At 70.0% G+C, this 47,023-nt stretch carries 41 protein-coding genes and 1 tRNA gene; 19 read left to right on the top strand and 23 right to left on the bottom strand.

Annotated elements, in window-relative coordinates; genetic code table 11:
• A partial coding sequence (locus ACFSVL_RS22990) for an acyl-CoA dehydrogenase family protein (protein ID WP_378307368.1) occupies window positions 1-214 on the top strand: 214 nt, incomplete at its 5' end.
• A gap of 123 nt (window positions 215-337) precedes the next feature.
• Here the strand turns inward: ACFSVL_RS22990 and ACFSVL_RS22985 are convergent.
• From ACFSVL_RS22985 to ACFSVL_RS22965, 5 genes are all read right to left on the bottom strand, one after another.
• On the bottom strand, window positions 338-574 hold the full coding sequence (locus ACFSVL_RS22985; protein ID WP_378307827.1) for a nitroreductase/quinone reductase family protein: 237 nt from the start codon (window positions 572-574) through the stop codon (window positions 338-340).
• 15 nt (window positions 575-589) lie between these two features.
• Window positions 590-1,195 carry a cupin domain-containing protein gene (locus tag ACFSVL_RS22980; protein ID WP_378307366.1) on the bottom strand — a complete coding sequence of 202 codons (606 nt, stop codon included), beginning with the start codon at window positions 1,193-1,195 and terminating at the stop codon, window positions 590-592.
• A gap of 97 nt (window positions 1,196-1,292) precedes the next feature.
• Window positions 1,293-2,222, bottom strand: a complete 930-nt coding sequence (locus tag ACFSVL_RS22975) for an alpha/beta hydrolase (protein WP_378307364.1) — start codon at window positions 2,220-2,222, stop codon at window positions 1,293-1,295.
• A 4-nt stretch (window positions 2,223-2,226) separates the two neighbouring features.
• Window positions 2,227-3,306 (bottom strand): alkene reductase, encoded by a 1,080-nt coding sequence (locus tag ACFSVL_RS22970; protein ID WP_378307362.1) that lies wholly within the window; start codon window positions 3,304-3,306, stop codon window positions 2,227-2,229.
• 24 nt (window positions 3,307-3,330) lie between these two features.
• The gene (locus tag ACFSVL_RS22965; RefSeq protein ID WP_378307361.1) at window positions 3,331-4,269 is read right to left on the bottom strand and encodes an NADP-dependent oxidoreductase; all 939 of its coding nucleotides are present in this window, start codon (window positions 4,267-4,269) and stop codon (window positions 3,331-3,333) included.
• Window positions 4,270-4,397: 128 nt separating this feature from the next.
• Between ACFSVL_RS22965 and ACFSVL_RS22960 the strand changes: the two genes are divergently transcribed.
• Window positions 4,398-4,886 carry a MarR family winged helix-turn-helix transcriptional regulator gene (locus tag ACFSVL_RS22960; RefSeq protein WP_378307359.1) on the top strand — a complete coding sequence of 163 codons (489 nt, stop codon included), beginning with the start codon at window positions 4,398-4,400 and terminating at the stop codon, window positions 4,884-4,886.
• Window positions 4,887-5,739: 853 nt separating this feature from the next.
• Here the strand turns inward: ACFSVL_RS22960 and ACFSVL_RS22955 are convergent.
• Window positions 5,740-6,324 (bottom strand): Ltp family lipoprotein, encoded by a 585-nt coding sequence (locus ACFSVL_RS22955; protein ID WP_378307357.1) that lies wholly within the window; start codon window positions 6,322-6,324, stop codon window positions 5,740-5,742.
• Between the two features lie 595 nt (window positions 6,325-6,919).
• Window positions 6,920-6,993, bottom strand: a tRNA-Leu gene (locus ACFSVL_RS22950).
• A gap of 196 nt (window positions 6,994-7,189) precedes the next feature.
• On the opposite strand from ACFSVL_RS22950, the gene ACFSVL_RS22945 reads away from it, so the two are divergent.
• From ACFSVL_RS22945 to ACFSVL_RS22920, 6 genes are all read left to right on the top strand, one after another.
• A complete protein-coding gene (locus tag ACFSVL_RS22945; protein WP_009079762.1) occupies window positions 7,190-7,804 on the top strand; it encodes an ANTAR domain-containing response regulator in 615 nt (204 codons plus the stop codon).
• Window positions 7,805-8,422: 618 nt separating this feature from the next.
• Window positions 8,423-9,598 carry a branched-chain amino acid ABC transporter substrate-binding protein gene (locus ACFSVL_RS22940; protein WP_378307826.1) on the top strand — a complete coding sequence of 392 codons (1,176 nt, stop codon included), beginning with the start codon at window positions 8,423-8,425 and terminating at the stop codon, window positions 9,596-9,598.
• A gap of 97 nt (window positions 9,599-9,695) precedes the next feature.
• A complete protein-coding gene (locus tag ACFSVL_RS22935; RefSeq protein WP_378307825.1) occupies window positions 9,696-10,703 on the top strand; it encodes a branched-chain amino acid ABC transporter permease in 1,008 nt (335 codons plus the stop codon).
• On the top strand, window positions 10,700-11,845 hold the full coding sequence (locus ACFSVL_RS22930; protein WP_378307355.1) for a branched-chain amino acid ABC transporter permease: 1,146 nt from the start codon (window positions 10,700-10,702) through the stop codon (window positions 11,843-11,845). Before ACFSVL_RS22935 ends, ACFSVL_RS22930 begins: the two co-directional genes overlap by 4 nt.
• Window positions 11,842-12,771 (top strand): ABC transporter ATP-binding protein, encoded by a 930-nt coding sequence (locus ACFSVL_RS22925; RefSeq protein WP_378307353.1) that lies wholly within the window; start codon window positions 11,842-11,844, stop codon window positions 12,769-12,771. Before ACFSVL_RS22930 ends, ACFSVL_RS22925 begins: the two co-directional genes overlap by 4 nt.
• Complete coding sequence (locus tag ACFSVL_RS22920) at window positions 12,758-13,471, top strand: ABC transporter ATP-binding protein (protein ID WP_378307351.1); 714 nt, start codon at window positions 12,758-12,760, stop codon at window positions 13,469-13,471. The genes ACFSVL_RS22925 and ACFSVL_RS22920 overlap by 14 nt, the downstream gene beginning before the upstream one ends.
• Window positions 13,472-13,909: 438 nt before the next feature.
• Here ACFSVL_RS22920 and ACFSVL_RS22915 read toward each other — a convergent pair whose 3' ends face one another.
• On the bottom strand, window positions 13,910-14,350 hold the full coding sequence (locus ACFSVL_RS22915; protein ID WP_378307349.1) for a PaaI family thioesterase: 441 nt from the start codon (window positions 14,348-14,350) through the stop codon (window positions 13,910-13,912).
• Window positions 14,351-14,412: 62 nt separating this feature from the next.
• Here ACFSVL_RS22915 and polA point away from each other — a divergent pair, with 62 nt between their 5' ends.
• From polA to ACFSVL_RS22885, 6 genes are all read left to right on the top strand, one after another.
• Window positions 14,413-17,151: a DNA polymerase I gene (polA, locus tag ACFSVL_RS22910; RefSeq protein ID WP_378307347.1), complete on the top strand. Its 2,739-nt coding sequence runs from the start codon at window positions 14,413-14,415 to the stop codon at window positions 17,149-17,151.
• Window positions 17,152-17,655: 504 nt separating this feature from the next.
• The gene (locus ACFSVL_RS22905) at window positions 17,656-19,275 is read left to right on the top strand and encodes a S1 family peptidase (RefSeq protein WP_378307345.1); all 1,620 of its coding nucleotides are present in this window, start codon (window positions 17,656-17,658) and stop codon (window positions 19,273-19,275) included.
• Window positions 19,272-21,551: a tetratricopeptide repeat protein gene (locus ACFSVL_RS22900; RefSeq protein WP_378307343.1), complete on the top strand. Its 2,280-nt coding sequence runs from the start codon at window positions 19,272-19,274 to the stop codon at window positions 21,549-21,551. Before ACFSVL_RS22905 ends, ACFSVL_RS22900 begins: the two co-directional genes overlap by 4 nt.
• A 19-nt stretch (window positions 21,552-21,570) precedes the next feature.
• Window positions 21,571-22,962 (top strand): VWA domain-containing protein, encoded by a 1,392-nt coding sequence (locus ACFSVL_RS22895; protein WP_378307341.1) that lies wholly within the window; start codon window positions 21,571-21,573, stop codon window positions 22,960-22,962.
• Window positions 22,959-24,044: a hypothetical protein gene (locus ACFSVL_RS22890; protein WP_378307339.1), complete on the top strand. Its 1,086-nt coding sequence runs from the start codon at window positions 22,959-22,961 to the stop codon at window positions 24,042-24,044. The genes ACFSVL_RS22895 and ACFSVL_RS22890 overlap by 4 nt, the downstream gene beginning before the upstream one ends.
• The gene (locus ACFSVL_RS22885; RefSeq protein WP_378307337.1) at window positions 24,041-25,342 is read left to right on the top strand and encodes an ABC transporter substrate-binding protein; all 1,302 of its coding nucleotides are present in this window, start codon (window positions 24,041-24,043) and stop codon (window positions 25,340-25,342) included. The genes ACFSVL_RS22890 and ACFSVL_RS22885 overlap by 4 nt, the downstream gene beginning before the upstream one ends.
• Window positions 25,343-25,900: 558 nt before the next feature.
• Here ACFSVL_RS22885 and ACFSVL_RS22880 read toward each other — a convergent pair.
• The 5 genes from ACFSVL_RS22880 to ACFSVL_RS22860 form a co-directional block, all read right to left on the bottom strand.
• Entirely contained in the window at window positions 25,901-26,470 is a 570-nt protein-coding gene (locus tag ACFSVL_RS22880) for a TetR/AcrR family transcriptional regulator (protein WP_378307335.1), read from the bottom strand.
• A complete protein-coding gene (locus tag ACFSVL_RS22875) occupies window positions 26,467-28,362 on the bottom strand; it encodes a YhgE/Pip family protein (protein ID WP_378307824.1) in 1,896 nt (631 codons plus the stop codon). Before ACFSVL_RS22875 ends, ACFSVL_RS22880 begins: the two co-directional genes overlap by 4 nt.
• A gap of 26 nt (window positions 28,363-28,388) precedes the next feature.
• Window positions 28,389-29,114 (bottom strand): ATP-binding cassette domain-containing protein, encoded by a 726-nt coding sequence (locus ACFSVL_RS22870; RefSeq protein WP_378307333.1) that lies wholly within the window; start codon window positions 29,112-29,114, stop codon window positions 28,389-28,391.
• Between the two features lie 108 nt (window positions 29,115-29,222).
• Window positions 29,223-30,116: a GNAT family N-acetyltransferase gene (locus ACFSVL_RS22865; RefSeq protein WP_378307331.1), complete on the bottom strand. Its 894-nt coding sequence runs from the start codon at window positions 30,114-30,116 to the stop codon at window positions 29,223-29,225.
• Between the two features lie 17 nt (window positions 30,117-30,133).
• Complete coding sequence (locus tag ACFSVL_RS22860; RefSeq protein WP_378307329.1) at window positions 30,134-30,997, bottom strand: class I SAM-dependent methyltransferase; 864 nt, start codon at window positions 30,995-30,997, stop codon at window positions 30,134-30,136.
• Window positions 30,998-31,345: 348 nt separating this feature from the next.
• Here ACFSVL_RS22860 and rpsA point away from each other — a divergent pair, with 348 nt between their 5' ends.
• Entirely contained in the window at window positions 31,346-32,839 is a 1,494-nt protein-coding gene (gene rpsA, locus ACFSVL_RS22855; RefSeq protein WP_378307327.1) for a 30S ribosomal protein S1, read from the top strand.
• Window positions 32,840-32,927: 88 nt separating this feature from the next.
• On the opposite strand, the gene ACFSVL_RS22850 is transcribed toward rpsA, so the two are convergent.
• Window positions 32,928-33,557 (bottom strand): TetR/AcrR family transcriptional regulator, encoded by a 630-nt coding sequence (locus tag ACFSVL_RS22850; RefSeq protein ID WP_378307325.1) that lies wholly within the window; start codon window positions 33,555-33,557, stop codon window positions 32,928-32,930.
• 167 nt (window positions 33,558-33,724) lie between these two features.
• Between ACFSVL_RS22850 and ACFSVL_RS22845 the strand changes: the two genes are divergently transcribed.
• A complete protein-coding gene (locus tag ACFSVL_RS22845) occupies window positions 33,725-34,165 on the top strand; it encodes an OsmC family protein (RefSeq protein ID WP_378307323.1) in 441 nt (146 codons plus the stop codon).
• A gap of 228 nt (window positions 34,166-34,393) precedes the next feature.
• On the opposite strand, the gene ACFSVL_RS22840 is transcribed toward ACFSVL_RS22845, so the two are convergent.
• Window positions 34,394-34,615: a hypothetical protein gene (locus ACFSVL_RS22840; RefSeq protein WP_378307321.1), complete on the bottom strand. Its 222-nt coding sequence runs from the start codon at window positions 34,613-34,615 to the stop codon at window positions 34,394-34,396.
• Window positions 34,616-34,831: 216 nt separating this feature from the next.
• Between ACFSVL_RS22840 and coaE the strand changes: the two genes are divergently transcribed.
• Together coaE and thrS are read left to right on the top strand one after the other, a co-directional pair.
• Window positions 34,832-36,016, top strand: coding sequence for a dephospho-CoA kinase (gene coaE / locus ACFSVL_RS22835; RefSeq protein WP_378307319.1), 1,185 nt, complete (start codon window positions 34,832-34,834; stop codon window positions 36,014-36,016).
• Between the two features lie 141 nt (window positions 36,017-36,157).
• Window positions 36,158-37,402, top strand: a complete 1,245-nt coding sequence (gene thrS, locus ACFSVL_RS22830) for a threonine--tRNA ligase (protein WP_378307823.1) — start codon at window positions 36,158-36,160, stop codon at window positions 37,400-37,402.
• On the opposite strand, the gene ACFSVL_RS22825 is transcribed toward thrS, so the two are convergent.
• The 8 genes from ACFSVL_RS22825 to ACFSVL_RS22790 all read right to left on the bottom strand — a co-directional run bounded on the left by ACFSVL_RS22825 (window position 37,399) and on the right by ACFSVL_RS22790 (window position 45,546).
• Window positions 37,399-38,025, bottom strand: coding sequence for a response regulator (locus ACFSVL_RS22825; RefSeq protein WP_378307317.1), 627 nt, complete (start codon window positions 38,023-38,025; stop codon window positions 37,399-37,401). The genes thrS and ACFSVL_RS22825 overlap by 4 nt on opposite strands.
• Window positions 38,022-39,350 carry a sensor histidine kinase gene (locus ACFSVL_RS22820; RefSeq protein WP_378307315.1) on the bottom strand — a complete coding sequence of 443 codons (1,329 nt, stop codon included), beginning with the start codon at window positions 39,348-39,350 and terminating at the stop codon, window positions 38,022-38,024. Before ACFSVL_RS22820 ends, ACFSVL_RS22825 begins: the two co-directional genes overlap by 4 nt.
• Window positions 39,347-40,864, bottom strand: coding sequence for an ArnT family glycosyltransferase (locus tag ACFSVL_RS22815; protein WP_378307313.1), 1,518 nt, complete (start codon window positions 40,862-40,864; stop codon window positions 39,347-39,349). Before ACFSVL_RS22815 ends, ACFSVL_RS22820 begins: the two co-directional genes overlap by 4 nt.
• Before the next feature lie 87 nt (window positions 40,865-40,951).
• A complete protein-coding gene (locus ACFSVL_RS22810; protein ID WP_378307311.1) occupies window positions 40,952-42,466 on the bottom strand; it encodes an ArnT family glycosyltransferase in 1,515 nt (504 codons plus the stop codon).
• 5 nt (window positions 42,467-42,471) lie between these two features.
• Window positions 42,472-43,200 (bottom strand): ABC transporter permease, encoded by a 729-nt coding sequence (locus tag ACFSVL_RS22805; protein WP_378307309.1) that lies wholly within the window; start codon window positions 43,198-43,200, stop codon window positions 42,472-42,474.
• A 13-nt stretch (window positions 43,201-43,213) separates the two neighbouring features.
• Window positions 43,214-44,119, bottom strand: a complete 906-nt coding sequence (locus ACFSVL_RS22800; protein ID WP_378307307.1) for an ABC transporter ATP-binding protein — start codon at window positions 44,117-44,119, stop codon at window positions 43,214-43,216.
• 71 nt (window positions 44,120-44,190) lie between these two features.
• A complete protein-coding gene (locus ACFSVL_RS22795) occupies window positions 44,191-44,946 on the bottom strand; it encodes a class I SAM-dependent methyltransferase (protein WP_378307306.1) in 756 nt (251 codons plus the stop codon).
• A gap of 81 nt (window positions 44,947-45,027) precedes the next feature.
• Window positions 45,028-45,546 carry a DUF402 domain-containing protein gene (locus ACFSVL_RS22790; RefSeq protein ID WP_378307304.1) on the bottom strand — a complete coding sequence of 173 codons (519 nt, stop codon included), beginning with the start codon at window positions 45,544-45,546 and terminating at the stop codon, window positions 45,028-45,030.
• 114 nt (window positions 45,547-45,660) lie between these two features.
• Between ACFSVL_RS22790 and ACFSVL_RS22785 the strand changes: the two genes are divergently transcribed.
• Complete coding sequence (locus tag ACFSVL_RS22785; RefSeq protein ID WP_378307302.1) at window positions 45,661-46,920, top strand: DUF5685 family protein; 1,260 nt, start codon at window positions 45,661-45,663, stop codon at window positions 46,918-46,920.
• The last annotated feature ends 103 nt before the right edge of the window (window positions 46,921-47,023 follow it).

Here is a 47,023-nt window from a genome sequence, read left to right as displayed (position 1 = left end):
CGAGGCCGGGATGGCGAAGCTGATCGCGAGCGAGTACTGCGCGGAGGTGACGCAGGAGGCGTTCCGGATCCACGGGGGTTACGGCTACTCGAAGGAATACGAGATCGAGCGTCTGATGCGCGAGGCGCCGTTCCTGTTGATCGGCGAGGGCACCAGCGAAATCCAGAAAACCATCATCAGCCGCGGCCTCCTGCGCAAACCCGGCCGATCTTAGGCGGGGCAGGTCGCGGAGTATCACGAGATCGTCAACGCTGGACGCGGCCGGCCGTTGCTTTGCGCGAAACGGTGGTCGCCGCCAAGTACGTTCGGCCACCGGCGGTGCGTCGCACGTGCCTGGTCAGCGTGCCTGGCGGTGACGAGATCGTCGTCGGGGTCGCCGTTCCCGTCCGGTGTCCGGGACGAGTGCGATCACCGGAATGACCCGGTCGGTCTTTCGCTGGTATTCGGCGAAACCGGGGTAGCGCTCGGCTTGGGCGCGGTACTTCTCGTCGCGCTCGGCTGGTTCCAGCTCGACAGCTCGTACGTTCACGGTCTGGTCGCCGACCTCGACCCGGGCGTCGGGGTTCGCGCGCAGGTTCGGTCTCCGTCGTCAGTCCGAGGTGATCCCGTCGGGGTCGTTCAGTTCGTTGCGCACGAGGGTCAGCGCGCGCAGCACCGGGCGCACGGAAGGATCGGACAGATTCATCCCCAGGTCGAACTGGATCGGTCCGGTCAACGGCTCGTCCAGCATGGCGGACAGCAGTTCTTCGAGGAGGTCGGGCGCGAAGCGCGCGGTCAGCACCCGGCAGTCGGCGCTCCAGTTCTCGAAGACCGGCCGGCCGGGGCTGATCGCGGCGCCGAACTGTTGCGCCGAGGCCTCGACCTGGGTGCTGGCGGAACCGATCCGCAGCTGGCCCGCGATCGGGACGCACAGCACGTACCGCTCCATGGGCGGCGCGGTGATGGCGACGTCGGTGCCGTAGGAAAGGTAGTTCAACCGGAGCCCGGGCAGCGCGGAACTCCAGATCTCCATGCCGAGCGGACGGCTCGAGTCGGCGATCTCCAGCCGGCCCGGCTGGTAGGTGCGCGTGATCGCGTCGACCGCTTCCTCGACATCGGTGATGCGCTGTAAGCGGCCGGTCGGTTCGGCAATGTCGAACGGCACGCTCCACGGGCTGGGCTCGCCCGTGCTCTTCGTCGACGACGTTGGCGACATCGGCTCTCACCTCGGCGGTTGGGCCCCCACGTCGCGGCATTGAGACGCGGCCGCCACGGTTGGTCGTGGCGGCTCGCGGGGAACAGCCGAAACGGGTCTACGACTTGCCGAAGGCGGCGCGAAGGTGGTCGCCGATCATGGTGATGGCGCTCCGCGCGGTCTCGACGGGCTTGACATGGGTGAAGCCGTGGTCGGAGTCGGGGAAGTCGCGGTAGCTGACCTCGATCCCGGCCGTGCGGGCGGCCTCGGCCAGTGCGTGCATCTCGGTGCGCAGCGTGTCCAGCCCGCCGGTCAGGATGAGCAGCGGCGGGAAGTCGCCCAGTTTCGGGTACTTGACCGGGGACGCGAGCGGATCTTCCAGATCGGCGTCCTGGAAGTAGGTGCGGCGGACCATCCGCGTCATCCACTGCCCGACGATCGGCCACTTGCCAGGGCTGGTGCGGCTCGCGTCCGGCAGGGACAGGTCGCCGACGGCGTACTCCAGGCTGGCGGCCACCGGTGCGGGTTCTCCGTCCCTCAGGGCTTGGACGACCACGCTGAGCGCGAGCTTGCCCCCGGCGCTCGCTCCGCCGACCGACACCCGCTGCGCGTCCCAGCCGTGCGCCTCCGCCTGCTCGCGAATCCACCGATAGGCGTCGTAACACTGGTGTTCGGCGACCGGGAAGCGGACGGCCGGGGCCACGTCGTAGTCGATGACCACTACGTAGCAGCCCACCTCGCTGGCGAGGTAACGCGCGACGTTGTCCTCCTGTTCGGGATGGCGCACCACGAACGCGCCGCCGTGCAGCAGCAGATGCACCGGCGGGCGGCACCCCTCCACGTCGGCGCGCACGGGCGAGTACAGCAGCGCCGCCATGTCGCCGTACCTGGTCGGTACCACGATGCGCTCGGGCTCGGGCACCGGTTTCGTCGCGAACTGAAGCTTCGGCGAAGAGAACAGATACCGGGCCAGGACGGGGAAAACCCCTTGGAACGTGCGGGCGAGCAGCGCGGGCCGCCACGCGATCGCCGGGTCCTTGAACGGCATGCTGCTATCCCTTGAGCGCGGGGTAGTCGGTGTAACCGCGGTGGTCGCCGCCGTAGAAGGCGGCCTTGTCGGGGGTGTTGAACGGCCCGCCCTCGGCGAGGCGGTCCGGAAGGTCGGGGTTGGCCAGGAACAGGGCTCCGAAAGCGATCAGGTCGGCGGTGCCGTCCTCGACAAGACCGAGGGAGTCCGGGCCGGTCGGTTCCGGGTGGGTGAACGGGTTGAGCACGAACACGCCCGGCCAGTCCTTGCGCAACCGCTTCGTCAGGTCGCGGTCCGGGCCCTCCAGCAGGTGCAGGTAAGCCAGTCCCAGCGGGGCGAGTGCGGCGACGAGCGAGGTGTAGGTCTGTTCCACATCGGACGGATCGGTTTCGGCGATGTCGTTCAGCGGGTTTCCGGGGGAGATGCGGAAGCCGGTGCGGTGCGCGCCGATCGCCTCGGCGACGGCCGTGGCGACCTCGACGCCGAGCCGGATCCGGCCGGCCGCCGGCCCGCCCCATCCGTCGGCGCGCCGGTTGGCGTTCGGGGCGAGGAATTGATGGATGAGGTAGCCGTTGGCGCCGTGGATCTCGACTCCGTCGAAACCCGCTTCGATCGCGTTGCGTGCGGCGGCGGCGAAGTCGGCGATCGTCTGGGCGATCTCGTCCTCGGTGAGTTCCTTCGGCGTGACGAAGTCCTTCATGCCGTCGTGGGTGAACACTTGGCCCTTCGCCGCGACCGGGGAAGGGCCGACGGGGAGCAGCCCGTCGGGCAGCAGGCTGGGGTGGCCGATCCGGCCGGTGTGCATGAGCTGGGCGAAGATCGTGCCGCCCTTGGCGTGCACGGCGTCGGTGACCTGGTGCCACCCGGCGATCTGTGCGGCGGAGTGCAGCCCGGGGGTGTCCGGGTAGCCCTGGCCGAGCACCGAGGGCTGGGTGCCTTCGGTGACGATCAGCCCGGCCGAGGCGCGCTGGGCGTAGTAGGTGGCGTTGAGTTCGGTCGGGGCCGCACCGGGCCCGTAGGCGCGGCTGCGCGTCATCGGGGCCATGGCGATGCGGTTCGGCAGGCGCTTGCCGCCCAGGTCGATCGGGTCGAACGCGGTCGTCATCGAGGGTCTTCCTTTCGGTGGTGATCAGGCGGGGGTGAGGACTGTTTTTCCGGCGAGGCGTCCGGCGGCGGCCTCGTCGTGGACGGCGGGGAGTTCGGCCATCGGGCGACGGTCGGCGACGTCGATGCGCAGCTCGCCGCGATCGACCCGGGCCACGAGTTCGGCGAGCTGATCTGCCTTGCTGAGCACGAAAACCCGTTCCGTGCGGATGCCGCGACCGGGGTTTTCCGGAGGCGGGGTGGTGGTGCTGACCAGCGCGCCTCCGTCGGAGACCAGGCCGGCGAGCGCCGCGGTCTCCTCCGGCGTGGTCGGGACCAGGTTGACCACGACGTCGAACGGAGCGCCCTCGGCAGCGAGCACGCCGTTGTCGAAGTCGAGGTAGCCAATGACGCGGTCGGCGCCCTCCTCGCGGAGGCGGGCCTCATGGCGGTGGCTCGCGGTCGCGGTGACCCGGGCTCCGGCCTGATGGGCGAGTTGCACGGCGTATCCGCCGACGGCTCCGCCAGCCCCGTTGACCAGGATCGTCTGGCCTTCGCGCAGACCGGCGAGGTCGAACAGCGCCTGCCAGGCCGTCAGCCCGCCGACGGGCAACGCGGCGGCGTCCGCCAGCTCGACCGTTCGCGGTGCGGCGGCCAAGGCGTCCGAGGGCGCGACGACGTAGTCCGCGGCAGCGCCGTCGGCGTTCATCGGCAGGAACGCCACGACGGCGTCGCCGACCCGCCATTCGTCGACCCCGCCGCCGACCTCCGCGATCGTTCCCGCGACGTCGATGCCGGGAATGTGCGGGAACTCGACGGGGAACACCTCTCGCAAGGCCCCGGCCCGGATGCCGATGTCCGCGGGGTTGAACGTGGTGCCCGCGACCTCGACCAGCACCTGGCCCTCGCCGGGAGCGGGCCGTTCGGCCTCCTCGTAGACCAGCACGTCGGCACCGCCGTATCGGTGATAGCGCACTGCCTTCATGGCCGCCTCCTTCATATGCTTCGATGTCGAAGTTGTTTTCAGGCTAGCTTGCTTTGACTTCGAAGCAAGTCTTGCGGCCGGTGAAGTGGGTCACATTGCTTCGAGTTCGAAGTAACTAAGATGGACGCATGGCAGACGCGCTGGAACCCGAGCAACTCGACACGTACTTCGCGCTCATGGAGTCGGTCAGCCTGCTGCATCACGCCGTCGAACAGCAGGTGCGCGCGGCAGGCGAGCTCAGCTACATCCAGTTCCAGCTGCTGGCGCGGCTCGCCGACGCCCCGGATCGGCAGCTGACCATGACCGCCCTCGCCGACGGCGTCGTCTATAGCCGCAGCGGCCTGACCCATCAAGCCGGCTTGCTGGAGAAGGCCGGTCTCGTCACCCGCGCCACCAGTCCCGACGACCAGCGCGCCACGTTGGTCACGATCACCCAGGCCGGGCTCGACCGGGTGGCGGCGATCCTGCCCGGTCACGTCGACGTGGTGCGCGACCTGCTGTTCGATCCACTGTCCAAAGAGGATTTAGACGTTCTAGGCGGCATCATGGGCAGGGTCCGCGACCATATGCGAGCCCAGCCTCCTCGCTCTGTTTCGACCCGCAAGCGACGCACTTGAACCGCGATTGTGCGAAATATGCCTTCATGCGGGGGGTTTCCTGACCACCGTGCTCATGCGCGGTCCATGTTCGTCCCCGCGGCCGGCCTCTGATCCGGTGGCGTGGGCCTTCGCGCCGGGTGAGCTGGAGCAAGACCGTGTCCAGTTCGGCGGAGGCGAGCTGCGCGCCGGGGTTGAGGAGTTCGGCGGCGAGCGCCTGGACGTCGAACGCGACGGGGATGGGCGAGGGCGGGCCGATGACGGGGCCGCGACCCCGAGCCGCCGGGCAGCGAGAGACTCGCGTTGGTGACGCTTGGGGTGCAGGGCGGCCCGCCGCCTTCGGCCACAAACGTTCCGCAAGACCGTCTTCGCCTACGGCCCCGCCGGGCCGGATGACGAACCGGCTCCTCGACGCTTACGGAGCATCGAACAACTTCTTCGTCGCCGAACAGATCCTCGACGGCAAGAGAAACTTGCTGCAACCCCACGACATCGCCGTTCCCGCAGGCGGGCCCGCGAATCCCCGTGCGACCGCCCCGGAAATGGAACCCTTCAGCGTCATGCAGGACGACAACATCAGCGTCACCGCGATCCACCGACGGTCTCGTCCACGAAGCGATCAACATCAAACGCTACGCAGAGCTCGGCGCGTCCGCGGACATCGACCGCCAGACGTGGGAACAGCAACTGGCCGACAGCTGCCGCGCGGCGGGATACCAAGGCGCGTACTAGATCGCGCGAGACGGAGCCGACGTTCCGATCCCGGGAGTCAAGTGACGGCGCCCGTGCGGGCACCGCGTTCCGCTCCCGCCGAACCTTGGCGTCAGCGTGGCTGAAGCCCCGGTCTGGCCCGGCGACGTTCACCCGTCGGACTTCATTTGCACGCCTTCGTCTGGTGTGCGCCGAATTTGGCCTGGGCGCTGGTGAACTGCCCGCCGTACTTTGACGACAGTTGCTGGATCAGGCCGGTGCAGGAGAACGAGGTGTAGTCCAGGTAGGACTGTGCGGCTTTGGCTGCCTGTGCGTTCCAGTCGACGTCCAGGCTGTCTACCGCTCGAGTGGCGACGTTTTTCGGGTAGCTGTCGCCGTACTTCGAGGACAGCTGGTCGATCAAGCCGTTTCGCGAGAAAGCCGTATAGCCGAGATACGACTGCGCGGACTCGCGGGCCTGCTCGACCTGGGGTGGGTACTGCGGGGCCTCGCTGGTCGGGCCTGACTCCGTTTGGGGCGGGGATGGGGGAGCCTCGCTGGTCGGGCTGGCCTGGACCAGTTGCCCGTTGACGCACGACTGTCCGGCCCGCAGCGGAGGGCACGACTCTTGCGGCGCATAGCCGGGCGTCGAAGCAGGGGCAGCAGTCGCACCGGCAGCACCGAGATCGCCCGCGTCACGATGGGAGCAGGCCGTGAGGATGACGGCCGCCGCGGCCGCTGCGGCAAAGAGGGCGACGCCCTTGATCATGCGGATACTCCTTGGCACGGGGTGTTTTGGAGTCGTGTGTGCTGCCCCGTTCGTTACGCCGGTCATATCCGCCTCGCTCGGCCCGTCCAGGCGTTCTGACCGTCGAACGGCGCGTGCTCCGGCTGTGCGATCCGGCGGTCGTCGAAGGAGACCGCGCGCTCGAGGGCGATGCCGCAGATCGGCGCTGCGAGGTAATCGACCCGGTCCGGTTGATCGGCCGCCTTCGTGATCTGGCAGCGCGCAGCGTCTCCGAATCATGGACTTGCGGACGAATGAACATTCACCGAAGGCGGTCTGCTTAGCTGTCGCTTCGCGTCCGACGGCAGCGAAGGACTTATCGCCTACGCGAGCGTCGATTTTGCGATAGCAGCGCCGTTGAGTCCCAGGAGAGCGCCAGGGCCGAAAGCTTTCGCATGTGATCCTTGCCGCGGCTTCCGGCCAGCTGAGCCCGCCCTGCAGAGCGCGGGTCTGCAGCCGACCGTCCGAGTCCCCAGGGGGTTCGAACTCACACCGGTTGACCTGCGGAAATGTCGTCGGGGTGGATACGCGGTCGCAACAGAAAGTCGCTGTCCTGCGAAAACAAGAGAATTCCGGGTGCCCCCGGTGAGATTCGAACTCACACTGGACGGGTTTTGAATCCGTTGCCTCTGCCAGTTGGGCTACGGGGGCGCAGTGCCGGAAACTCTACGGGACCCGCCCTTCCCGCCCCCGACCGGGTCCGGTGATCGACTTGGGGCCGGGGCTGGGTGTCTCCCGCCACTTCGTGGTGAACGCCATCGTGGGATCTGGATCGGTCCCGGTACGCTGGGCTCTCGCGGGTGACCGCGTGTCGAAGACGTCCCGCCGAGCCTTCAGGAGGACACCGGTGACCGAACAGGCTGCCGAGTCGAACGGCGCCGCCGCCGGCGTGCCGCAGCGACGGGTGCTCGTCGCGGAAGACGAGGCGCTCATCCGGCTCGACCTGGTGGAAATGCTGCGCGAAGAGGGCTACGAGGTGGTCGGCGAGGCCGGCGACGGCGAGGAGGCCATCGCGCTCGCCACCGACCTCAAGCCGGACCTCGTGATCCTCGATGTCAAGATGCCCAAGCTCGACGGCATCGAGGCGGCCGCGCGGATCACCGGCGACCGGATCGCGCCGGTCGTCATTCTCACCGCGTTCAGCCAGCGCGACCTCGTCGAACGGGCCCGTGACGCGGGCACCATGGCGTATCTGGTCAAACCGTTCGCCAAACGCGACCTCGTGCCCGCCATCGAGCTGGCTGTCAGCCGGTTTTCCGAGCTGCAGGCGCTCGAGGCCGAGGTCGCCGGGCTCACCGACCGGCTCGAGACCCGCAAGGTCATCGACCGGGCGAAGGGCCTGCTCATGAGCCGCCAAGGGCTCACCGAACCGGACGCGTTCCGCTGGATCCAGCGGACTGCGATGGACCGGCGCACCACGATGAAGGCCGTCGCCGAGGCGGTCGTGGAAAGCATCGGCTAAAAGCACGGCGCAGCACCCGGCGAAGCGGGCGTGACCAGGGGGTCGCGCCCGCTTTTTCGTACCCTGGCGGGGAAATCGCGGCGGAGAGTGATCGTCCGGTCCCGGAGCGCGCTCCCGGCCAGCGGGACGCCGTGCGGTTTGCCGTGTTCGTCCCGGCTCGTCGTCTCGCCCTCGAACCTGGCCGTTGACCAGCGAAAACTGCTCCGTTCAGCCGATCCGGAACCCACCCGCGCGGGTTGATCCGCCCTGCGCGAAAGGGCAAGGTTGCTACCTTGGAGGCTGGGGATCGTGGTGTCGGTCACGATGACGGAGGGGAAGTTCTTAGACTGCCCTCATCGATCGGACGGGGAGTCAAGGTCCGATCGAGGGGTGTTCGGACACGAAGAGTCATTCACTCGGTCGTTGCAATAAGACGATCGAGTGTAAATCGTCCGTTAATTCTCGTGACGACCGTCACGATGTGGATACAAGACTCGCTGTGACTCTGTGCAACACCTCACCCGGCGGCTACGTTCAGCGCCCAGTCGAAGTCCCACGCAGGGACCCGCCGTTCCGCAGGAGCGTGTCGGGTGGCATTTGGAGGAACGAGTGCAGAGAGCACGACTCACTAAGGTCATCGTGCTGGCCGCGGCGGGAGTCATCTCCCTTGGCGCCTGCTCGGCGCGGACCGGCGGTGACTCGGGTGGCGACAGCGGCGCGCCGCAGGCCGCGGCCCCGTCGGCGGCGGCGAACGCGGCGGACCCGGCCGGAGACGGCAAGGCGCAGTGCGCGCCGACCTCGATCGCCTACGCCGGCACGATCAACGGCGACAACGCGGCGCTGGGCCAGAACATCCTGAAGGGCGCGAAGCTCGCGGTCGACCAGCACAACAAGGCCAACCCCGGCTGTCAGGTCAAGCTGGAGCAGTTCGACACCGAGGGCACCCCGGACAAGGCACCGGGCATCGTGACCCAGGTCGTCAACACCCCGGCCATCCTCGGTGTCATCGGCCTGCCGTTCTCCGGCGAATCGAAGGCCGCGGGCAACATCTTCAACAGCGCGGGTCTGGTTTCGATCACGCCCTCGGCGACCGACCCGAGCCTGTCCACGAACGGCTGGAAGACTTTCTTCCGCGGGCTGGGCAATGACAACACGCAGGGCCCGGCCGCCGCGAAGTTCATCACCGGCGACCTCAAGGCCAACAAGGTCTGCGTGATCAAGGACGACTCCCAGTACGGCACCGGCCTGTTCGAGGCGACCACCAAGGCACTCGGCGACAAGGCGTCCTGCACCGACCAGGTCAAGAGCAAGCAGACCGACTTCTCCGCCGTGGTCAACAAGATCAAGAACGAGAAGCCGGACGCGGTCTTCTACGCCGGCTACTACCGGGAAGCCGCTCCGCTCGCGCAGCAGCTGAACGACGCTCAGGTCAAGGCGAAGTTCGTCGGCCCGGACGGCGTGAAGGACGACCAGTTCGTGAAGGGCGCGGGCGACGCCGCGGCCAGCGCGTACTTCACCTGCCCGTGCGTCCCGGCGGACCAGTTCACCAAGTTCACCGACGCGTACAAGGCGGCGACCGGAGTCGAGCCGGGCACCTACTCGCCGGAGGCCTACGACATCGCGACGATCCTGCTGAAGGGCATCGACGCGGGCAAGAAGGACCGCGCGGGCCTGCTGGACTTCGTCAAGACCTACGACAACCAGGGCATCACGAAGCACTTCAAGTGGGACGACAAGGGCGAGCTTCCCGTCGCCGCGGTGTGGACCTACAAGGTGGACAACGGAAAGATCGTCCGCAACACCGAGATCAAGTAGCTCCCCGCTCAGCCGGTTCCAGATACCGGGGTGCGGGCCGGGCGGCCAGATCCCGCCGGGCCCGCACCCCGGACCCACATGGAGAACTAGTGTGTCGATGACCCACCTCGGCTCCCTCGTCCTTGCCGACGGCGGAGGCTGGATCCACTTCGACGTGGATTCGTTCCTGAACCAGTTCTGGGACAACACGATCGACGGTTTGTCCTACGGCAGCATCTACGCGCTCGTGGCGCTGGGCTACACCCTCGTCTACGGCGTGCTCAAACTCATCAACTTCGCCCACTCCGAGGTCTTCATCTACGGTGCCTACGGGGTGTGGTTCACCTTCTACGGCTTGGGTTTCCGGCCCGGCGCGACGCCGGATCTGCCGATCTTCGAGCTGGTCGGATTCCTGCTGCTCGCGCTGATCGCGGCGATGGCGGTGTCCGGCGGCACCGCGGTCGTGCTGGAACGCGTGGCCTACCGGCCGTTGCGGAAACGCAAAGCGCCCAGGCTGGTCTTCCTGATCACCGCCATCGGCGCCTCGTTCGTGCTGCAGCAGCTCATCTTCATCTGGCGCGGCGGCAACCCGGAGAACAGCATCCGCTTGCTGCGCAACGACGAAGTGTTCACGATCTTCGGCGGCAGCGTCACGATCGTCACCATCATCACCGTGGTCGCCGCGATCCTGCTGATGGTCGGCGTGGACATGTTCGTCAACCGCACCAAGTTCGGCCGCGGCATCCGCGCGGTGGCGCAGGACCCGGACACCGCGACGCTGATGGGCGTCAACAAGGAACGCGTCATCACCCTGACGTTCCTCATCGGCGGTCTGCTGGCCGGCGCGGCGGCGCTGTTCTACATGATGAAAATCCCGCAGGGCGCCTGGTACCAGGGCGGCTTCATCCTCGGCATCAAGGCGTTCACCGCCGCGGTGCTCGGCGGCATCGGCAACCTGCGCGGCGCGCTGCTCGGCGGCCTGCTGCTCGGGGTCGTGGAGAACTACGGGCAGTCGCTGTTCGGAGGAGAATGGCGCGACGTCGTCGCGTTCGTCCTGCTGGTGCTGATCCTGATGCTCCGCCCGACCGGCATTCTCGGCGAATCGCTCGGAAAGGCACGGGTATGACGACGACTACGACGCCGCCCGCCGCCCCGGCGAAGGCGCGCCGCCGTCCGGTTTCGGAGTGGTGGAACAAACTGTCCCGGGTCCAGCAGTGGGGCGTGCTCATTCCGCTGGTGGCGCTGGTCTACCTGCTGCCGGTGCTGAACCCGCCGCTGATCACCACCCAGCCCGGCTACGACTTCCCGATCGCGATGTTCGAAGTGGCCCGCTACGCGCTGGTCGCCATCGGGCTCAACATCGTGGTCGGCCAGGCGGGCCTGCTCGATCTCGGCTACGTCGGGTTCTTCGCGATCGGCGCCTACGTGATGGCGCTGTTCACGAGTCCGGATTCGGCGCTGTCGAAACTGCCGTTCCTCGTCGTGCTGCCGATCGCCATGGTGGTCACGATGATCTTCGGCGTGATTCTCGGGACGCCGACACTGCGATTGCGCGGTGACTATCTGGCGATCGTCACGCTCGGCTTCGGCGAGATCGTCCGTCTGCTGGCGGACAACATCGAACCGTTGCGCGGCAACCGCGGCTTCCAGGGCGTCGGGCATCCGCCGGGCACGAACGCCGACGGCAGCCCGTTGTTCACCAACACCAACGGCACTCCGTGGTACTGGCTCTGCGTCACGATCATCATCGTGATCCTGTTCGTGGTCGGGAACCTGGAGCGCAGCCGCGTCGGCCGCGCGTGGGTCGCGATCCGCGACGACGAGGACGCGGCCGAGATCATGGGCGTGCCGACGTTCAAGTTCAAGATCTGGGCGTTCGTCGGCGGCGCGGCGGTCGGCGGTCTTTCCGGCGCGCTGTATGCCGGGCAGCTGGGCTTCGTGAACAACCAGAAGTTCGACGTGGTCACGTCGATGCTGTTCCTGGCCGCGGTCATTCTCGGCGGCGCGGGCAACAAGGTCGGTGTGCTGCTGGGCGCGATTGTGGTGGCGTACGTGCCGCTGCGGTTCCAGGCGATCGCCGAGTACAAGTACCTGATTTTCGGCCTGGCGCTGATCATCCTGATGATCTTTCGCCCGCAGGGCCTGCTCGGCGCGCGGCAGCGGCTGCTGGCGTACGGCAGGCAGGCGTACCAGCGGCTGCTCGGCAAGGGCGAACAGGTCAGCAGCGACGGTTCGCTGGCGTCGGACAACCGGGGGGAGAGGGCATGACGGTCCCTGGCAACGGAAACGGGCCCGAGGTCCCGGCCGAAGGCGGCCTCGTGGCCGAGGTCGCGAACATGACCGCCGAGGAGCTCGCCGAGCACGAGGCCGAGGTCGCCGAGGCCGTCGCGCCGGACCGGGAGATCCAGGCCGAGGTCGGGCAGACGCTGCTCAAGGTCGACGACGTCACCGTCCGCTTCGGCGGACTGGTGGCGCTGGACTCGGTGTCGTTCGAGATCCGGCGCGGCGAGATCCTCGGCCTGATCGGGCCGAACGGCGCGGGCAAGACCACCTGCTTCAACGCGATGACCGGCGTCTACCGGCCGTCCTCGGGGCAGGTGCTGCTCGAGGACAAGCCGCTCGGCAAGACGTCGCGGCACGGGATCACCCAGCTCGGCATCGCCAGGACGTTCCAGAACATCCGGCTGTTCTCCGAGATGACCGCGCTGGAGAACGTGGTCGTCGGCACCGACGCACGGCACAAGACGAGCCTGCTCGGCGCTCTCCTGCGGGTCCCTCGGCACCACCACGAGGAGAAGCAGGCGATCGAGAAGGCCATGGCGCTGCTGGAATTCGTCGGCATCGCCGACCGGGCCGCGGACCGCGCGAAGAACCTGCCGTACGGCTATCAGCGGCGGCTGGAGATCGCGCGGGCGCTCGCCACCGAGCCCAAGCTGCTGTGCCTCGACGAGCCTGCCGCCGGGTTCAACCCGGCGGAAAAGGAAGAGCTCATGGGGCTGATCCGGACGATCCGCGACGACGGCTACACCGTCCTGCTGATCGAACACGACATGAAGCTCGTCATGGGCGTCACCGACCGGATCGTGGTGCTGGAATTCGGCAAGAAGATCGCCGACGGGCTGCCTTCCGAGATCCGGGAGAACCCCGCCGTGATCGCCGCTTACCTGGGGGTTCCCGACGATGACGTTGCTTGAGCTTTCCGACGTTTCCGTCCACTACGGGCGGATCCAGGCCGTGTCCGGGCTGTCGATCACGGTCGACGAGGGAGAAATCGTCACGCTGATCGGGGCGAACGGCGCAGGGAAATCGACCACGATGCGGGCGATCTCCGGGATCCGGCCGATTTCCGGCGGGGCCATCCGGTTCGCGGGCGAGGACATTTCCCGGCTGCGCGGCGATTTGCGGGTGGTGCGCGGGATTTCCCAGGCTCCGGAGGGGCGGGGGATTTTCCCGGGCATGACGGTGCTGGAGAATCTGGACATGGGCGCTTATGCGCGCAAGGACCGGAAGAATCTGCAGCCTGATTTTGATCGGGTGTTCGAGTTGTTTCCGCGGCTGGCTGAGCGGAAGACTCAGGTGGGCGGGACGATGTCCGGTGGCGAGCAGCAGATGCTGGCTATTGGGCGGGCGTTGATGGCGAAGCCTCGGCTGTTGTTGCTGGACGAGCCTTCGATGGGGTTGGCGCCGCAGTTTATTCAGCAGATTTTCCGGATTATCACGGAGATCAATCGGCAGGGGACGACGGTGCTGCTGGTTGAGCAGAATGCGCAGCAGGCGTTGTCTCGGGCGCATCGGGCTTATGTGCTGGAGACTGGGCAGATCACCAAGACTGGTACTGGGCAGGAGTTGCTGGCTGATACCAGTATCAAGGAGGCTTATCTCGGGGTGGGGTGATTTCCGGCGGTTGGTCCTGGGGACCAGCGTTGCGTTATGCACCCCGAAGCCTGATTGTGACTACGGCGCGGGGGTGTTTGTCAAGGCGGGAAAGATGCCTTGACAAACACCCCCGCGCCGCGTTTTTGGCTTCGTATCGGGGTGCGGGGGAGGGACTGGGTGCCTGGCTGGGTGGGTGCTTTGGTGGCGGTTCCTGGTGGGGCTGGGGCTAGCGCCCCAATGTGGCATTGGGTGCATCTGACGCAACCAATGCCACATTGGGTGCATGCGACGCACCCAATGTGGCATTGGGGCGCATCGGCGGCGGCCAAAGTCCGTGAAGGGGTCCTTGAGGGAATCTGGTTCCGTGAAGGGTCCCCTCACGTCTTCGGGTGTCCGTGAGGGGAATCCTGAGGGAATCAGAGTCCGTGAGGGTTCCCCTCACGGACTCCGCGAAACTCAGGCGCCTGGCGGGCGGTCCCGGACGACGCAGGTGAGGCGGGCCGTGCAGGTGCGGCGGCCTTCGTCGTCGGTCAGCACGATCTCGGCGGTGATGGTCCCGCGCCCGACGTGCAGCGGGGTCGCGACGCCGGTGACGGTGCCGGAGCGGACTGCGCGGTGATGGGTGCAGGAGAGTTCCAGGCCCATCGCGGCGCGTTCGGGGCCCGCGTTGAGGGCGGCCAGCACCGAGCCCAGGGCTTCGGCGACGGTGGCGTTCGCGCCGCCGTGGAGGAGGCCGTAGGGCTGGAGGTTGCCTTCGACGGGGATCGTGCCGACGACCCGCTCGGGTGTCAGCTCGACGAGCTTCAGCCCGATCTTGTCGTTCAGCTGCTGGCCTGCGGCCGCGGGGTCTACGCCCCCGAACTGGCCCGGCGCGATTTCCGCCGTCTGTTCGGTCACTCTCTGCTCCTCAACCTATGCGACACGCAAGAGTGTCGGACCCTCACCCTAGACTCGCCCCCGTGAGCCCGAGTGAGAACCAAACCGTTGCCAAGACCACAGGCGCCGCCGGTGCGCAGGAACGCCCCCGGCTGCTGCTGATCGACGGCCATTCGATGGCCTATCGCGCCTTCTTCGCCCTGCCCGCGGAGAATTTCCGCACGAAGACCGGGCAGGTCACCAACGCGGTCTTCGGCTTCACCTCGATGCTCATCAACCTGCTGCGCGACGAGAAGCCGACGCATCTCGCGGTGGCCTTCGACCTCTCGCGCAAGACCTTCCGGTCGGAGACGTACGCCGACTACAAGGCCAACCGCAGCGCCACGCCGGACGAGTTCCGCGGCCAGGTCGACCTGGTCAAAGAGGTGCTCGACGTGCTCGGCATCCCTTCGCTCACGAAGGAGAACTACGAGGCCGACGACGTCATCGCGACCCTCACCACGCAGGCGGGCGAGGATTACGACGTCCTCATCTGTACCGGCGACCGCGACGCGTTGCAGCTCGTCACCGATCGGGTGACCGTGCTCTACCCGAAGCGGGGGGTCTCCGACCTCGTGCGGTTCACCCCGGACGCGGTCGAAGAGAAATACGGCCTCACCCCGGTCCAGTATCCGGACTTCGCGGCGCTGCGCGGCGACCCGTCGGACAACCTGCCCGGCATCCCCGGCGTGGGGGAGAAGACCGCGGCCAAGTGGATCCGGCAGTTCGGCACGCTGGCCGACCTGATCGACCGGGTCGACGAGGTCAAGGGCAAGGTCGGCGACGCGCTGCGGGAGCACCTGTCCTCGGTCCAGCTCAACCGGCAGCTCACCGAGCTGGTCCGGGACGTGCCGCTGGAGTCCGTGCCGGACCAGCTGGAGCTGCGCCCGTGGAACCGCGAGGAGGTGCACCGGCTCTTCGACGAGCTGGAGTTCCGCGTGCTGCGCGACCGGCTTTTCGACACCCTGAGCAGCGCCGAACCGGAGGCCGAGGAGGGCTTCGAGGTGTCCGGCTCCGCGCTCGCGCCGGGCACGCTCGGCGCGTGGCTCGAAGCGCACGCCGGCGCGGCCGAACCGGTGGCGTTGTCGTTCCGGGCGACCGGCGCGTCGGTCCGCTCCGACCTCAAGGCGGTCGCCTTCGCGGCGTCCGACGGCGAGGGCGCGTACGTGGACGTCACCGCGATGGACGAGGCGGACGACCGGGCGCTGTCGGCGTGGCTGGCGGACCCGAAGATCCGCAAGATCGGCCACGACCTGAAGGTGCCGCTGCACGCGGTGCGCGCCCGCGGCTGGACGTTCGGCGGGCTCAGCATGGACACCGCGCTCGCCGCGTACCTCGCGCGGCCGGGGCAGCGCACGTTCGGGCTGGACGACCTGGCCCTGCGCTACCTGCACCGCGAGCTGCGCTCGGACGCCGCGGACGGCGACGGCCAGCTGTCCCTGCTCGACGGCGGCGCGGACGAGCTGGAGCAGAAGGAAATCTCCGCCGAACTGGTGAAGGCGCGGGCGATCTTCGAGCTGGCCGGGGCGCTTTCCACCGAGCTGGAGGAGCTGGGCGGCGCGAAGCTGCTGGCCGAGCTGGAACTGCCGCTGCTGGAAGTGATCACCGAACTGGAGGCGGCGGGCATCGCGGTCGACGTCGACCAGCTCACCGAGCTGGAGGCGCACTACCTCAGCCGCGTCACGCAGGCCGCGGACTCCGCGTACGAGGTCATCGGCAAGCAGATCAACCTCGGTTCGCCGAAGCAACTGCAGGTCGTGCTGTTCGACGAGCTGGGCATGCCGAAGACCAAGCGCACCAAGACCGGCTACACCACCGACGCCGACGCGCTGCAGTCGCTGTTCGAGAAGACCGAGCACCCGTTCCTGCAGCACATGCTGGAACACCGCGACGCGACCCGGCTGCGCACCACGGTCGAGGGCCTGATCAAGTCGGTCGCCGACGACGGGCGCATCCACACCACGCTGCAGCAGACGATCGCGGCCACCGGACGGCTGTCGTCGGTCGAGCCGAACCTGCAGAACATCCCGGTGCGCACCGAGGAAGGCAGGCGCATCCGGGACGCGTTCGTGGTCGGCGACGGGTACGCGGAGCTGATGACCGCGGACTACAGCCAGATCGAAATGCGGATCATGGCGCACCTGTCGAAGGACGAGGGGCTCATCGAGGCCTTCAACAGCGGCGAGGACCTGCACACGTTCGTGGCGTCGCGCGCGTTTTCCGTGCCTGCCGCGGAAATCACGCCGGAGCAGCGGTACCGGGTCAAGGCGATGTCGTACGGGCTGGCGTACGGCCTGTCGGCGTACGGCCTGTCGCAGCAGCTGAAGATCTCGACGGAAGACGCGAAAGAGCAGATGGAGGCGTACTTCTCGCGGTTCGGCGGGGTGCGCGACTACCTGCAGTCGGTCGTCGGCGAGGCGGCGAAGCGCGGTTACACGGAGACGATCTTCGGCCGCCGCCGCTACCTGCCGGACCTGAACAGCGACAACCGCCAGCGCCGCGAAATGGCCGAGCGGATGGCGTTGAACGCGCCGATCCAGGGCAGCGCGGCGGACATCATCAAGGTGGCGATGCTGAACGTGCACCGCGCACTCGCCGAGGCCGGTTCGCGCAGCCGCGTTCTGCTGCAGGTGCACGACGAACTGGTGCTGGAAATCGCCGACGGCGAACGCGGGGACGTCGAGAAGCTGGTCCGCGAGGGCATGGGCTCGGCGGCGGAACTGGCGGTGCCGCTGGAGGTTTCGGTCGGATACGGGCGGTCGTGGAACGAGGCCGCGCACTGAGCTGAGCCGGACTGGGCCGCGGTTTTCGCGGTGGGAAACGGAATCGGCGGCGGATTCGGCCGGGCGAGCGCGGATCAGGGGTGAGGTTCGTGCTCGCCGGTCGGGTGGCTCGCGCCGGAGCGGTGAGGTTGAGGTGCGTGGCTGGCCGGGTTCGCGCCGGAGCAGCGGGCCGAGTGCCTGGAAGCGTCTGGCATCCAGGCGCGAGAAGGCCGAAGGGCACGGCTGCCTCGGGGCGCATCCGGGCGCGGCGACCTCGAAGCCCCAAGGACGCCCGCACCGCCGACCCCGCGCACTATCCGGTTACCGCCCCTCGGCATCGGCCCATCCGCCACCGCCATCAGGACCGTCGTTGTCCCTCCGCCAGCACGGAGCGAACCCGCGAAACCCCTGTCACCCACCAGAAGTCCCGCGACGCCGCTGAACGGGTGAGCTTGCTGCTCCAGCGTGGGCCACTTTCCGCGAACGCCGCCCGGCCGCCCGCGCGCCCGGCGTAGGGTCCCCCGCGTGGGGTACCGGGCCGTGCGTCGACGCTGGCGGGTTCGGCTGCGCGGTCAGAACGGCGAGATCTGCGGGGCGGGCACCCTGCTCGACGACGACCACGTGCTCACCTGCGCGCACGTGGTCGAGCGGCCGGGCGCGGACGTCCTCGTCGACTTCGTCGGGCTGCCGGGCACTCCGGTCACGACCGGCCGCGTGGTGCCGGAGGCGTGGGTGCCGCCGGGGCGGGACGAGCGCGGCGACATCGCGATGCTGCGGCTGGCCGAGCGGGTGCCCGGGTCGCTGGGCGCGCCGCTGTACCGGATGCCGTTGTCGGACGGCCAGCCGGTGTGCGCCTACGGGTTTCCGGAGGGCGCGGACGTGGGGCTGTGGACGTTCGCCGAGGTGGCCGGCGAGGGCGGGCCTGGCTGCGAATGGGTGCAGCTGGTCCGGAAGAACGACAATCAGCCGATCACCGGCGGGTTCAGCGGCACCGCGGTGCTCGACGTCGCGACCGACCGGGTGGTCGGCATGGTCGTGTCCCAGTACAAAGCCGAGGGCGAGCGGGTCGCGTGGATGATTCCGGTCGAGACCGTTCTCGGGTACCTCGGCGCGGACCGGTGGGGGCAGGGGAGTCCGGCCGTCGACCGGACTTTCGGGCGCGAGCTGGACCGGGTCGCTTACGATCCGCAGTTCGCGCGCGAGGTCGCCGGCTGGTTCGGCGAGGGGCACGGCGTGTGGGTCGTCGTGACCGGCGAGGCCGGGTCCGCGAAAGCCGCCGCGCTCGATCTCGCGGTGGTGCTGGCCGACCGGGAGCGTTCGGCCGCCGCGAAGGACCTGCGCGACACCCTGGCCAAGGACACCTTGCCGCCGGCGGGAAGCGTCGATCTCGCGGTGGACGCGGCCGGGAAAACCACCGCGGAAGTGCGGCAGCGGCTCGCGGAGCGGCTCGACCTCACGCCGGAGGACGTCACGACGCACTCCGGCGTCGGCCGCACCGTGCTGGTGAACGCGATCGACGACGCGGCCGAGCCGGAGCAGTTGATCGGCGAGGTGATCGCGCCGCTCGCCGACCGGGCCGCGCGGCTGGGGATGCGGCTCGCGCTCGGGTTCCGCCGCGAGTCGTCGCCGGGGCTGACCGAGCTGCGTTCGCGTCGCAACGGCGCGCGGCCGGACGGGCTGGCTCGCCGGATTTCCGCGCTGGACAGGCAGATCGACGAACTCGCCGGGCTGGAGGAGCACATCGCCGAGCTGGCGCCGCGGTTCGCGGTGGGCGACGTCCCGCCGCCGCGGGTGCGTCGCCGCCGGGGCGCGGTGAGCCGGTTGCAGGAAGCGGCTGACCTCGGCGACGTCGCGTGGGCCGAGCGGCACGTCGAGGAGGTCGCCGGTGTGCTGGCCGCCGATCTGGCCGCGGCGAAAGCGGCCCGCGACCGGCTCGACGCCGCGCACGACCGCCGCACCGAGCTGCGGTTTCGGCTCGACGGCTACGGGGAGCGTGCCCGATCCGCTGGCCGGGTGGAGGATCCGCTGCTGGATTCGTTGTATGCCAAGGCCTGGCAGCTGCTGTACGAGGGCGCGTGCGATCCGGAGGAAGCCGCCGCGGCGGTCGAGGAGTTCGGTGCCGCGGTGCGCAAGGGGAGCAGATGACCGACTGCGCCCGCCCGAACTGCTCCGGCACGATCAGCCGTGCCGGGTTCTGCGCGAGGTGCGGCTGGGCACCGGGATCCGAGCCGAAGAAGCCGCCGCCGAAACCCGACGCGACGCTCGTCATCCCCGCTCCGGGAGCGAGCCGGATCGCCGACACCGTCGTCACGCGGGAGCAGCAGACCGCCGGTCACGGCACCGGCGACGACTACGTGCCGCTGCCGGTGGTCGTCCTGTCCGACATCGCCGGGCGCGTGCTCGCCGATCCGCACGTCGCCGAGGACGAACGGTACTGCGGCAAACGCGGCTGCGGAGCGCCGGTCGGCCGGTCGAGCGGAGGCCGTCCCGCGCGCACCGAAGGCTTCTGCTCGCAGTGCGGCACGCCGTTTTCGTTCTCTCCCAAGCTGTTCCCCGACGATGTCGTGGACGGCCGCTACCGGGTGCACGGCTGCATCGCCCGCGGCGGGCTCGGGTACGTCTACCTCGGCACCGATCAGCGGCTGAAGCAGTACGTCGCGCTGAAGGGCCTGCTCAACACCGGCGACGAGGCCGCGGTGCGGATCGCCGAGACCGAGAGCCAGGTGCTGACCTCGCTCGACCACCCGAACATCGTGCGGATTCACGACGTGGCAACGCATCCGGATCCGCACGGCGGGCCGGACGCGCGCTACATCGTGATGGAGTTCGTCGACGGCCTCCCGCTCGCCGAGGTGATGCGGCGCGGCCGCGCGATGCTGGACGGGCCCGAGGGCAGGCTGCTGGTCGAGCACGTCGTCGCCTACGGCCGCGAGATCCTCACCGCGCTCGGCTACCTGCACGAACAGGGGCTGCTGTACTGCGATCTGAGCCCGCAGAACGTGATCCACGGCGAGAAGCGGGTCAAGCTGATCGATTTCGGCGCGATCCGCAAGATCGGCGACCAGACCAGCCCGGTCGTCGGCAATCCGCGGTTCCAGATCGGCGCGACCGAACTGGACGAGCACGGGCTCACCGTGCGCTCGGACATCCACACCGTCGGCGCGACGCTGCGCGATCTGTTCCGCTGCAGCGACGGCTGGCCGCATCCGGCGGACAAGCGGATCGCGCTCGGTGTCGAATCGTTCACGCAGGTGCTCGACCGCGCGACCGGGCCGTACGAGCACCGGTTCGCCACCACCGGCGAGATGCTCGTGCAGCTCGACGGTGTGCTGCACGAGATCCTTTCGCTGCGCGACCGCCATTCACGGCCGTCGATCTCGACGCTGTTCACCGAAGCGGCGGTCCTGCTGGACGCCGGGCTCGGCCAGCCGCGGCCGGTCGGCGAATGGGTGCGCCGCTCCCGCGCCACCTCCGGCCCGCTCGGCACCTTGCCCAAGCCGCTCGACATCGCGCTCGGGCTGCCGGTGCCGCACGAGGATCCGCAGGACCCGGCGGTCACGTTCCTGCGCACCGTCCGTGCCCCGGATCCCGCGCGGCTGCTGAAAAAACTCGAACGAGCGGACTCGACCGTGGAGGTCGAGCTGCGCCGGTGCCGGGCGTGGCTCGAACTGTCCGAAGTGGACTCGACCGGGGCGGCGCAGGCGGGCGAACGCGTGGCCGCCGCCGAGAAGCTGCTCGGCGGCCGGGCCAAACACGACTGGCGGATCGCCTGGCACCGCGGGCTGGTCGCGCTCGCCACCGGTGCGGTGGACAGCGCGCAGGCCTGGTTCGAACGCGTGCACCGCGACATCCCGGGGGAGGAGACGCCGAAGCTCGCGCTCGGCCTGTGCGCGGAACACTGCGGCGGGCCGAAGCAGGCGGAGCGTTACTACGACGCGCTGTGGGTGCGCGACCATCTGCAGGTCAACGCGGTTTTCGGGCTGGCGCGCGGGCATCTGCAGCTGGACCGGCGCACGGCGGCGGTGGAGCTGCTGGACCAGGTCCCGGAGTACTCGCGGCACGACGAGGCGGCCCGGATCGCCGGCATCCGCGTGCGGGCGGGGATCCTGCCGGTCGGGGACGCGCTGCCGAGCATCGAGGACCTGACCGAGGCGATCGACCGGCTGTCCGCGCTGGAGCTGGACGAGGACACCGCGGACCGGCTCACCGCCGAGGTCCGCGAGAGCGCGCTGCGGTGCTTCCGGGCCGGGATGCGCGGGATGCCGCCCGGTCCGGTCCTCGGCGAACGGCTCGACGAGCACGGGCTGCGACGGCTGGCGGAGCAGTCCTACCGGCGGATCGCGCGCCGGGCGGGTTCGGCGGAGCACCACGCCGCACTGATCGACCGCGCGAACGAGACGAGGCCGACGACCTGGGTGTAGGGCGGCGAAGGGGCGAGGGATGAACACGGGTTGGGACGTCGAGGTCCATCAGAACCGTTACCTCGGCGAGGGCGACACCGAAATGCAGGCGGTGGTCACCGTTTCGGCGCGCGACGACGGCCAGGCCGAGTCCCGCGCGCCAGGCGCGGAAGTGCTCCTGGTCGACTGCTCGACGTCGATGCGCTACCCGCCGACGAAAATCGCCGCCGCGCGCCGGGCGGCCGCCGCGGCGATCGGGGCGTTGCCGGACGGTACCGGATTCGCGGTGGTCCGCGGCACCGAACGGGGCGACCTGGCGTATCCGGCCGAGTTCGGCCTCGCGATCGCGTCGGACGAAACCCGGGCGGCGGCGGTCGCGGCGGTGGAGCGGTTCGTCGCGGTCGGCGGCACCGCGATGGGCGCCTGGCTGAAGTGTGCGCGGAAGCTGTTCGCCGCCGTGCCCGATACGGTGCGGCACGCGATCCTGTTGACCGACGGGAACAATCAGTCGCAGTCCGCGGAGGCGTTGCGCCGCGAACTCGACGCCTGCGAGGGCCAGTTCGTCTGCGACGCAAGGGGAATCGGCGACGGCTGGGAGCGGTCCGAGCTGGTCGAGATCGGCCGGGTGCTGCGCGGTTCGGTCGATTCGGTGGTGCGCGACGAGGACCTGGTGGCGGACTTCCGCGAGCTGATGGCCGCGACGCTCGCCAAGGTGATCCCGGCGGCGCGGTTGCGGATCGGCGTCACCGAGCAGACCACGCTGCGGTTCGTGAAACAGGTCTGGCCGAACGAATACGACCTCACCTCGCGCTGCGTTCCCGACGGCGACGGGAGAGTGGTCCTGTCGCTCGGTTCCTGGAGCGCCGGCGAGACCAGGGAATTCCAGCTCGCGGTGCAGGCGTCGGCTGATCCGCCGGAGTACGGCTCCGACCGGATGCTCGCGTGGGTCGAGGTCGACGGCGCGGCGGATTCGGCCGTTCCGGTGCTGGCCCACTGGACTCGCGACCCGGTCGCGCCGACGCTCGTCGACCCGAAGGTGCGGCGCTACACCATGCACGCGGAGCTGAGTGAGGCGCTGGTGAGCGCCGACGAGGCGTACGCGGCGGGCGATCACGCGCGGGCGGCGCGGGAATGGGGCCAGGCCGTCGAAATCGCTTCGCGGACCGGCAACAAAGAGGTGCTGCGACGGCTCTCCCGGGTCGTCGACACCGACGGCGAAAACGTGCAGCTGCGTCCCGAGGTCACCCGCAGCGAACTCCTCAACCTGCTGGTCTCCACCGTCTCGAACGTCGGCGACGAACCCCGCGACGCCCGTCCCGCCCCGCCGCCGGACGCCAAACCGGTGCACTGCTCCGATTGCCAGGAACCCAATCCGCCCGACGCGCAGTTCTGCGAGGGATGCGGAACGCGTCTGGGCGGAGGCCCCGCGTGACGCTGCGGACGCGGCGGGTGCTCGTGCGGATCCGGGCGGTGCTGCTCGCCGGGACGGTGCTCGCGCTGGTCACGTCGTATCTCGCGGTGAGCGGCGTGGTCCGGACCGCCGACCAGATCTCGTCCGCGACCAGCCGCGCGATCCTGGAGGTCGCGGCGGCGCGGGACGCACTGGTGTCCGCCGACGCCGCGGCCATCGCCAGTTTCGCTTCGGGCGAGGCGAAACTGGCCGGACCGGGGCAGGAGTACGAGAACCGGATGGCGTCGGCGAGCCAGAGCCTCGCGCGGGTCGCGGAGTTCAACCAGGCAAGCGAGGGCGGCACCGGCACCCTGCAGACCGTCGAAGGACTGGTGGCGTCGTACTCGGGCGCGATGGGCCAGGCCGACGCGCACTTCCGGCAGCAGGGCGGGGAACTGGTCGGGCTGGCCGACCTCTGGTACGCGTCACGGCTGCTGCACGGACCGGACAATGTGCTGGAGCTGCTGGGCAAACTGCAAACGGACGAACGCGCCGCCCTGGACAGCCAGATCTCCGGCGCCCGGATGAGCGCCGGCCTGCTCGTCCTCTGGCTGCTGCCGCCGATCGTGCTCCTCGCCCTGCTGGTCGCGACACAAGTGTTCCTGCGCCAGCGATTCCGCCGCCGGCTGAACCTGCCGCTGCTCGGCGCGACTGTGCTCGGAGTCGGCGTGGTCGCCGGTCTGCTAGTGGCCTTCTCCCTCGCCGGACGGCTAGACGCGGTGCGCGAGAACGTCGACCAGGCCGTCGCGGTCCGCAAGGCAAGCATCGAAGCCGCCGACGCGAATGGCCACGCCCGCCTGGCAACCCTGCTGCAGCAACGATGCGGCCCGGCCGGCTGCGGCCCCACCGTGGACGACTTCAGCCGCCAAACCCCGACCGTCTCGACCGCCGCCCCCGCCCAAGACGCCATCACCTCGGCCGCCCGCGCCGTGAAATCCGCCGGAGATTCGGCCGCCGAATCCGGCGGCTTGCCCGTGCTGGTGCCCGCCGCGCTGATCCTCGCCGGCGGGCTCGTGGTCGCCGGGCTCTACCGGCGGATCGACGAATACCGGTACCGCCCATGAACTGTCCACTGTGGAAGAAGCTGCTCCTGCTCGCCGCGACCGCGCTGGTGACGGTTTCGTCGGCGTGCGGAGTCGCGGAGAGCAGCAACTCGGTCGGCGTGATCGGAGTGTGGACCGAAGGCGAGGAAGCCGCCTTCAACCAGGTGAAGCGCCGGTTCGAGGAGAAGACCGGCATCAAGGTGCGCTACCAGGGCACGAGGGCGGTCGAGCAAGTGCTGGCCGCCGACGTCCAGCAGGGTGCCGCCCCCGACATCGCGGTGCTGTCCAGCCCCGGCCTGCTCGCCGACTACGCCCGCCGCCACGAGATCAAGCCGCTGGACTTCCTGGAAAAGAAAGCCGAATCGTTCTACGGCAGGCAATGGGTCAACCTGCAACGCCTTGGCACCGGCAAACTCTATTCGGTAGCAGTGAAAGCCGACCTGAAGAGCGCGATCTGGTACCGCCCGTCCAGCGTCCCCGGCCCGAAACCCACCACCTGGCAACAGCTGGTCGCCCTCGCCGCGGGCCCCGGCACCCCGTGGTGCCTAGGCCTGGCCTCCCCGCCGACGTCCGGCTTCCCCGGCACCGACTGGATCGAGGACATCCTGCTGCACTCGGCAGGCCCCGAAATCTACCGGCAATGGGCAGGCGGCACCCTCCCGTGGACGTCGGACCCGGTGCGCCAGGCATTCCGCGACTGGGGCACCCTGGTCGTCCGCCCCGGCGGCATCCAAGGCGGTGCCCCCGCCGCCCTGCTCACCGACTTCCGCGACTCCGCCCGCCCCCTCTTCACCGACCCGCCCGGCTGCCGGATGGAACACCAGGGCTCGTTCGCGATGGGCAGCTACCAGAACATGCACCTGCGCACGCCGACCGGCCCGCACCCGCAGCCCGGTACCGACTACGACTTCTTCCCGTTCCCGGGATCCGGCGCGTCAGAGGTCTCGGCGGACCTGGCCGCGATGTTCGCCGACACCCCGCAAGCCCGGCAATTCCTGGACTTCCTGGTCTCGCCCGAAGCCCAGCAAATCTGGGCGGGCAACCCCAACGCGAGCGCCTTCTCCGCCGGAGCCGCCGTAGCGAAGGACGTCTATCCAGACCCGGTGAAACGCAAAGTCGCCGACACGCTGACCGCCGGAAAGCCCGTCTGCTTCGACGCCTCCGACCTCATGCCCGCGACCATGACCGGCGCCTTCTACCGCGCGATCCTGGAATACACCGCCGACCCGACACAGCTGGACACCCTGCTGAACCGCCTGGACGACACCCGCAAGGGAATCCCGCGCGAAGAATGGCTGAACGTCCCTTGTGGACAGTGACGCTCGCCGCCCTCGCCGACTGTCCGTGAGGGGAACCCTCACGGACTCTGATTCCCCCAGGGTTCCCCTCACGTCCCTCGGCGACCCCGGCGGTCCGTGAGGGACTCCTTCACGTACTTAGATTCCCTCAAGGAGTCCTTCACAGACCGCCCGCCCCGCCCGAACCGCCGCCAACGCACGCACCCACCCAGCGAGGCACCCAGCCCCACCCCCGCACCCCGATACGAAGCCTCCCTGCGGTCAGTGGGTGCTTGTCAAGGCATCTTTCCCGCCTTGACAAGCACCCACTGACCGTCAGCACAATCGGGCTTCGGGGTGCCCCACGCCGGGATTCACCCGCCCACCTGCCCGGTCAGCGGTACCCCGGTCACCGCCACCCCACTTAGCGTGACCCAAGCAGGTGTAAGCCCAACCCGGAAGGACCGAGCGATGATCAAGCGGCTGTTCCAGACTGTCCTGCGGCACGGATGCTGCTCCGCATGCACCGGCAAAGGCTGCGGCTGCTGCGCCAACTGCCACTGAACCCACCCGGGGCCCGGCCACCCGCCGGGCCCCCGCTCACCGCTTCAGCCCGCGGATCAGCAACATCACCGACCCGAGCACGTCAGCCCGGGACCGAGCGGGATGAAACACCTGCCAGTCCAGCGCCACCACCAGCATCGTCCCGAACAACCCCGCCGCCGCGGTCGCGATGTCCAGCCCGGCAGGCAGCCGCCCGGCCGAATCGAGCCGCTCCAGCTGGGCCTTCACCACCGCGATCAGCTCTTCCCGCAGCAGCGCCAGCGTGTCGTGCCACCGCCCCGGCGTATGCCACAGCTCGCTCACCACGATCTGCGAAAACCCCGGATACTCCGCGATGAACTCCAGCGTCGTGTCCACCTGGGCCTCGATCACCGCCAGCGGATCGTCATCCGTCCCGGCCGCCCGCAACCGCCCGGCAAGCAGGTCCACGCCGAACCGCAGCAGCGCGTCGACCAGGCCGTCCTTGGACCCGAAGTTGTAGTAGACGGTGCCCTTCGCGACCCCGGCCTCGGCCGCGATGTCGTCGACCGTCAGCCCGACGAGGCCCCTGCTGGCCGAAAGCCGCAGGGTGGCCTCGAAGAGCTTCCGCTTGGTCGCTTCTCTCACAGGCTCAGCTCGGGCTTGAGCGCGGAGACCGACCACGTCCGGTGTTTGCGCGCCGCGAGAGTGGACAGCAGGATCCCCCCGACGAGGTACGCCACCAGCACCCCTACGTCACCGAGGATCTGCATCGACGCGCCGGAATAGAGCAGGTGCCGGAACCCGTCGATGGCGTAGCCCATGGGCAGCACTATGTGCAGCGGATACAGCGCGTCCGGAATGGTCTGCCAGGGGAACGTGCCGCCCGCGCTCACCAGCTGCAGCACCAGCAGCACGAGCCCGAGGAACTTGCCCACCGCGCCGAAGAGCGCGTTCAGCGCGTGCACGATCGAGGTGAAGGCCAGCGACACCAGGCAGGCGAAGCCGATCGCGCCCAGCGGATGCGCCACGTGGATGCCGACCAGCCAGGTCACCGCGGCGAACAGCACGATCACCTGCCCCAGCCCCAGCACGGCCGAGGACAGCCAGCCGCCGAGCGCGACCCGCAGCGGCGACGCGCCGGCGGTGAGCGCGCGCGTCGACAGCGGCCGGATCAGCAGGAACAGGACGAACGCGCCGATCCAGGTGGCCAGCGAGATGAAGAACGGCGCGAGCCCGGCGCCGTAGGTGCCCGCCGACGCGACGCCGTTCGACGTGACCGCGACCGGGTCGGCGATCGTGTTCGCGGTGGCGGTGCGGGTCGGGTCGTCCGGATTCGGGATCTGCTTCAGCCCGGCGGCCAGTCCGTCGCGCAGCTTCACCGAACCGTCGGCGAGCTGGTCGGTGCCGGTGACCGCGGTCTTCTCGCCGTCGTTGAGCTTCGCCGCTCCGTCCCGCAGCTGGTTCGCGCCGTCGGACGCCTGCGCGATCCCGTTGGCCAGCTGCGGCGAGGCCGACGCGAGCTGGTGCGCCCCGTCGGACACCTGACGCGCGCCGCTGGACAGCTTCTGCAGGTCTCCGTTGGCGGACTGGATCTTCCCGTTCGCCTGGTTCGCGTCCGTGCGCAGCTTGTCGTAGTCGGCCAGGATCGAGTTCTTGAGGTCCTCCGACATCCCGGATTCCTGCAGTTTCGCCGCCAGCTGGCTGCGATAACCGTCGATCCGGCCCATCACGTCCGACGAGGCGGACGCGGCCAGCGAGCCCGCGCTCGCCACCTTCTGGTTGCCGTCGGCCACCTGGCCCGCCCCGTCGGCGAGCTTCTGCGTCTGGCTCGGCAGCTGCGCGGTGCTCGATTTGAGCGTGCCCAGCCCGGTGGCGAGGCTGGACGACCCGGTCGCGAGCTGACTCGCCCCGTCGGCCAATTGATGTTGCCCGGTCTGGAGTTTCGCCGCGCCGTCGGCGAGCTGCTTGGCGCCGTCGGTCGCCTCGGAGATCTTGCCGTAGATGGTGGAGAAGCCGACGAGGAACTTGTCCGCGGCCTCGCTGCCGACCTTCTCCGCGATCGTCTTGCGGACCTGGTCGGCCACCTGTTTCGCGATCGTGCCGGACAGATAGTTGTTGGCGTCGTTGGTGGTGAGCGTGATGGTCGCCTGCTCCGGCTCGAAATTCCCGGACGACAGCAGCGCCTTCGAGAAGTCGTGCGGGATGCCGATGGCGAAGGAGTACTTGTCGTCCCGCACGCCGTCCCGGGCGTCCTTTTCGGACACTTGATGCCACTGGAAGGTGCCGGACTTCACCAGCTCGTCGGTGACCTCGCGGCCGACGTTGCGCTCGGCTCCGCCGGAATCCTTCGCGCCCGCGTCCTCGGTGAACACCGCGGCGGGCAGCTTGTCGAGGCGGCCGTAAGGGTCGTAGTTCGCGTAGAGGTAGAACGACGCGTACAGCAGCGGCACCATCACGAGCGCGAACATGGCGAGCTTGGGCAGCGTGCCGGTGGACAGCCTGCGCAGCTCGTTGCGCGCGATCCGGAACGCGTTCAGTCCGCCGGCCCGCTTGTGGGGGGTGGTCATGCCCGGTCTCCCTCGGAGTTCTCGGTTTCGGCGGTCAGTTCGGCGGTGTCCGGGAGTTGCTTCGTCTGCTCGGCCTCGGCTTCCGGCGGCACGTACAGCCGGACCGGATCCGGTTGCTCGGCCTCGCCGACCTTGGCGGGCGCATAGGGGAGCGCCGACACTGGCGTCGTCGCGGCCAGCACGGCCACCGCGAACCCGCGGGCGGCGTGCTCCTTCGCGACCGCGGCCCATGAGTCGACGTCGCTGGTGTGCCGGTCGGGCGCGTCGAGAACGAGCACGCGCACGCCGTCGCGTTCGGCGGCCAGCGCGGTGAGCAGCCGGGTGCGCAGCGCGGGTTCGAGGCTCTCGAACCGGCTGTCGGCGTACGGCCCCGCGTCGTGTTGCGAGAGCCAGGCCGCGACCGCATCCTTGCCGGAAGGACGGTGCGCGAGCGCCAGCTCCTCGGCCGCGACGACGCGCAGGGACAAGGCCTCGTCCGGCTCGCTGACCCCCGGCGAGTCCACCACGGCCACGAGCCGGCGCAGGTCGCCTTCCGGGTCGGCGGTCACGGTGCCGGTGGTCGGCTTCAGCCGTCCGGCCAGCGCGAGCGCCAGCGCGGTGATGCCGACTCCCGGCTCGCCGTGCACCACGGTGAGGCAGCCCTCCTCGACGGTGAGCGAGGTAGGCGGCAACAAGGGGCCGTGGGGACCCTTCAGGGACACCCGGTCGGCACGGACCTGCACAGGACACACTCCACGGATTTTGAACTGACTAGTCAGTTCAAAAGTTAGTCCCGGCCTGGAGGGGTCGGCAAGGCGGCTCGCCGGACGTCACACCAAAGAGCGGCGGGTTCAGCGCAGGGCCCACGCTGGGTGTGCTTCCCAGGAGGTCCACAGCGGCCGGTAGCCCTGCCGGTGCCAGAACACCGACGACAGGGGATTGGTCGGGTTGTAGTAGAGGTAGGTGCCGGTCGCGCCCAGGTTCAGCAGTTCGCGGTGCGCGCGGGCCATCAGCGCGCGGCCGATCCCCTTGCCGCGGCTGGCGCGGCCGGTGACGACGTTGTTCACGTAACCCCAGCGTCCGGTCGGCAGCAGTTCCGCGGCCTCGTTCCCGGGCACGGATTCGACCCAGTCGCACTGCGCGAGCGCCACTACTTCGCCGTCGGCTTCGGCGACCCAGGTCGCTTTCTCGCCGAGCGCGCGGCGCAGCGCCGGGCCGAGCAGTTCCGCGGTCTGCTCTCGCTTCCGGTGCGCGACAAGGCCGGTGTAGTCGAACGTCGCCGTGCACAACGCCAGCGCCGCGGCGTAGTCGTCCGGCCCGGCGAGGCGGATCGACGCGTCGGCCCCGGTCTCCTCCGGCACGACAGCGGGACGGACGGCCAGCGCGGACAGCGGAACCAGCCCGTGGTCGAGAAAAGCCCGGATGGCTTCGGCGTCGCGGCTCGGCCAGTTGACGACGCACGCCGAATCGGGCCCGGGCGCTTCAGTGTCCACTTCGGACCGAAGCGCGCCGAGCAGCGCGTCGAACCCTTCGGTGCCCGCCGTCTCCGGATCCGGGAACAGTTGCCACACCTCGGCCGCCGACCACAGCAGGGGAGCGTCGCCCGGACCGTGCCGGTACCGCTGGAGCATCGCGGAAACCCGCGCGCCGGAAGCGGTCACGGCGTGCAGCCGGTCGCCGCTCGCGAGCGGGACGGGCGGCGGCAGGAGCGGGTCGAGTCCGGCGAATCGGCCTGCGTCGGTCACCTTCGCAGCGTAGCCGGTCAGTCGCGGCGGGTGCGGAAGATCGCCGTGCCGGGGAACAGCCTGCCGCGCAACGGGCTCCACTGGCCCCAGGTGCGCGAGTGGCCCGGCGGCCACTCCGGCTCGACGAGGTCTTCCAGCGCGAAGCCCGCGGCGGCGAGCGCACGCACGTAGTCGCCGAGCGTGCGGTGGTATTCGACGTAGGTGGCCGTGCCGTCGTCGTCCACCTCGACGTACGGCGTGCGGTCGAAGTAGGGCTGCGTCGCGGTCAGTCCCTGCGGCCCGGGATCGTCCGGGAAGATCCACCGCATCGGGTGGGTCACCGAGAAAACCCACGGCGCGCCAGGGCGAAGCACCCGGCGCACTTCGCGGAACACTGTCTCCAGCGACGGCACGAAGGGGAGCGCGCCGAACGCGGAGCACGCGATGTCGAAGCTGGCCGCGGCGAACGGGAGCCGCTCGGCGTTCGCCTGCACGAGGGGGACCGTCACGCCGGTGCGGACGTTCCCCTCGCGAGCGTGCCGGAGCATGCCGCCGGACAGATCGGTGGCGACCGGTTCGGCGCCGGCGGCCGCGAGCCAGCGCGAGCATGCCGCCTGTCCGCAGCCGACTTCGAGCACGCGCCGGCCGCGGACGTCGCCGAGCAGTCGCGCGTCTTCTTCGCGCACGCCCTCCGGGCACCAGACGAAATCGGCGTCGCCGAGGAATCCGCCGTGGGCAGCCTGGTAGTCGTCGGCATCCGCGTCCCACCAGGCCAGATTCGCCGCTTCCGCTTCGTTTCCGCCGACCTCGCGGTGGGCGACGCCTACGGTGCCGAGCCGTTCTTCGGCGCTCGCGTGGCGGTCGCCGGACGGGGCCGCCGGGGCCGCGGCGGGCTCGGGCATGCCGGTCTCCTCTCCCGGTGGCGCCGGCTGGGCTCGGGGGAATGCCCGGACCGGCGGAAACGTTGTGCGGAAGGTACCGGGAGCCGACGGCGACCCTGATTGTGTCCCCCGGAGGGGCCCGCGTACGATACGTGTTAGCGCAGTGGGGTTCGCGCTGCCTGGGTGACTACCCACCGGGGCCGCGCATCGTCAGCGGGTCATGCCGCGGTCGTTCACTGGTGGAACGTTTGGTCGCCGGACGTTTGAGCAGGGTCGCCGCATGCCATGGCTGCGGGACTCGCCGCGTGCACCGCCGGTAGCCAACTTCACACCCACCTACGACACCCATCCACCGGAGCAACCCGCCTAATGACCACCGACACCGCCACCGCCCCGACCGCCCCGACCGGGGCCCCGCAGGTCGCCATCAACGACATCGGGTCGGAGGAAGACTTCCTCGCGGCTATCGACAAGACGATCAAGTACTTCAACGATGGGGACATCGTCGAGGGCACCATCGTCAAGGTCGACCGCGACGAGGTCCTGCTCGACATCGGGTACAAGACCGAGGGCGTCATCCCCTCGCGCGAGCTGTCCATCAAGCACGATGTCGACCCGGCCGAGGTTGTCGCCGTCGGCGATGAGGTCGAAGCCCTCGTTCTCCAGAAGGAGGACAAGGAAGGCCGTCTGATCCTGTCCAAGAAGCGCGCGCAGTACGAGCGCGCCTGGGGCACGATCGAGGAGCTCAAGGAGAAGGACGAGCCCGTCAAGGGCACCGTCATCGAGGTCGTCAAGGGCGGCCTCATCCTGGACATCGGCCTGCGCGGCTTCCTGCCCGCGTCGCTGGTCGAGATGCGCCGCGTGCGCGACCTGCAGCCGTACGTCGGCCGCGAGCTCGAGGCGAAGATCATCGAGCTGGACAAGAACCGCAACAACGTGGTCCTGTCCCGCCGCGCCTACCTCGAGCAGACCCAGTCCGAGGTGCGCAGCGAGTTCCTCAACGCGCTCGCCAAGGGCCAGGTCCGCAAGGGCGTCGTGTCCTCCATCGTCAACTTCGGCGCCTTCGTGGACCTCGGCGGCGTCGACGGCTTGGTGCACGTCTCCGAGCTGTCCTGGAAGCACATCGACCACCCGTCCGAGGTCGTCGAGGTCGGCCAGGAGGTCACGGTCGAGGTCCTGGACGTCGACATGGACCGCGAGCGCGTCTCGCTGTCGCTGAAGGCGACCCAGGAAGACCCGTGGCGCCAGTTCGCCCGCACCCACGCGATCGGCCAGATCGTGCCGGGCAAGGTCACCAAGCTCGTCCCGTTCGGCGCGTTCGTCCGCGTCGAGGAGGGCATCGAGGGCCTGGTGCACATCTCCGAGCTGGCCGAGCGCCACGTGGAGATCCCGGAGCAGGTCGTCCAGGTCAACGGCGACGTCATGGTCAAGGTCATCGACATCGACCTCGAGCGCCGCCGCATCTCGCTGTCGCTGAAGCAGGCGAACGAGGGCGTCACGCCGGAGACCGAGTTCGACCCCACCCAGTACGGCATGGCCGCCGAGTACGACGCCGAGGGGAACTACATCTACCCCGAGGGCTTCGACCCGGACACGCAGGAGTGGCAGGAAGGCTTCGACAAGCAGCGCGAGGAGTGGGAGCGCGGCTACGCCGAGGCCCACACCCGCTACGAGCAGCACATGGCCCAGGTCAAGAAGGCCGCCGAGGCCGACGCCGAAGCCGCTGCCGACGCTGCCACCGGCATCGAGGGCGGCGACCAGAGCTACACCTCGTCCGCTCCGGTCGAGGCGAAGAGCGGCGGCACGCTCGCCAGCGACGAGCAGCTCGCGGCTCTGCGCGAGAAGCTGTCGGGCGGCGCGTGAGCCTCGCTTGACTCGCTGAGTCACTGACACATTCGGCCCCGGTCCGCACGGACCGGGGCCGAAGTGTTTGTCTCAGAGGTTCAGCGGTTCAGCGCAGGCCGAGCCCGTCGATGGTCGCCCGCACGCCGCGGCGGTACATCGTTTCGTGCGCGGACTCGCTCGAGCTGAGGAACCAGTCGTCGAGCGGGCTTTGCGAGCGGATCGTCAGCTCGACGCTCACCAGCCCGTGCATCGACGTCCAGAGCAGATAACCGCATTCCTGCGCGACGACGTCCGGCGGGCAGACCAGCTCGATCTTCGCGACGAACTCCGCGAAACTCGTGCGCAGCACCCCCGACCGCAACGCCGGGTCCGGGTCGTAGTCGTGCACCGAACGCTCGAACATCAAGCCGTAGCGGGCCGGGCTCTCCAGCGCGAACCGGCGGTACGCGAGCGCGACCTCCAGCAGGTCGGCGACCCCGTCGCCCTCGGACGGCGGGACCGAGCGCAGTTCTTCGCCCAGCAGGTCGAAAGCCCGTTCGTACAAGGCGTCCAGCAGACCGGTGCGGCCGCCGAAGCGGGTGTACACGGTGATCGTGGACGCGCCGGCCTGCTCCGCGACCGCGCGCACGGTCAGCCCGGCGACGCCGCGCTCGGTGAGGACGGTCAGCGCTGCGTCGAGGAACCGGCCGCGGTTGTGCTGTTCCGCCGGCCGTGTCGAGAGATGCCGGGTGGCCATCTCCCACCCCCTTTTACCCGTGCTCCGCGGGAAGCGCGTCCGCGTCTCGCAAGCAGAAGATACGATATTCACGGCTTCTTGGGAACGTCGTTCCGGCGCGCCCGGACCGTCCACAAGCGACCGCCCGCACTGAGCAGGTCTTACCGAAGAAGAAGGAAACCGCCGTCATGACCCAGCCGGAACCCGGCACTGTCGTCGTCACCGATGCCGGGAGCGGCCGCTACACCCAGCGCGTCACGACCGCGGGCCACGAATTCCTCGCCGACGAGCCGGAGAGCGTCGGCGGCGCGGACGCCGGTCCCACGCCGTACGACCTGCTGCTCTCCGCGCTCGGCACCTGCACCTCGATGACGCTGCGGATGTACGCCGACCGCAAGGGAATCCCGCTGACCCGCACCACCGTCCGGCTCCGGCACGACCGCATCCACGCGCGCGACTGCGAACGCTGCGAAACCGAGGTCGGGCTGATCAGCCGGATCACCCGGGAAATCTCCCTGGAAGGCGACCTCGACGACGCCCAGCGCGCGCGGCTGCTGGAGATCGCGGACAAATGCCCGGTGCACCGCACGCTGAGCCACGAAATCGCCATCGAAACGCACGCGGTCTGACCAAGTCCGTGAAGGGAACCCTCACGGACGCTGATTCCCTCAGGGTTCCCCTCACAGACTCCAGCCAGGGTTGCGGAACCTGACGAGAGTTTCGCGGCTCGGCCCGTTCGTGCCGGGGTCCGTGAGGGCCACCTTCACGGACGCTGATTCCCCCAGGGTTCCCCTCACGGACTCTGATTCCGTGAAGGTTCCCCTCACGGACCTTGCCGGGGCGTCAAGAGCGGAGGGTCAGGCGCGTTCCAGGGAGACCGCGGGCACCCAGGCCCGTTCGAGCGCGGCCGCGCGGGCGCGGCGGCGGAGGCCGGCCAGGCTGTGTTTCGCGGGCACGAGCAGCGCGCTGAACCACGTGCGCCGGTACTCCTCGAGCGCGTCCGAGACCTGGCGGTAGGAGACGCAGTGCATCAGGCCCGGGGTGCCGAGCCGGTGCTTCCCGACGTGCTTCTGCGCCATTGTTCCTCCGTGTGGGCGACCCTTCCGCCGCGCACGGTACGCACTCGACCCGCGAAAACAGCGCAAGCGCCCGGCGTGTCACCCACATCAGTTCGGCAACGCCCGAAAATGTGCTTGCGTTTACGCGGAGGGTGTGCGGGTACGCGTGCGAGTGCACGTGCAGGGGGCTTCGGTGTCGCCTGAGCGGGTGACGGCTGCGCTGGTTAGGGTGTGACCATGCTGCGAGTGGGCCTGACGGGCGGGATCGGTGCTGGGAAGTCGACGGTGGCGAACCGGCTGGCCGAACACGGGGCGGTCGTCATCGATTCGGACCGCATCGCGCGCGAGGTCGTCGAGCCGGGCACGCCCGGGCTGGCCGCGCTGACCGAGGCGTTCGGCGACGGCATCCTCGCCGAGGACGGTTCGCTGGACCGGCCGGCGCTCGCCGCGCGCGCGTTCGCCGACGACGACTCCCGCAAGCGGCTGAACTCGATCGTGCATCCGCTGGTCGGGCAGCGCACCGGCGAGCTGATGGCCGCGGCCGCCGACGACGCGGTGGTGGTGCACGACGTGCCGCTGCTGGTCGAGAACGACCTGGCGCCCGCGTATCACCTGGTGCTGGTGGTCGACGCGCCGGTGGAGGTGCGGGTGCGCCGGCTGGTCGAGGTGCGCGGCATGCCCGAGGCCGACGCCAGGGCGCGGATCCGCGCGCAGGCCGCGGAGGAACAGCGCCGCGCCGTCGCGGACGTCTGGCTCGACAACGGCGGCACCCCGGACGTCGTGCTCGCCGAGGTGGACGCGTTGTGGGCGGACCGGCTGGTGCCGTTCGAGGCGAACCTCCGGCTGCGCAAACCGCGTCCGCCCGCCTCGCCGGTGATCTCGCCGTACGACCCGAGCTGGCCGCTGCAGGCCGAACGCCGGCTGGCGCGGCTGCGGCAGATCGCCGGGGCGCGGCTGGTGCGCGCGGACCACATCGGGTCCACCGCGGTGCCGGGGCTGCCCGCCAAGGACATCCTCGACCTTCAGCTCACAGTGTCCTCTTTGGACGACGCGGACGCACTCGCCGAGGCCCTCGCCGACGCCGGTTTCCCGCGCCGCGAAGGCGAATGGTGGGACGATCCGCAGGACGGCGACGGGAAGTGGCTCAAGCGGTTCCACCAGAGCGCCGATCCGAAGCGCCCGGTGAACCTGCACGTCCGGTCCACCGAAACCCCGGCGTGGCGGCTCGCGCTGTTGTTCCGCGACTGGATCCGCGCGCATCCGGAGGAACGCGACAGCTACACCGAGGTGAAGGAAACGCTGGCACGCAAGCATTCCGCGGACGGCACGGTCGAGCAGTACGCGGAGGAGAAGCAGGGCTGGGTCAACGCGGCGTTCGTGCGCGCGGAGAAGTGGGCCGGGCAGAGCGGCTGGAAGCCCTGAGCCGGAAAACCAGGTGCGGTCCCGCCGTACGCGGGGCTACCGTTCGAGGCATGAAGCGCGCCCAGTCCACGACGACGCCGGATCCCGTCCCGGCGCGCTGAACACTGCCATTCGAGCCCGGGGCGAGCGCCCCGGGCTCCGCTGTGCGCTCGCCTCGCCTTCGGTGAGGAGACCGTCATGCCTGACCATCGCAAACTCGGCCGGGAACTCGGCCTGTTCGGCAGCGACCCGCTGATCGGGGCCGGTCTGCCGTATCTGCTGCCCGACGGCGCCGCCGTGCGGCACGTGCTGGAGGAGTACGTCCGCGAGGTCGAACGCCGCGCCGGCTACCAGCACGTGTCGTCGCCGGTGCTGGGGAAACGGGAGCTGTACGAGCTTTCCGGGCACTGGGCGCACTACCGCGACGACATGTTCCCGCCGATGGACCTCGGCGGCGAGCAGATCGTGCTGCGGCCGAGCCTGTGCCCGCACCACGCGCTGATCTACCGTTCCCGCGCCCGCAGCCACCGCGAGCTGCCGGTGCGGCTGGCCGAACTCGGCGGGATGTACCGCGCCGAGCTGTCCGGCGTCCTCGGCGGGCTCAGCCGGGTGCGGGCGATCCAGCTGAACGACGCGCACATCTTCTGCCTGCCTGAGCAAGTCGGCGCGGAGGTGCGGAGTGCGCTCGCGCTGATCCGCCGCGTGTATCGGGATCTTGGGCTGAAACCCGCGAGCTACCGCCTTTCCTTGCCGGACAACCGCGGCAAGTACGCCGGAGCGGCCGAAGCGTGGGAGCGTGCGGCGGAGGTGCTCGTCGACGCGCTGGACGGGGTCGATTACGAACGCGGGCCGGGCGAAGCCGCGTTCTACGGTCCGAAGATCGACGTCCAGATCGCGGACAGTTCCGGCCGCGAGTCGACCCTGTCCACCGTGCAGGTCGACCTCCACCAACCGGAGCAGTTCGGGCTCGAATACGTCGGCCCGGACGGCCGCGCGCATCGGCCGGTGCTGGTGCACCGCGCGGTGCTCGGCAGCCTGGAACGCGTGCTGGCACAGCTGATCGAGGAGCACGGCGGCGCGTTCCCGCCGTGGCTGGCTCCGGTGCAGGTGGCCGTGCTGCCGGTCGGCGACGCGGAACTCGAGGCCGCGTCGGCGGTCGCGGAGCAGGCCATGGACGGCGGGCTGCGCGCCGAGGTCGTTCCGGCGGATCGCGGCAGCCTGGGCTCCCGGATCCGGGATCGGCGGCTGGTCCCGTACCAGGCGGTGATCGGTTCGCGAGAGGCCGCCGCGGAGCTGGTCGCGCCCCGGCTTAGGGACGGGCGCAGGCTGGATCCGTTGCCGGGGAAGGAGTTCGTGGCCGCGGTGGTGGCCAAGGTGGCGTCGAGAAGCGGAGAGCTGTGGGGCTAGGACCCCAGCAAGCCACGCTCGAAAGCTACGGCCACCGCGGCCGCGCGGTCCTTCACACCGAGCTTCGCGTACGCGTGCAGCAGATGCGTCTTCACCGTCGCCTCGCTGATGAACAGCTTCTTCGCCGCTTCCTTGTTCGTGGACCCCCGTGCGACCAGTCCCAGCACCTCGATTTCCCGCTGCGACAACGGTTCCTGTGCCGGCGCGCGCATCTGGCCCATGAGCCGGCTGGCGACGGCGGGGGAGAGGACCGCCTCGCCGCGGGCGGCGGCGCGCACGGCACGGAACAGTTCCTCGCGCGGCGAATCCTTCAGCAGATAGCCGGTCGCGCCCGCCTCGATCGCGGGCAGCACGTCGGAATCCGTGTCGTACGTGGTCAGCACGAGCACGCGCGCCGGGTTGCCGAGGCGGGCGAGTTCGGTGATCGCGGCGACGCCGTCGGTGCCGGGCATCCGCAGGTCCATCAGCACCACGTCCGGGCGAAGGGCCTCGGCGAGCGTGACCGCCTCGGCTCCGTGCGCGGCCTCGCCCAGCACCTCGAAGCCGCGCTCGCCGGTGAAGATGCCGCGCAGCCCGTCCCGGACGATCGGGTGGTCGTCGGCGATGAGCAGGGTGATGGTCATGAGGCCCCCTCGGTCGGGTCCAGTGTCGCAGCCGGGACGGCGGGCAGGCGCACCGAGATCGCGGTGCCGCCGCCGGGTTCGGCCTCGACGTGCAGGGTGCCGGCGAGCCGTTCCGCGCGCCGCCGCATGCCGGGCAGGCCGTGCCCGCCTTCCGGCGACGGCGGGGGCGGCGGGTCGGCCGGATCGAAGCCGACGCCGTCGTCGCGCGCGTCCAGCGTCACCTCGTCGCCCATGTACGACAGGGTGATCCCGACGCGGCTCGCGTGCGCGTGTCTGGCCACATTGGACAGTGCTTCCTGCGTGATCCGCAGCAGAGTGGCCTCCAGCTCCGGATGCAGCGGGACGGCGTTCCCAGTGGCCGAGAATTCCGCGGGCACGCTGGTGCGTTCGCTCCACAGCCGGGTGACCTCAGCGAGCGCCTCGGGCAGCGTCGCGGCTTCGAGCGGTTCCGGGTGCAACGCGGCGACCGAACGCCGGGCCTCGGTGAGGTTCTCCCGCGCCAGCTGGGTCGCAGCGGCGAGGTGGCGTTCCCATTCCGATGTGTCGTCGCGGGCCTGCGCCGCGGCTTCGAGCTGGGTGATGATCCCGGTGAAGCCCTGCGCGAGCGTGTCGTGGATTTCCTGGCTCAGTCGTTGCCGTTCGTCGAGCACGCCCGCCTCGCGCGCCTGCGTCAGCAGTTGCCGCTGCAGTCCGCGGTTCTCCGCCTCGGCGGCCGCCAGTTGCTCGAGTGCCCGCTTGCGTTCCTGGCTCTGCTTGCCCACCGCAGCGAAAAGCGCGCCCCCGCCGCCGATCGCCACGGTCTGCACGATCACCACGGTGCCCCAGATTCCCGGCGACACCGACAGCGCGTGGATGGGCCCGCCGAGCGTCATGGTGTTGATCAGCAGCGACGTGATGCCGACGCCGAGAAACGAGACCAGCATCGGCCTCATCCGCATCGCCGCGAAGAACCCGTAGACCATGAAGATCAGGAAGTACGCGTCCCGGTACTGGAGGATCGAGCCGAACGTGGCGATCCCGGCGAACATCGCGACTGCGGCGAGCGGATGGTCGCGCAGCTTCCCGCGCAGCGTGACAGTGAGCAGCCCCAGCCAGACCGCGGCCCCGGCGGCGAGCAGCAGCGTGGTGTTCCGGTGTTCGGCCGTCTGGTCGCTCAGTGCGCTGAGCAGCGCCGGGACGATCAGCAGAATCCACGCGATCGCGGTCTCGGCCCAGCTGAAGCAGCGGTGCCACCGCACTGGCGGATCGTCCGGGTCGGGCGTGGCCGGCGGCATCATCGAACCCCGCCAGTCGAGTTTGACGTCCCGGACGTCCTCGAGTCTCACGCCTTCAGATCCTTGAGCTGGGGCCAGATCTCGGCCCAGCTGCCGAGGCGGCCGTCGAGCAGCCAGATCGGCATGTGCCTGCTGGAGTTCGGGACGCCCAGCCGGTTGTCGACCTCGCCGACGATGCGCGCGGAACGGAAGTGCGCCGCCAGCTTCGCCGGTTCGCGGCCGACGAACAGCACGGTGTCCGCGGTGTCGTCCGGCCGGCCGAAGTACCAGAATCCCCGGCTGGCGCTGTACGCCTCGGGCAAGCCCTGGTCCGGCCCGTACCGGCCGAGTGCGCCGGCCTGCCAGTACCCGCCGGTGACGAGGGCGGTGTGCTTCCGTTCCTCCGGCGGCAGCGCGCGGTACTGCGTGGCGACGGACGCGGCCAGATCCGGCCAGCCGGACTCCTCCATCGCGTACGCGGGGCGCGGCGCGGTCGGATGCGTGACCAGCCACTGCTCCGGCCACACCGGGAGCGCGTAGGGGAGGCTGTAGAGCGCGGACAGCACGAACACCGGCCACGTCGGCACCCAGCGCCACCACAACGCGGGCCGCCGGTCCTGCAGATGCACCGCGGCGGCTGCCCACAACAGGCCGAAAGTGCCTGCGGCGTAATAAAATCGGCCGTTGCCGATCAGGAAGATCGCGAACACGCCGAGCGCGGTCCAGCCGAGGAACCGGTACGCGCGCAGCCGGGCGCTCCCGACCAGCACGGTCAGTCCGTACAGCACGCCCAGCGCACCGATGACCAGACCGGCTCCGGCGAGCAGCGCGGGCACGAACATCGCCCGGCCGCCCGCTTCCTCGACCTCGCGCGACACCGCGTCGCCCATGCCGAGCTGCGGCCAGCCGTTCGCGTTCTGCCAGAGCAACGTCGGTACGCACGCGACAGCGGCGATCGCCGCGCCTGCCCACAGTTTCGGGCGGCGCAGCAGGTCTCGCGGGCCGAAGATCAGCGCGGTGATCGCGGTGACCGCCCAGAATCCGCCGATCAGGAACTTGACGTTCAGCCCGACCGCCGTCGCCACGCCGAGCCACAGCAGCAGGTTGTCGTCGCGGGTGCGGATCCACCGTACGAGCAGCCACAGCACGATCGTCCACAGCAGAGGGTCCACAGTGGACGTCGCGAGGTAGTGGCCGCTGCCGACGAACTGCCCGCAGACCGCGTACGCGGCGGCGGCCCGGGTCTGCGCCTTGCGTTCGCCGCCCATCTCGCGGGCGATGAGCGCGGTGACCACGACGCCCGCCGCGGTCGCCAGGATCGCCGGGATCCGGAACACGACGAGCGAGCCCGGCGCGATCGAGTTCGCCAGCCAGGCGAGCCACGGCAGCACCGGCGGCTGGTCCGCGTATCCCCACGCGAGGTGCTTGCCCGCGGCGAGGAAGTACAGCTCGTCGCCGAAGTAGCCGTAGCGGCCGGCGGTGGCGAGGAGTACGGCGGCGGTCCCCGCGGCGAGCAGGAGGACCGGCCGCCGGGCGAATCCGGCGAGCGTGCGGTCGGGCGTGCTCGGTGCGGTGGCCGTGGTCACGGCATCCATCCTGCTCCCTGTCGGCGGATCGGGGGCTGGCCTCGCCCGCACCCTACGGGCGAGGCCGGCCGCCGTCCTACTGCGGGGTCAGGCCCCGGTGTTCGCCAGCCGGGGCCAGATTTCCGCCCAGGGCTGCAGCCGCCCGCTGGCCAGCCACATCGGGGTGCCGTCGAGCACACTCGGCTTCGCGGTCCCGGTGGTGACCGTGCCGGCCGGCCGGAGATCGGCGAAGTGCCCGAGCAGCGGCCGCGGATCGGCTCCGACGAACAAGACGTCGCGCGCCGAGTCGGGCGGGACGACCAGCGGGGCGTACCCGCGGTTCGGGCTGGCCGGTTCGGGCAGGCCCAGCTCCCGGCCGTACCGGTCGAGCGCGCTGGCGGTCCAGTACGTCTCGCCGACGACCGCGGTGTGTGCCGGGTCGGGCACGCGGCGGAACGTGTCGGCGACCGACCGCGACGCCTCCGGCCAGCCGACCTCGGCCATCGAGAAGGCCGGCGTCGGCAGCGACGGGTTCTTCTCCAGCCAGGAATGCGGCCACACCGGCAGCGCGGCGGGCAGCGTCAGCAGCACCGAAAGCACGTAGACCGGCCACGTCGGGATCCAGCGCCACCACCGCGACACCCGCCCGGTCTCCAGCTCCACCGCCGCGGCCGCCCAGCACGGCGCGAACATGCCCGTGATGTAGTACGAACGGCCGTTCACCGCGATGAACACCACGGCGAGCGCCAGCGCGGTCCAGGCGAGGAAGCGGTAGGAACGCAGCCGCGGCGAGCGCAGCAGCCGCCACAGGCCGTAGACCAGCAGCACGAACCCGGCCGGGATGCCGACGAGCAGCACCACCTGCGGGAGCCAGCCCAGCCTGCCGCCCCAGGTTTCGCCCACCTCGGTCGCGATCGCCGCGCCCATGCTGAGCTGCGGCCAGCCGTGCTGGGCCTGCCACACCAGCGTGGGGACCAGCGCCAGCGCGGCGATCGCGGCGCCGGCCCACAGCATCGGACGGCGCAGCAGTTCGCGCGGACCGCAGATCAGCAGCGCGATCCCGGCGACGACCCAGAAGCCGCCGATCAGGAACTTCACGTACAGCGCGAGCGCGGTGACGACCCCGGCCCACAGCAGGAGGCCGTCGCTGCGGGTGCGGATCCAGCGGACGAGCAGCCAGATCAGGACCGTCCAGAGGAACGGGTCCAGCGTCGAGGTCGCCAGGTAGTGGCCGCTGGCCAGGAAATTCGTGCAGGCGGCGAAGGTCGCGGCGGTGACTACCTGGGCACGGGTCCGGCCGCCCAGCTCGCGGGCGATGAGCGCGGCGAACACGACCCCGGCGAGCATCGCCAGCATCGCCGGGAGCCGCAGGACGAACAGCGAATCGGGGGCGATGGTGTCCATCGCGCGGGCGAGCAGCGGCAGCAGCGGCGGCTGGTCGACGTAACCCCAGGCCAGATGCCGTCCGGCGGCGAGGAAGTACAGCTCGTCGCCGAAGTAGCCGTAGTTGTTCGCGGTGAGCACCATCGGCACCGCCATCAGCGCGGCGATGCCGAACACGGGCATCCGGGCGAACGGCGCGACCGACCGGGCCGTCGCGGTTTCTTCCTGTGTCGTAGTCATCGTGGTCACTCCCAGCGGAAGAATCGGGCGGCGAGCGCCGAGCAGACGATGGCGACCACCGCGAGCGCGACGAGCGGAAGCACCTGCGGCGCGTGTCCGGCGGCGGTCTCGCGCAGGCTGCCGAGCGTGGCGCCGAGCGGAAGGACGTCGGCGATGTGCTGCAGCACTGGCGGCAGCTGTTCCTTCGGCACCCAGACGCCGCCGAGCGCGAGCATCGGGAAGAACACGGCCGCGCCGAGCCCGTTCGCCGCGCGGGCGCTCGGCGCGAACGCGGCGAGCAGCGTGCCCACCGAGAACAGCGACACCGCGCCCAGCAGCATGACCGCGACGAACCCGCCCGGGTTCTTCGGCAGCGCCATGCCGAGCGCGATCGTGCCCACCCCCACGACGAGCACGATCGCGACCACGGCGGCGGCGAGGTTCACCAGCAGTTGCGCGGCCAGCAGCCGCGACGGCGGCAGCGGGCTCGCGGCCAGCCGCTTCAGCACGCCTTTCTCCCGGTGCGCGGCCATCGCGCCGGGCAGCATGTTCAACGCGAGGATCGCGAGCAGGATCGCCACCGCCATCGGCGCGATCAGGGTGTCCAGCGACGACTGGCCGCCGTGTTCGGCGCGCGAGCCCGGCATCAGCCCGAAGACCAGCACCAGCGCCAGCGGGATCCCGAGCACCACGGCGGGGGCCCCGGGGTCGCGGAGGAAGATCTTCGCCTCCGCGACGGTCAGCTTCGACAGCATTTCCGGCCCCCCCTCAGTCCAGTTTCCGGCCGGTCAGCGCGACGAAGGCGTCGTCGAGGCTGGCCTGCTCCACCCGCAGTTCGCCCGCCACGACGTCGGCGCGGGCGAGAAACGACGTCACCGCCTGCAGCGCGCCGGAACCCCCGGTCACCACCAGATGCGCGCCGGTGCGCTCGACCTTCAGCACGTCCGGCAGCCCGCCCAGCGCGCCCTGGTCGACCGGCGCGGACGGGCGGAACCGGATGCGCTGCTCCCCGCCGACCCGCCCGACCAGCCCGGCCGGGGTGTCGATCGCGACGACGCGCCCGGCGTCGATCACCGCGATCCGGTCGCACAGCCGTTCCGCTTCCTCCATGAAGTGCGTGACCAGCACGACCGTCACGCCCTCGGCGCGGACTGCCTCGACGAGCTCCCAGGTGTCGCGGCGGGCCTGCGGGTCGAGGCCGGTGGTCAGTTCGTCGAGCACCACCACCTCGGGACTGCCGACCAGCGCGAGCGCGATCGACACGCGCTGCTGCTGGCCGCCGGAAAGCTTGCGGTAGAAGGTGTTCCGCTGTCCGGTGAGGCCGAGCAGCGCCATCAGCCGCTCCGGATCGGCCGGGGTGCGGTACATCGCGGCGAACAGCTCGAGCACCTCGCCGACGCGCAGCCGGTCGGGCAGCTGGCTTTCCTGCAGCTGGACGCCGAGGCGCTGGCGCAGCTCGCGGGCGTCGCGCCGCGGGTCCAGCCCGAGCACCGAAACGGTGCCGCCGTCGGGGGAGCGCAGGCCCTCGACGCATTCCACCGTGGTGGTCTTGCCCGCGCCGTTGGGTCCCAGTATCCCGAAGATCTCGCCCTGCTCCACGGTGAACGAAACGTCTTCCACCGCCGTTTTCCGGCGATAGCGTTTATGGAGGTTCCGCACCTCGATGACCGGCATTGGCCGCCGTCCCCCTCTCGAATCGCAGCGATTGCTGCCTTCGAGAATCCCGGCCGGAGCGGCCGATCGGATCAGCGGAACGGTGCGACTTCCGGTCCACCGGCCGTCCGCCCCGCATCCACCGATCGGTGGATGCGGAAGTAGATCATCGGGTTGTCGCGGCCGGTGTGCACGGTGGCGTCGACGCCGAGTTCGCGCCTTAGTTCGTTGAGGCGAGCGTACGCGTGTTTCGCCCGGGCACGCGCCGCGGTGAAATACGGGGTCCGCGTTTTCCCCAGCCAGCGCACCACTTCGGTGCCTTCGGTGAACGGCAGCGGGGTGCCGCGGTGGAAGACGTCGTGCACGCTCACCGCGGCGTCGATTTTCGGGAAGACGTCGGAGAGGTACCACTTCGCGAACCGCGCGCGGTGGTCGGCGTCGATGAAGAGATAGTCCACATCGGACAGCAGGGCGGGGGCGATGGTGCGCGCGTCGCCCTGGCGGAACTCCCAGCGGCCCTTGGCCAGCGCGTGCGGAACGGTTTTGGTGGCGTTGCCGATGAGATCGACGGTGGTCAGCCCGCCGGTGCCGTTGTCCGCGAGGGCGCGGAGGATCCAGCTCGTGGACCAGCCGTGCAGCGAACCGATCTCCACGACTTTCTCCGGGCGCAGGTGCCGCAGGAGCAGGTAGGTGATCTCCGCTTCGACGTCGTCCAGCTGCGTCTTCATCGTCGGATTGGCGCGGCGGTGCGCGCGCTGGGCGTCCTTCGCGGCGCGCAACGCTTCGGTGTGCTCGCGATACAGCGAGCACACGAGGTCGAGCGTCACCTGGTTTGCGGTTCGTTCCATGCCGCTGATCGTGGCCGGGCGAGCCGCTTCGGGTAATCCGGCTGACCGCCGGGACGGGGTGGGGAATTCCCCCGTTCCCGGTTAGGGATGCCTGCGCCAGCTGAGCGTCATGTCCTTTGTGGACAGCCAAGCGGCGAGGTCGTAGCCGTGCGCGGCGAGCCCCTCGACGGCGGCGTAAGTGACTTCGAGCGCGTACTCGCCTTCCTCCTGCGACAGCAGCTTCTCGGAGACGGCGGCGAGCAGCTCGTCGGTGTCGATGACGCGGACCGAGATCTTGTCCTTGAGCACCAGGTCGAGGTAGAGGTCGGTGGCCACCCAGCGCGGCCCGTCGCGGCGCACCCGCACGACGTCGAGGTAGAAGTCCTGGTCGCGTTCGTGGCCGGGGGTGAACCAGAAGTCGGTGATCCGCAGCCCGAGGTCCGGCAGCAGCCAGGATTCGAGGTAGTGGAACTGCGCGCGCCCCGGCGCCGGGCGGGCCAGGTACAGGCCGAACGGCTCCTCGCGGAACTCCTCCACGTCGCGGCGGATGCCCTTGTTGTCGATGTTCACGCGGGCGGCCGGGTCGAACGTCTCGACCTTCGGCGGGTGCAGACCGGTCATCCGCCCATCCTGCCCTGCCCGCGCCTGCCGCGAGAATCACCCGAACCCGGGTTAGGGGCCTGGCCGGGGCGTTAAAGTTCGCGGGTTCGTTCGGTATCTCTGGGGGGCAAACGGTTGTTCGGGATCATCAGACCCTGCCGGCATCGGCTGGCCGGGCGGCTGCACGCGGACTGGATGGCGCACCTGTGCGGCCTGTGCCTCGCCCTGCGCGACCAGCACGGACAGTTCGCCCGGGTCGTGACGAACTACGACGCGCTGGTCGTCTCGGCGCTGGTCGAAGCCCAATCGCCGGCCGGATCCCGGCGCTCCGCGGGGCCGTGCCCGCTGCGTTCGATGCGCTCGGCGTCCGTTGCGGTCGGCGATGGCGCCCGGCTCGCGGCGGCGGTTTCGCTGGTACTGGCCTCGGCGAAGGTCGACGACCACGTCGCCGACCGCGATGGTGCTTTCGCCCGGCGTCCCGTCGCGGGCGCGGCGCGGCTGGTCGCCCGGCGGTGGGCCGCGCAAGGCGGTCGGTCCGGTGCGGGCATCGGTTTCGACACCGCGGTGCTGACCGAAGCGGTCGGACGGCAGGGCGAACTGGAACGCGCTATCCGTGTCGGGGACTCGCCGTTGCTGGCGACCGAACCGGCCGAGCTGGCGTCGTCGGCGGCGTTCGCGCAGACCGCGGTGATCACTGGACGCCCCGGTAACCGCGCGCCGCTCGCCGAGGCGGGACGGTTGTTCGGTCGGGTGGCGCATCTGCTGGACGCGGTTGAGGACCTTGCCTCGGATGCCGTGTCCGGGGCGTGGAATCCTTTGCTGGCAACGGAAACCGCGCTGGACGAAGCGCACCGGCTCTGTTCGGACGCGGTGCTTGGGGTCGAGCTGGCACTGCGCGAGGCGGAGTTCGCCGATGGGGCTCTGGTGCACGCGCTGCTGGTGCACGAGCTGAGGCAGGCGGTGCGGCGGGCGTTCGGGCATCACCGGCTGCACGGGGCGGACGGGCAGCAGCCGCCGCCCGGGTGGATCGGGCCTGGGCCCACTCCGCAGCAGGTGCCGCACGGTCACGGTGCTCCAGTGCCTGGCCACGAGCCTGCCGGAATGCCCGGTCCCGGCGGACCGGACGGCCCCGAACCGCCGGACGACCACGGCTCGCTCGACGGCAAGGGCGGCGGCTGCTGGGTCCCGAGGTTCGCGGTCCCGCCGAAACGCCGGAACTTCTTCGCTGGCTGCGCGATCGCGACGTACATGTGCTGCTCCTGCCAGTTCTGCTGCCGCGACCCGTACCCGGGCCCCTGGAGCGGCAAGCCGAACAGCGGCGGCTGCGACTGCGACTGCGGTTGCGACTGTGACTGCTGCAGCTGTTGCGACGGCTGTGACTGCTGCAGCTGCTGAAGCCCGCCGGCCGCCCGTGAGGGGCCTCTCTAGGTCTGTGAAGGACTCCTTGAGGGAATCAGATTCCCTCAAGGAGTCCTAATGGGTTGTGTTCGGGTCTGTT

The sequence above is a fragment of the Amycolatopsis silviterrae genome (assembly GCF_042684085.1).
Lineage (GTDB): Bacteria > Actinomycetota > Actinomycetes > Mycobacteriales > Pseudonocardiaceae > Amycolatopsis > Amycolatopsis silviterrae.
This window is presented reverse-complemented; position numbering and strand designations above follow the sequence as displayed.

Bases quoted from the DNA above. Each gene is read 5' to 3' on its own strand.
- ACFSVL_RS22925 (WP_378307353.1), top strand. From the start codon at position 11,842: ATGACGGTCCCTGGCAACGGAAACGGGCCCGAGGTCCCGGCCGAAGGC.
- ACFSVL_RS22790 (WP_378307304.1), bottom strand. From the start codon at position 45,546: ATGACCGGTCTGCACCCGCCGAAGGTCGAGACGTTCGACCCGGCCGCC.
- ACFSVL_RS22810 (WP_378307311.1), bottom strand. From the start codon at position 42,466: ATGACTACGACACAGGAAGAAACCGCGACGGCCCGGTCGGTCGCGCCG.
- ACFSVL_RS22980 (WP_378307366.1), bottom strand. From the start codon at position 1,195: ATGTCGCCAACGTCGTCGACGAAGAGCACGGGCGAGCCCAGCCCGTGG.
- ACFSVL_RS22825 (WP_378307317.1), bottom strand. From the start codon at position 38,025: ATGACCATCACCCTGCTCATCGCCGACGACCACCCGATCGTCCGGGAC.
- ACFSVL_RS22970 (WP_378307362.1), bottom strand. From the start codon at position 3,306: ATGACGACCGCGTTCGACCCGATCGACCTGGGCGGCAAGCGCCTGCCG.
- rpsA (WP_378307327.1), top strand. From the start codon at position 31,346: ATGACCACCGACACCGCCACCGCCCCGACCGCCCCGACCGGGGCCCCG.
- ACFSVL_RS22800 (WP_378307307.1), bottom strand. From the start codon at position 44,119: ATGCCGGTCATCGAGGTGCGGAACCTCCATAAACGCTATCGCCGGAAA.
- ACFSVL_RS22860 (WP_378307329.1), bottom strand. From the start codon at position 30,997: ATGCCCGAGCCCGCCGCGGCCCCGGCGGCCCCGTCCGGCGACCGCCAC.
- ACFSVL_RS22805 (WP_378307309.1), bottom strand. From the start codon at position 43,200: ATGCTGTCGAAGCTGACCGTCGCGGAGGCGAAGATCTTCCTCCGCGAC.
- ACFSVL_RS22965 (WP_378307361.1), bottom strand. From the start codon at position 4,269: ATGAAGGCAGTGCGCTATCACCGATACGGCGGTGCCGACGTGCTGGTC.
- ACFSVL_RS22795 (WP_378307306.1), bottom strand. From the start codon at position 44,946: ATGGAACGAACCGCAAACCAGGTGACGCTCGACCTCGTGTGCTCGCTG.
- ACFSVL_RS22930 (WP_378307355.1), top strand. From the start codon at position 10,700: ATGACGACGACTACGACGCCGCCCGCCGCCCCGGCGAAGGCGCGCCGC.
- ACFSVL_RS22850 (WP_378307325.1), bottom strand. From the start codon at position 33,557: ATGGCCACCCGGCATCTCTCGACACGGCCGGCGGAACAGCACAACCGC.
- ACFSVL_RS22895 (WP_378307341.1), top strand. From the start codon at position 21,571: ATGAACACGGGTTGGGACGTCGAGGTCCATCAGAACCGTTACCTCGGC.
- ACFSVL_RS22955 (WP_378307357.1), bottom strand. From the start codon at position 6,324: ATGATCAAGGGCGTCGCCCTCTTTGCCGCAGCGGCCGCGGCGGCCGTC.
- ACFSVL_RS22920 (WP_378307351.1), top strand. From the start codon at position 12,758: ATGACGTTGCTTGAGCTTTCCGACGTTTCCGTCCACTACGGGCGGATC.
- ACFSVL_RS22900 (WP_378307343.1), top strand. From the start codon at position 19,272: ATGACCGACTGCGCCCGCCCGAACTGCTCCGGCACGATCAGCCGTGCC.
- ACFSVL_RS22885 (WP_378307337.1), top strand. From the start codon at position 24,041: ATGAACTGTCCACTGTGGAAGAAGCTGCTCCTGCTCGCCGCGACCGCG.
- ACFSVL_RS22935 (WP_378307825.1), top strand. From the start codon at position 9,696: ATGACCCACCTCGGCTCCCTCGTCCTTGCCGACGGCGGAGGCTGGATC.
- coaE (WP_378307319.1), top strand. From the start codon at position 34,832: ATGCTGCGAGTGGGCCTGACGGGCGGGATCGGTGCTGGGAAGTCGACG.
- ACFSVL_RS22960 (WP_378307359.1), top strand. From the start codon at position 4,398: ATGGCAGACGCGCTGGAACCCGAGCAACTCGACACGTACTTCGCGCTC.
- ACFSVL_RS22845 (WP_378307323.1), top strand. From the start codon at position 33,725: ATGACCCAGCCGGAACCCGGCACTGTCGTCGTCACCGATGCCGGGAGC.
- ACFSVL_RS22975 (WP_378307364.1), bottom strand. From the start codon at position 2,222: ATGCCGTTCAAGGACCCGGCGATCGCGTGGCGGCCCGCGCTGCTCGCC.
- ACFSVL_RS22840 (WP_378307321.1), bottom strand. From the start codon at position 34,615: ATGGCGCAGAAGCACGTCGGGAAGCACCGGCTCGGCACCCCGGGCCTG.